The sequence below is a fragment of the Micromonospora sp. NPDC049204 genome, from assembly GCF_040647935.1.
Lineage (GTDB): Bacteria > Actinomycetota > Actinomycetes > Mycobacteriales > Micromonosporaceae > Micromonospora.
On the sequence record NZ_JBEZDC010000011.1, the window covers coordinates 176,292 to 231,607 of the forward strand.

Annotated in this window: 56 protein-coding genes and 2 tRNA genes (1 of these 58 only partly in view); 25 read left to right on the plus strand and 33 right to left on the minus strand. The window is 71.2% G+C overall.

Features of this window, described 5'->3' with window-relative positions:
* Positions 1 to 151: 151 nt before the first annotated feature.
* The 7 genes from AB0A90_RS21730 to AB0A90_RS21760 form a co-directional block, all read right to left on the minus strand.
* Positions 152 to 1,162 carry an ADP-ribosylglycohydrolase family protein gene (locus tag AB0A90_RS21730; protein ID WP_357250706.1) on the minus strand — a complete coding sequence of 337 codons (1,011 nt, stop codon included), beginning with the start codon at positions 1,160 to 1,162 and terminating at the stop codon, positions 152 to 154.
* A 29-nt stretch (positions 1,163 to 1,191) separates the two neighbouring features.
* Entirely contained in the window at positions 1,192 to 1,557 is a 366-nt protein-coding gene (locus AB0A90_RS21735; protein WP_357250709.1) for a VOC family protein, read from the minus strand.
* A 36-nt stretch (positions 1,558 to 1,593) separates the two neighbouring features.
* Positions 1,594 to 2,598, minus strand: coding sequence for a methionine synthase (locus tag AB0A90_RS21740; RefSeq protein ID WP_357250712.1), 1,005 nt, complete (start codon positions 2,596 to 2,598; stop codon positions 1,594 to 1,596).
* Positions 2,599 to 2,635: 37 nt separating this feature from the next.
* Positions 2,636 to 3,709, minus strand: coding sequence for a tRNA 2-thiouridine(34) synthase MnmA (gene mnmA, locus AB0A90_RS21745; RefSeq protein WP_357250715.1), 1,074 nt, complete (start codon positions 3,707 to 3,709; stop codon positions 2,636 to 2,638).
* A 233-nt stretch (positions 3,710 to 3,942) separates the two neighbouring features.
* Positions 3,943 to 5,118, minus strand: coding sequence for a cysteine desulfurase family protein (locus tag AB0A90_RS21750; protein ID WP_357250718.1), 1,176 nt, complete (start codon positions 5,116 to 5,118; stop codon positions 3,943 to 3,945).
* A gap of 103 nt (positions 5,119 to 5,221) precedes the next feature.
* The gene (locus AB0A90_RS21755; RefSeq protein ID WP_357250721.1) at positions 5,222 to 5,875 is read right to left on the minus strand and encodes a class F sortase; all 654 of its coding nucleotides are present in this window, start codon (positions 5,873 to 5,875) and stop codon (positions 5,222 to 5,224) included.
* Positions 5,872 to 6,702 (minus strand): DUF4397 domain-containing protein, encoded by an 831-nt coding sequence (locus AB0A90_RS21760; RefSeq protein WP_357250724.1) that lies wholly within the window; start codon positions 6,700 to 6,702, stop codon positions 5,872 to 5,874. The genes AB0A90_RS21755 and AB0A90_RS21760 overlap by 4 nt, the downstream gene beginning before the upstream one ends.
* A 230-nt stretch (positions 6,703 to 6,932) precedes the next feature.
* Between AB0A90_RS21760 and AB0A90_RS21765 the strand changes: the two genes are divergently transcribed.
* Both AB0A90_RS21765 and AB0A90_RS21770 read left to right on the plus strand, forming a co-directional pair.
* A complete protein-coding gene (locus AB0A90_RS21765; protein ID WP_357250727.1) occupies positions 6,933 to 7,535 on the plus strand; it encodes a sigma-70 family RNA polymerase sigma factor in 603 nt (200 codons plus the stop codon).
* The gene (locus tag AB0A90_RS21770; protein WP_357250730.1) at positions 7,489 to 8,388 is read left to right on the plus strand and encodes an anti-sigma factor; all 900 of its coding nucleotides are present in this window, start codon (positions 7,489 to 7,491) and stop codon (positions 8,386 to 8,388) included. The genes AB0A90_RS21765 and AB0A90_RS21770 overlap by 47 nt, the downstream gene beginning before the upstream one ends.
* A 96-nt stretch (positions 8,389 to 8,484) precedes the next feature.
* Here AB0A90_RS21770 and AB0A90_RS21775 read toward each other — a convergent pair whose 3' ends face one another.
* From AB0A90_RS21775 to AB0A90_RS21790, 4 genes are all read right to left on the minus strand, one after another.
* Positions 8,485 to 9,444 (minus strand): electron transfer flavoprotein subunit alpha/FixB family protein, encoded by a 960-nt coding sequence (locus tag AB0A90_RS21775; RefSeq protein WP_357250733.1) that lies wholly within the window; start codon positions 9,442 to 9,444, stop codon positions 8,485 to 8,487.
* Between the two features lie 14 nt (positions 9,445 to 9,458).
* Positions 9,459 to 10,238: an electron transfer flavoprotein subunit beta/FixA family protein gene (locus AB0A90_RS21780; protein WP_357250736.1), complete on the minus strand. Its 780-nt coding sequence runs from the start codon at positions 10,236 to 10,238 to the stop codon at positions 9,459 to 9,461.
* Positions 10,239 to 10,426: 188 nt separating this feature from the next.
* The gene (locus tag AB0A90_RS21785; RefSeq protein WP_357250739.1) at positions 10,427 to 10,840 is read right to left on the minus strand and encodes a hypothetical protein; all 414 of its coding nucleotides are present in this window, start codon (positions 10,838 to 10,840) and stop codon (positions 10,427 to 10,429) included.
* A complete protein-coding gene (locus tag AB0A90_RS21790; protein WP_357250741.1) occupies positions 10,837 to 11,634 on the minus strand; it encodes a GNAT family N-acetyltransferase in 798 nt (265 codons plus the stop codon). The genes AB0A90_RS21785 and AB0A90_RS21790 overlap by 4 nt, the downstream gene beginning before the upstream one ends.
* 42 nt (positions 11,635 to 11,676) lie before the next feature.
* Here AB0A90_RS21790 and AB0A90_RS21795 point away from each other — a divergent pair, with 42 nt between their 5' ends.
* Genes AB0A90_RS21795 through AB0A90_RS21805 form a run of 3 tightly spaced genes read left to right on the plus strand, consistent with a single transcriptional unit; the run spans position 11,677 to position 12,815 of the window.
* Positions 11,677 to 12,069, plus strand: a complete 393-nt coding sequence (locus AB0A90_RS21795; protein ID WP_357250744.1) for a DUF202 domain-containing protein — start codon at positions 11,677 to 11,679, stop codon at positions 12,067 to 12,069.
* On the plus strand, positions 12,066 to 12,371 hold the full coding sequence (locus AB0A90_RS21800) for a DUF202 domain-containing protein (RefSeq protein WP_357250747.1): 306 nt from the start codon (positions 12,066 to 12,068) through the stop codon (positions 12,369 to 12,371). The genes AB0A90_RS21795 and AB0A90_RS21800 overlap by 4 nt, the downstream gene beginning before the upstream one ends.
* Positions 12,372 to 12,398: 27 nt before the next feature.
* On the plus strand, positions 12,399 to 12,815 hold the full coding sequence (locus AB0A90_RS21805) for a PLD nuclease N-terminal domain-containing protein (protein WP_357250750.1): 417 nt from the start codon (positions 12,399 to 12,401) through the stop codon (positions 12,813 to 12,815).
* Positions 12,816 to 12,818: 3 nt separating this feature from the next.
* Here AB0A90_RS21805 and AB0A90_RS21810 read toward each other — a convergent pair whose 3' ends face one another.
* The 4 genes from AB0A90_RS21810 to AB0A90_RS21825 all read right to left on the minus strand — a co-directional run bounded on the left by AB0A90_RS21810 (position 12,819) and on the right by AB0A90_RS21825 (position 17,264).
* A complete protein-coding gene (locus AB0A90_RS21810; RefSeq protein ID WP_357250753.1) occupies positions 12,819 to 13,628 on the minus strand; it encodes an ABC transporter permease in 810 nt (269 codons plus the stop codon).
* A complete protein-coding gene (locus tag AB0A90_RS21815; RefSeq protein WP_357250756.1) occupies positions 13,625 to 14,596 on the minus strand; it encodes an ATP-binding cassette domain-containing protein in 972 nt (323 codons plus the stop codon). The genes AB0A90_RS21810 and AB0A90_RS21815 overlap by 4 nt, the downstream gene beginning before the upstream one ends.
* 149 nt (positions 14,597 to 14,745) lie before the next feature.
* Complete coding sequence (locus AB0A90_RS21820; RefSeq protein ID WP_357250759.1) at positions 14,746 to 16,368, minus strand: acetolactate synthase; 1,623 nt, start codon at positions 16,366 to 16,368, stop codon at positions 14,746 to 14,748.
* A 122-nt stretch (positions 16,369 to 16,490) separates the two neighbouring features.
* Complete coding sequence (locus tag AB0A90_RS21825) at positions 16,491 to 17,264, minus strand: enoyl-CoA hydratase-related protein (RefSeq protein WP_357250762.1); 774 nt, start codon at positions 17,262 to 17,264, stop codon at positions 16,491 to 16,493.
* A gap of 98 nt (positions 17,265 to 17,362) precedes the next feature.
* On the opposite strand from AB0A90_RS21825, the gene AB0A90_RS21830 reads away from it, so the two are divergent.
* The 4 genes from AB0A90_RS21830 to AB0A90_RS21845 all read left to right on the plus strand — a co-directional run bounded on the left by AB0A90_RS21830 (position 17,363) and on the right by AB0A90_RS21845 (position 19,583).
* Positions 17,363 to 17,842, plus strand: a complete 480-nt coding sequence (locus AB0A90_RS21830; protein ID WP_357250765.1) for a DUF6232 family protein — start codon at positions 17,363 to 17,365, stop codon at positions 17,840 to 17,842.
* A gap of 96 nt (positions 17,843 to 17,938) precedes the next feature.
* Positions 17,939 to 18,421 carry a DUF6232 family protein gene (locus AB0A90_RS21835; protein WP_357250768.1) on the plus strand — a complete coding sequence of 161 codons (483 nt, stop codon included), beginning with the start codon at positions 17,939 to 17,941 and terminating at the stop codon, positions 18,419 to 18,421.
* Positions 18,418 to 18,807 (plus strand): hypothetical protein, encoded by a 390-nt coding sequence (locus AB0A90_RS21840; protein WP_357250771.1) that lies wholly within the window; start codon positions 18,418 to 18,420, stop codon positions 18,805 to 18,807. The genes AB0A90_RS21835 and AB0A90_RS21840 overlap by 4 nt, the downstream gene beginning before the upstream one ends.
* A gap of 47 nt (positions 18,808 to 18,854) precedes the next feature.
* Entirely contained in the window at positions 18,855 to 19,583 is a 729-nt protein-coding gene (locus AB0A90_RS21845) for a hypothetical protein (protein ID WP_357250773.1), read from the plus strand.
* A gap of 24 nt (positions 19,584 to 19,607) precedes the next feature.
* On the opposite strand, the gene AB0A90_RS21850 is transcribed toward AB0A90_RS21845, so the two are convergent.
* Entirely contained in the window at positions 19,608 to 20,066 is a 459-nt protein-coding gene (locus AB0A90_RS21850) for a rhodanese-like domain-containing protein (protein ID WP_357250776.1), read from the minus strand.
* 70 nt (positions 20,067 to 20,136) lie between these two features.
* Between AB0A90_RS21850 and ftrA the strand changes: the two genes are divergently transcribed.
* Positions 20,137 to 21,165, plus strand: a complete 1,029-nt coding sequence (gene ftrA, locus AB0A90_RS21855; RefSeq protein ID WP_357250779.1) for a transcriptional regulator FtrA — start codon at positions 20,137 to 20,139, stop codon at positions 21,163 to 21,165.
* A 36-nt stretch (positions 21,166 to 21,201) separates the two neighbouring features.
* Here ftrA and AB0A90_RS21860 read toward each other — a convergent pair whose 3' ends face one another.
* Both AB0A90_RS21860 and AB0A90_RS21865 read right to left on the minus strand, forming a co-directional pair.
* Complete coding sequence (locus AB0A90_RS21860) at positions 21,202 to 22,098, minus strand: ribokinase (protein ID WP_357250918.1); 897 nt, start codon at positions 22,096 to 22,098, stop codon at positions 21,202 to 21,204.
* Positions 22,099 to 22,123: 25 nt separating this feature from the next.
* Positions 22,124 to 22,954, minus strand: coding sequence for an ABC transporter ATP-binding protein (locus AB0A90_RS21865; RefSeq protein WP_357250782.1), 831 nt, complete (start codon positions 22,952 to 22,954; stop codon positions 22,124 to 22,126).
* Positions 22,955 to 23,085: 131 nt separating this feature from the next.
* Between AB0A90_RS21865 and AB0A90_RS21870 the strand changes: the two genes are divergently transcribed.
* Positions 23,086 to 24,093, plus strand: coding sequence for an ATP-binding cassette domain-containing protein (locus tag AB0A90_RS21870; protein ID WP_357250785.1), 1,008 nt, complete (start codon positions 23,086 to 23,088; stop codon positions 24,091 to 24,093).
* Positions 24,090 to 25,106 carry an ABC transporter permease subunit gene (locus tag AB0A90_RS21875; protein WP_357250788.1) on the plus strand — a complete coding sequence of 339 codons (1,017 nt, stop codon included), beginning with the start codon at positions 24,090 to 24,092 and terminating at the stop codon, positions 25,104 to 25,106. Before AB0A90_RS21870 ends, AB0A90_RS21875 begins: the two co-directional genes overlap by 4 nt.
* Positions 25,107 to 25,253: 147 nt before the next feature.
* On the opposite strand, the gene AB0A90_RS21880 is transcribed toward AB0A90_RS21875, so the two are convergent.
* Positions 25,254 to 26,429 (minus strand): ROK family transcriptional regulator, encoded by a 1,176-nt coding sequence (locus tag AB0A90_RS21880; protein WP_357250793.1) that lies wholly within the window; start codon positions 26,427 to 26,429, stop codon positions 25,254 to 25,256.
* A gap of 169 nt (positions 26,430 to 26,598) precedes the next feature.
* On the opposite strand from AB0A90_RS21880, the gene AB0A90_RS21885 reads away from it, so the two are divergent.
* From AB0A90_RS21885 to AB0A90_RS21900, 4 genes are all read left to right on the plus strand, one after another.
* Positions 26,599 to 28,053, plus strand: coding sequence for a glycoside hydrolase family 3 N-terminal domain-containing protein (locus AB0A90_RS21885; protein ID WP_357250796.1), 1,455 nt, complete (start codon positions 26,599 to 26,601; stop codon positions 28,051 to 28,053).
* A 131-nt stretch (positions 28,054 to 28,184) separates the two neighbouring features.
* Positions 28,185 to 28,766, plus strand: coding sequence for a hypothetical protein (locus tag AB0A90_RS21890; RefSeq protein ID WP_357250799.1), 582 nt, complete (start codon positions 28,185 to 28,187; stop codon positions 28,764 to 28,766).
* Positions 28,763 to 29,257: a DCC1-like thiol-disulfide oxidoreductase family protein gene (locus AB0A90_RS21895; protein ID WP_357250803.1), complete on the plus strand. Its 495-nt coding sequence runs from the start codon at positions 28,763 to 28,765 to the stop codon at positions 29,255 to 29,257. Before AB0A90_RS21890 ends, AB0A90_RS21895 begins: the two co-directional genes overlap by 4 nt.
* Complete coding sequence (locus tag AB0A90_RS21900) at positions 29,220 to 29,918, plus strand: TetR family transcriptional regulator (RefSeq protein WP_357250806.1); 699 nt, start codon at positions 29,220 to 29,222, stop codon at positions 29,916 to 29,918. The genes AB0A90_RS21895 and AB0A90_RS21900 overlap by 38 nt, the downstream gene beginning before the upstream one ends.
* Before the next feature lie 218 nt (positions 29,919 to 30,136).
* On the opposite strand, the gene AB0A90_RS21905 is transcribed toward AB0A90_RS21900, so the two are convergent.
* Entirely contained in the window at positions 30,137 to 30,799 is a 663-nt protein-coding gene (locus AB0A90_RS21905) for a GNAT family N-acetyltransferase (protein ID WP_357250921.1), read from the minus strand.
* A gap of 164 nt (positions 30,800 to 30,963) precedes the next feature.
* Here AB0A90_RS21905 and AB0A90_RS21910 point away from each other — a divergent pair, with 164 nt between their 5' ends.
* Both AB0A90_RS21910 and AB0A90_RS21915 read left to right on the plus strand, forming a co-directional pair.
* Complete coding sequence (locus AB0A90_RS21910; protein ID WP_357250809.1) at positions 30,964 to 31,158, plus strand: DNA repair protein; 195 nt, start codon at positions 30,964 to 30,966, stop codon at positions 31,156 to 31,158.
* A 158-nt stretch (positions 31,159 to 31,316) separates the two neighbouring features.
* On the plus strand, positions 31,317 to 31,835 hold the full coding sequence (locus AB0A90_RS21915) for a hypothetical protein (protein ID WP_357250812.1): 519 nt from the start codon (positions 31,317 to 31,319) through the stop codon (positions 31,833 to 31,835).
* Positions 31,836 to 31,845: 10 nt separating this feature from the next.
* Here AB0A90_RS21915 and AB0A90_RS21920 read toward each other — a convergent pair whose 3' ends face one another.
* Entirely contained in the window at positions 31,846 to 32,574 is a 729-nt protein-coding gene (locus tag AB0A90_RS21920; protein WP_357250815.1) for a Clp protease N-terminal domain-containing protein, read from the minus strand.
* Between the two features lie 141 nt (positions 32,575 to 32,715).
* On the opposite strand from AB0A90_RS21920, the gene AB0A90_RS21925 reads away from it, so the two are divergent.
* Entirely contained in the window at positions 32,716 to 33,531 is an 816-nt protein-coding gene (locus AB0A90_RS21925; RefSeq protein ID WP_357250923.1) for a DUF72 domain-containing protein, read from the plus strand.
* Between the two features lie 9 nt (positions 33,532 to 33,540).
* Here the strand turns inward: AB0A90_RS21925 and AB0A90_RS21930 are convergent, their stop codons facing one another.
* Positions 33,541 to 35,376 (minus strand): glycoside hydrolase family 15 protein, encoded by a 1,836-nt coding sequence (locus tag AB0A90_RS21930; protein WP_357250818.1) that lies wholly within the window; start codon positions 35,374 to 35,376, stop codon positions 33,541 to 33,543.
* A gap of 153 nt (positions 35,377 to 35,529) precedes the next feature.
* Here AB0A90_RS21930 and AB0A90_RS21935 point away from each other — a divergent pair, with 153 nt between their 5' ends.
* On the plus strand, positions 35,530 to 35,955 hold the full coding sequence (locus tag AB0A90_RS21935; protein ID WP_357250820.1) for a VOC family protein: 426 nt from the start codon (positions 35,530 to 35,532) through the stop codon (positions 35,953 to 35,955).
* A gap of 10 nt (positions 35,956 to 35,965) precedes the next feature.
* On the opposite strand, the gene AB0A90_RS21940 is transcribed toward AB0A90_RS21935, so the two are convergent.
* From AB0A90_RS21940 to AB0A90_RS21950, 3 genes are all read right to left on the minus strand, one after another.
* Positions 35,966 to 37,198 carry an FUSC family protein gene (locus AB0A90_RS21940; RefSeq protein ID WP_357250823.1) on the minus strand — a complete coding sequence of 411 codons (1,233 nt, stop codon included), beginning with the start codon at positions 37,196 to 37,198 and terminating at the stop codon, positions 35,966 to 35,968.
* Positions 37,199 to 37,255: 57 nt separating this feature from the next.
* Complete coding sequence (locus AB0A90_RS21945) at positions 37,256 to 37,552, minus strand: DUF6582 domain-containing protein (protein WP_357250826.1); 297 nt, start codon at positions 37,550 to 37,552, stop codon at positions 37,256 to 37,258.
* Between the two features lie 133 nt (positions 37,553 to 37,685).
* Complete coding sequence (locus AB0A90_RS21950; protein ID WP_357250829.1) at positions 37,686 to 39,905, minus strand: peptidase M6 immune inhibitor A; 2,220 nt, start codon at positions 39,903 to 39,905, stop codon at positions 37,686 to 37,688.
* Positions 39,906 to 40,240: 335 nt separating this feature from the next.
* On the opposite strand from AB0A90_RS21950, the gene AB0A90_RS21955 reads away from it, so the two are divergent.
* Entirely contained in the window at positions 40,241 to 41,446 is a 1,206-nt protein-coding gene (locus tag AB0A90_RS21955; RefSeq protein ID WP_357250832.1) for a DUF1996 domain-containing protein, read from the plus strand.
* Positions 41,447 to 41,490: 44 nt separating this feature from the next.
* Here AB0A90_RS21955 and AB0A90_RS21960 read toward each other — a convergent pair whose 3' ends face one another.
* The 3 genes from AB0A90_RS21960 to AB0A90_RS21970 form a co-directional block, all read right to left on the minus strand.
* Entirely contained in the window at positions 41,491 to 44,190 is a 2,700-nt protein-coding gene (locus tag AB0A90_RS21960; RefSeq protein ID WP_357250835.1) for an RICIN domain-containing protein, read from the minus strand.
* Positions 44,191 to 44,499: 309 nt separating this feature from the next.
* On the minus strand, positions 44,500 to 45,414 hold the full coding sequence (locus AB0A90_RS21965) for an alpha/beta hydrolase (RefSeq protein ID WP_357250838.1): 915 nt from the start codon (positions 45,412 to 45,414) through the stop codon (positions 44,500 to 44,502).
* Positions 45,407 to 45,874: a hypothetical protein gene (locus AB0A90_RS21970; RefSeq protein ID WP_357250841.1), complete on the minus strand. Its 468-nt coding sequence runs from the start codon at positions 45,872 to 45,874 to the stop codon at positions 45,407 to 45,409. Before AB0A90_RS21970 ends, AB0A90_RS21965 begins: the two co-directional genes overlap by 8 nt.
* A 226-nt stretch (positions 45,875 to 46,100) precedes the next feature.
* Between AB0A90_RS21970 and AB0A90_RS21975 the strand changes: the two genes are divergently transcribed.
* Positions 46,101 to 46,355 (plus strand): type II toxin-antitoxin system prevent-host-death family antitoxin, encoded by a 255-nt coding sequence (locus AB0A90_RS21975; protein ID WP_357250844.1) that lies wholly within the window; start codon positions 46,101 to 46,103, stop codon positions 46,353 to 46,355.
* Positions 46,352 to 46,726: a type II toxin-antitoxin system VapC family toxin gene (locus tag AB0A90_RS21980; protein WP_357250847.1), complete on the plus strand. Its 375-nt coding sequence runs from the start codon at positions 46,352 to 46,354 to the stop codon at positions 46,724 to 46,726. Before AB0A90_RS21975 ends, AB0A90_RS21980 begins: the two co-directional genes overlap by 4 nt.
* A 236-nt stretch (positions 46,727 to 46,962) precedes the next feature.
* Here the strand turns inward: AB0A90_RS21980 and AB0A90_RS21985 are convergent, their stop codons facing one another.
* The 5 genes from AB0A90_RS21985 to AB0A90_RS22005 form a co-directional block, all read right to left on the minus strand.
* Positions 46,963 to 48,342 (minus strand): gluconolaconase, encoded by a 1,380-nt coding sequence (locus AB0A90_RS21985; RefSeq protein ID WP_357250850.1) that lies wholly within the window; start codon positions 48,340 to 48,342, stop codon positions 46,963 to 46,965.
* A 630-nt stretch (positions 48,343 to 48,972) separates the two neighbouring features.
* Entirely contained in the window at positions 48,973 to 49,389 is a 417-nt protein-coding gene (locus AB0A90_RS21990) for a hypothetical protein (protein ID WP_357250853.1), read from the minus strand.
* 439 nt (positions 49,390 to 49,828) lie between these two features.
* Positions 49,829 to 49,904 (minus strand) — tRNA-Lys (locus AB0A90_RS21995).
* Positions 49,905 to 50,058: 154 nt separating this feature from the next.
* On the minus strand, positions 50,059 to 53,043 hold the full coding sequence (locus AB0A90_RS22000) for a glycoside hydrolase family 3 C-terminal domain-containing protein (RefSeq protein ID WP_357250856.1): 2,985 nt from the start codon (positions 53,041 to 53,043) through the stop codon (positions 50,059 to 50,061).
* Between the two features lie 416 nt (positions 53,044 to 53,459).
* Positions 53,460 to 53,535, minus strand: a tRNA-Lys gene (locus AB0A90_RS22005).
* A gap of 188 nt (positions 53,536 to 53,723) precedes the next feature.
* On the opposite strand from AB0A90_RS22005, the gene AB0A90_RS22010 reads away from it, so the two are divergent.
* Both AB0A90_RS22010 and AB0A90_RS22015 read left to right on the plus strand, forming a co-directional pair.
* The gene (locus tag AB0A90_RS22010) at positions 53,724 to 54,998 is read left to right on the plus strand and encodes an Ig-like domain-containing protein (protein WP_357250859.1); all 1,275 of its coding nucleotides are present in this window, start codon (positions 53,724 to 53,726) and stop codon (positions 54,996 to 54,998) included.
* Positions 54,999 to 55,246: 248 nt separating this feature from the next.
* Positions 55,247 to 55,316 carry the start of an Ig-like domain-containing protein gene (locus AB0A90_RS22015; protein WP_357250862.1) on the plus strand. The gene runs 1,220 nt beyond the window's last position, so only the first 70 of its 1,290 coding nucleotides appear in the window; its start codon is at positions 55,247 to 55,249; its stop codon lies off the right edge, out of view.

A 55,316-nucleotide genomic window follows, 5' to 3' on the forward strand; every position in this document is an offset into this window, starting at 1 on the left:
CGGGCAGACCAGGGCCGGGCAGACCAGGGCCGGGCAGACCAGGGCCGGGCAGACCAGGGCCGGGCAGACCAGGGCCGGGCAGACCAGGGCCGGGCAGACCAGGGCCGGGCCAGGGCGAGCAGGGCAGGGCCGCGTGGGCCAGGCGGGTCGGTCAGTCCCAGGCGGCGCCCAGGGTGGCGAGTTGGTTCGCGTACTCGATGCGGTCGACCCAGCCGGTCGGCCAGGCGGCCATGCCGGCGGCCGCGCCCACGAACGCGCCGGCCAGGGCGGCGATCGAGTCGGAGTCGCCGGCGGTGGTCGCGCCTCGGGTCAGTGCCGCGACGGGGTCGTCGACGTGCCGTACGGCGCAGAGCAGCGCGGTGGCCAGCGCCTCCTCGGCAACCCAGCCCTCCCCGGTGGCCCGGCACGGGTCGCCGCCGTCGTCCGGCTCGCGCAGAGCGTCCGTCAGTCGGTCCAGCACCGCCAGGCACTCGTCCCAGCCCCGGGCGATGAACTCCTCCGGCGTCCCGACCCCCGGGCGCTGCCAGAGATCACCCAGCCACTGCTCCCGGTAGACCAGGCGCTGGGACCGCGCCCGCTCGGCGAGGATCGCGGGTAGCTCGGGCAACGTGGCGCCCGCGCGCAGCGCGAAGACGGCGTACGCGGTCAGCTCGCTGGCGGCCAGCCCGGTCGGGTGCCCATGGGTCAACCCGGCCTGCAACTGGGCCAACCCGGCCATCGTGTCCAGGTCCACCTTCAGCAAGCCAACCGGGGTGACGCGCATGTTGGCCCCGCACCCCTTCGACCCGGCCACGGTCGCCTCCTGCCAGCGCAGCCCACGGCTCAACTCCGCGCAGGCACGTAGGCAGGTCATCCCCGGGGCGCGGTTGTTGTCCGGGCTGACCGCCCAGGCCAGAAAGCGCTGCCGCAGCAGCGGCTCCACCGCCTCCGGGGTGAGCGTCGGTGCCTCGTACAGCGCCCAGCCCACCGCGAGCGCCATCTGGGTGTCGTCGGTGACCAGTGCCGGCTCGCCGGACAGCTCACGTGGGCCGGTCGGGCCGTACCGGTGCTCGATCTCGGCGACGGTCAGGAACTCGGTCGGCTTGCCGAGCGCGTCACCGTAGGCGAGGCCGAAGAGTGAACCGGAGGCGCGCAGCGAAGAGGTGGGAGTCACGGCGGCCATGATGCCCGGCCGCCGCAACCCCGTCGGGCTCAGTCCCAGCAGAGGCAGAACGGGTGGCCGGCCGGGTCGGCGTAGACCCGGAAACCCTCGCCCTCGCCCGGCAGTCGCCGAGCCCCGAGCGCGAGTGCCGCCTTCTCCGCGCTCTCGATGTCGTCCACCGTCACATCCAGGTGGAACTGCTGAGGGCGCTCCGGATCCGGCCAGGCCGGTGCCCGGAGGGTGAGCGCCTGCTGGAAGGCGAGCCGCGGCTGGTGACCGGGCGGGCCGCCCAACACCACCCAGTCGTCCTCCATCTCACCCTCGGCGAGAGGCACGCCGAGCAGCTCGGCGTAGAACATCGCCAGCGCCCGCGGGTCCGGGCAGTCGATCACCACTGAACGCAGCTGTCCAATCATGAGCGTCATCCTGCCCACCGGGTACGACAGGAAACCTCACACCTCGGCGAGCCGCCGGCCGGCGTCCCGGCACGCGGCGAGCACCGCCCGCGCGTACTCCGGGGTGGCACCGGCGAGACCGCAGGCCGGGGTGACCACCACCTGCTCGGCGAGTTGCCGACGGGGAAAGCCGAGGCGGTCCCAGACCTGGCGTACCCGGTCGGCGATCTGCGCGGACGTCGGCGCGCCACCGGCCGACGGCGGTCGGGTGGGCGCGGCCCCGGCCAGCAGTCCGAGGCCGGCGTCGAGCGCCTCGCCGAGCGGGTCCAGCTTGGTGACCAGATCCAGGTCGAGGGCGACCGCGACGGCGCCGGTGGAGCGGATCAGCTCCAGCGGCACGTCCGGGGCGCAGCAGTGCACGAGCGTCGGTACGCCGACCGCGTCGACGACCGTGCGCAGCAGCGCGGCGGCGTCCACCCCGTCGACCGGCCGGTACGCGCCCAGCCCGCTCTCGGTCGGCACCCGCCCGGCCAACACGGTCGGCAACGACGGCTCGTCCAGTTGGAGCAGCACCGACGCCCGGGGCAGTCGCCGGGTCACCGCCGCGACGTGCGCGCGCAGCCCCTCGGCGAGGGAGCCGGTCAGATCGCGGACCGCGCCGGGGTCGCGCAGCATTCGGCCGCCGATCGGCAACTCCAGGGACGCGGCCAGCGTGAGTGGGCCGGCGGCCTGCACCTTGATCGGCCCGGTGTACTCCTCGGCCTGTTCGGCGAGCTGGTCCAGGTCACGTTCCATCAGGTCAGCGGCCCGGCGCAGGTCGCGGCCGGGGCGTGGGGCGACCCGCCAGCGTCCGGCGTACACCTCGACGGGCAGCTCGACCAGCAGCCCGGCGGACCGGCCGATCAGGTCCGCGCCGGGACCACGGGCCGGCAGCTCGGGCAGGTGGGGCAGCTCGGGAAGCTCACCGAGGACCACCCGCTGTGCCTCGCCGATGTCGGTGCCGGGCAGCGAACCAATTCCGGTTGCCGCGCCGGTCGGCCAGGGCCACGCCTGATCTGTCACGGGCGAAGGCTATCCCGCGAACACCGGGGCCGTGCGGTCAGCCGGTGATGGTCGCGGAGCCGAGGACCACGTCGCCGGCCGGGTCCGACCGGTACGCGACCACGGCCTGACCGGCGGCGACGCCGCGCACCGGCCGGCGCAGCTCGGCGTGCAGCAGGTCACCGTCGAGCGCGACGGTCGCCGGCACCACGTCGCCGTGGGCACGCAGTTGCACCTCGCACTCCACCGGCGCGTCCGGGCGCGCACCGCCGGTCCAGACCGGACGAACGGCCCGGACCTCGGACACCTCGAGCGCCTCGGCGGGGCCGACGGTCACGGTGTTGGTCTTCGGCGTGATGGAGAGCACATAACGCGGCCGTCCGTCGGCGGCCGGCCGGTCCAGGTGCAGGCCGCGCCGCTGCCCCACGGTGTACGCGTACGCGCCGCTGTGACTGCCGACCACCGCGCCGGTGCTGGCGTCCACGACGTCGCCGGGCGCCTCGCCGAGCCGGCCGGCGAGGAAGCCACGGGTGTCACCGTCGGCGATGAAGCAGATGTCGTGTGAGTCCGGCTTGTCGGCCACCGCCAGACCACGCTCGGCGGCCTCCGCGCGCACCTGCGCCTTTGTCGAGTCGCCCAACGGGAAGATCGACCGGTCCAGTTGCTCGCGGGTGAGCACGGCCAGCACGTACGACTGGTCCTTGGCGATGTCGACGCTGCGTCGCAGCAGCCCGTCCGGGCCGAGTCGGGCGTGGTGCCCGGTGACCACCGCGTCGAAGCCCAGGGCCACGGCCCGGTCCAGCACCGCCGCGAACTTGATCTTCTCGTTGCAGCGCAGGCAGGGGTTCGGCGTGCGCCCGGCGGCGTACTCGGCGACGAAGTCGTCCACCACGTCCTCGTGGAAACGGTCGGCCATGTCCCACACGTAGAACGGGATGCCGATCACGTCGGCGGCCCGCCGCGCGTCCCGGGAATCCTCCAGGGTGCAGCAGCCGCGCGCCCCGGTCCGATAGGTCTGTGGGTTACGGGCCAGCGCCAGGTGTACGCCTGTCACGTCGTGCCCGGCCGCCACCGCCCGCGCCGCCGCCACGGCCGAGTCGACCCCGCCCGACATAGCCGCCAGAACCTTCACCAGCGAACTCCCTTCCCCGTCCCCGCCACAACCCTATCCACCACCCCAACCCCACCCCACGCCCACACACCAACGCCCGTCACCCCCACCGTTGATCAAGGAGTTGTGGTGCCTGGAATGAGGTGGACGGCGGCCTTTGTCACCCACCACAACTCCTTGATCGACAAGGGCGGGGGGCGGGGGCGGGGGCGGGGGCGGGGGCGGGGGCGGGGCGGGGGCGCGGGCGGGGGCGGTTAGCGGGGGGTGCGGAGGGCGGCGGCCCGGCGGGCTCGGTCCACCGCTGCCGGGAGGGCCGCGATGAGGGCGTCGACGTCGGCCTGAGTGCTCGTGTGACCGAGGGTGAAGCGCAGCGAGGAGCGGGCGCGGTCGTCGTCGGCGCCCATCGCCAGCAGGACGTGGGAGGGCTGGGCCACCCCTGCGGAGCAGGCCGACCCCGTCGAGCAGGCGATGCCCTGGGCGTCGAGCAACAGCAGCAGGGCGTCGCCCTCGCAGCCCGGGAAGGAGAAGTGCGCGTTGCCCGGCAAACGGTCGGTCGGCTCACCGTTGTAGATCACCTCGGGCACCGCCCGACGAACCCGCTCGACCAGGTCGTCGCGGAGTGCGGCCACCCGGGCCGCGTACTCCTGTTGGCCCTTCACCGCCGTCTCGACGGCGACCGCGAAGGCCACGATGCCGGCCGTGTCCAGGGTGCCGGAACGGATGTCACGTTCCTGGCCACCGCCGTGCAGCAGGGGCGTGGCCGGCACGTCCCGGGCGAGCAGCAACGCGCCCACTCCGGTCGGGCCACCCAGCTTGTGCCCGGTCACGGTCAGCGCGGCGACGCCGCTGGCGCCGAAGTCGACGGGCACCTGACCGACCGCCTGGATGGCGTCGGTGTGGAACGGCACCCCGTGCTCGGCGGCGACAGCGGCCAGCTCGGCGACCGGCTGGATGGTGCCCACCTCGTTGTTGGCCCACATCGCGGTGACCACGGCCACCCGGTTGGTGTGCGCGGCCAGCTCGGCGCGCAGGTCCTCCGGGTCGAGCCGACCGGCGGCGTCCACCGGCAGCCAACCGACCTCGGCCCCCTCGTGCTCGACGAGCCAGTCGACCGCGTCCAGCACCGCGTGGTGCTCGACGGAGCTGGAGACCACCCGACGGCGGCCCTGGGCGGCTCCCCGGCGGGCCCAGAAGATGCCCTTGACCGCGAGGTTGTCGCTCTCCGTGCCCCCACCCGTGAAGATCACCTCGGACGGCCGGGCGCCCAGCACCGCGGCCACCTTCTCGCGGGACTCTTCGACCCGGCGGCGGGCACGACGACCCGCCGCATGCAGGGAGGACGCGTTGCCGACCTCGCGGGCGGTAGCGACGTACGCCTCCAGTGCCTCATCGAGCATCGGAGTCGTCGCCGCGTGATCCAGGTAAGCCATCACCGACCAGCCTACGGCCGACACCGCGGCGCCCGGATGGCGGAGGGACCCAGTGCCGGGGCCGGGGTGGAAAATTCCACCCCGGCCCCGGCTGCGGCCCCGCTCAGGCGGGCACCGCGGTGACGACGATGTTGTCGCGGTACTTGCGCGCCTTGGCGTCGAACGGTCCGCCACAGGTGATCAGAGTCAGCCGGGGCTTGCCGTCCCGGGCGAAGTACCGGTCCAACGGAATCTTGGTCTTCGCGTACTCCTCCCGGGCGACCACCCGGTACCGCCGGGCCGTGCCGTCGCTGCCGGTCACGGTCAGGGTGTCGTTCTGGTCGAGTTCACGGAGTCGGAAGAACGCGCCCCTGCCCTGCTTGGCGCTGTCCACGTGACCGGCGACGACCACCGAGCCAGCGGTTGCCTCCAGGCCGGGTCCGTAGCGGTACCACCCGATCTGGTCGACGCTCGGCGGCACCTCGAACTCGTTCGTCCGCTCGTTGATGCCGACCGCGTTGACGGTGGCGGTGACGTCGATCTCCGGGATCACCAGCCGTACCGGCGGGATGATCGCCGCGTCGGCCGGCAGCTCACCGGCGGTGATCGGCACCGAGGGGGCGCTGGCGGTGGCCGCTGGGGTGCTGGCCAGCGTGCTCGCCTCCTCGGCACCCACGTTCCCCGCCGGTTGGGAACCGCACGCCACCACGGCGGCGACGGTGAGCGCGGCAACGCCGGCGGCCAGGGCCGCCAGCGCGCCGCGGTTGCGCACCGTCACCTGCGACCGGTCCGTGCGGTCGCCATCCGCACACCACCGACCAACAGCAGGAGTACGCCGGCACCGGTGAGCACGTACCACCAGGTGTCCACCCCGGTGCCGGCCTGACCGCCGTCACCGCTGGGCACGCCGCCCGGGGCGGAGTGCAGGCCGGTGATGGTCTGCGCCACCACGCCGAGCGTCTTGCCCTCGGCGGAGCCGATCGCGTAGACGATCGTCGCGGTGCCCTCCTTGAGGTTGAGGTCCGCCGGGCCGATGGCCACGGTGTCGGTGCCGGCGAGCACCACGTCCGCCTTGACGCTGCCCGCGGCGACGTCGCCCTTGGCCTCGTTCGGGTTGGTGAGGCCCTCGAAGACCGGGGTGCCACCGGCGCGTACGTCCACCTCGGGGGCGGCGGCGGTGTGCCGGACGATGAGCCGGGCCTTGCCGGCGGCGACCTTCGAGACGTCGTTCACGAACGGGGTGATCTTCGGCTGGCCGGCGGCGTCGAGGTGGGCCGCGATGCTGATGTTCGCGCCGCCCGGGACGGCCGCGTTGTCGACCTTGAGGATCGCGCTGCCGATCGGCTCGCCCGGCTTGGTGAGCGCGATGTCGTAGTCGCCCTCCTCCAGGTTCAGCGGGCCGGCCACGTCACCGGGCTTGAAGTTGTCGAGCGTCTTCTTACCGTTGACGTAGACGTCGACCGGGGTGTCCGGGATGCCGTGCACGACGGAGACCTTCGACGTTGCGGCGTACGCGGGGGTGGCGCTGAGTGCGCCGACTCCGGCGAAGGCCAACGCGGCGACCGCGCCGCCCGCCGCGACCCGACGGAAGTACGAGAGCTGCATGTCTGCCTCCTGGTGATTGGTGCTGATTCGTCAGGCCTGGCTTGCAGAACTGGTTACGCCGCCGTCCGGACGGGCGGATGCGGATCGGAGGGACTTTTCTTCTTCGGCCCCGACTGCATCCGAACTGGGGTCGCGAGACGAATAGCTGCTGAGATGACATCGACCGGGAGAGTGGGGCGGAGACTGTGGCAGCTACAGTCGGGCATGCCCCATCGAAGGCGAGCCGCCCGATGACGGCCCCGCACGAGGAACCGGACCCCCCGGTGGACGACCTCGACCTCCGCTTCCGCGCGGGCGACGACGTGGCGCTGCGCGAGGCGTACGACCGGTACGGTCGGGCCGTGTTCCACCTGGCCACCTCGATGCTGGCCAACCGCGCCGACGCCGAGGACGTCACCCAGGCGACGTTCGTCGCCGCGTGGCTGGGTCGGGACACGTTCGATCCGGCCAAGGGATCGCTGATCGGCTGGCTGCTCGGCATCGGCCGGCGCAAGGTGATCGACCGGATGCGCGCCTCCGCCCGGGAGACCCGGGTGGTGGAGACGGTCCGGCAACTGCCGGAGCCGAAACCCGCCGACCCGGACCCGGACCGCGTGGTGGACCGGTTGGTGATCGCCGACGAGCTGGCTCGTCTCCCGGACGACCAGCGGCGGATGCTGGAGTTGGCCTTCTACGACGATCTGACACACCAGCAGATAGCCACGGTGACCGGAGTGCCGTTGGGCACCGTGAAGAGCCACATCCGGCGCGGCATGGCGAGCTTGAAACGCAGATGGGAGGTGGACGGTGCAGCACCTGGGCCACGAGCGGCTGGTCTTTCTGGCGCTCGGTGAGAGCGAGGCGGACAACGGGGAGAGCACCCACCTCGGCACCTGCGCGCTCTGCCGGGCGGAGGTGTCGACCCTCCAGCAGGTGGCCGGCCTCGGCACCGAGACGCAGGGTCTGGCCGACCTGCCCGACCCGCCGGAGCACGTCTGGCAGGGCATCGCCGCCCAGGTCAGGGCGGCGGAGGCCGAGCCGTCACCGATCGAGGCACGTCCGCGGCAGCTCCCCGGGCAAGCCGTCGGCACCCGGGCCGAGCCGATCAACCACACGCCGATCGGGCAGGCCACCGAAACGGCCGCACCGTCCACCGACACGACGGGTGAGCGCCCCACCGGCACGGCCGCACCGTCCACCGGCACGACCGGCGAGCCGACAGTCATCCGGCTGGATCCGGCGCGGCGATCTCGCCGGGGGGCCGGCTGGTCGCGCTGGGCGGCCACCGCCGTCACCGCGGCAGCCGCTGCGGCGGTGGGTGTGCTGGGCACGGTCTCGGTGCTGCGGCCGGACGACCCGGCGCCCGCTCCGACGCCTGTGGTGGTGGCGAGTGCGCCGCTGGCGGCGTACGGGTCGACGCCCCCGGCGGCCAAGGGTGACGCCCGGGTTCTGCGGGACGGCCAACTACATCTGCATGTGGCGAATCTCCCGCGCGTCCCGGGGTACTACGAGGTCTGGCTCATCAACCCGACGACGATGAAGATGTTTTCGGTCGGCACCCTGGGTGGCGGCGCGGATGCGCTGCTACCCCTGCCCCCGAATGTCGACCTCAAGAGCTATTCGGTGGTCGACGTCTCCGCCGAGCAGTACGACAACAACACCGCCCATTCCGGCGACAGCCTGCTGAGGGGCACCCTGACGGGCTGATCGGCGGGCCGGTTCAGCTCCCCGGCCCGCCGATCAGCTCCCATCGAGAGACAGTGGCCGCCCCCGTCGGGGGCGGCCACCGGTCTCAGCGCGGGGTCACTTGCGCTTGCGGATCTCCTCGGCGGCCTGCGGGACGATCTTGAACAGGTCGCCCACCACGCCGAAGTCGGCCAGCTCGAAGATCGGCGCCTCGCCGTCCTTGTTGACCGCGACGATGGTCTTCGAGGTCTGCATGCCGGCCCGGTGCTGGATGGCACCGGAGATGCCGAGCGCGACGTAGAGCTGCGGGGAGACCGTCTTGCCGGTCTGACCCACCTGGAACTGGTGCGGGTAGAAGCCGGAGTCGACGGCCGCGCGGGACGCGCCGACGGCGCCGCCGAGCAGGTCGGCCAACTCCTCGACCAGCTTGAAGTTGTCGGCGTTGCCGACACCGCGACCACCGGAGACCACCACGCCGGCCTCGGTCAGCTCGGGCCGGGAGCCCTTCTGCTCGGCGACCCGCTCGACGACCCTGGCCAGCTTGTCGGTGTCGGTGACCGACACGGTGAGCTGCTCGATCGTCGGGGTGGCCGCCGCCGGGGCGGGGGTGACCGAGTTGGGCCGGACGGTGACCAGCGGCAGGCCCTTGGTGACCTTGGACTTGACGATGGTGGAGCCGGCGAATGCGATCTGGGTCGCGGTGCCGTCGGCGTCGAGGCCGACCACGTCGGTCAGGATGCCGTTGTCCAGCTTGACGGCGAGCCGGGCAGCGATCTCCTTGCCCTCCTGGGCGGAGGCCAACAGCACGGCGACCGGCTGCACCCGCTGGACCAGCTCGGCCAGCACGCTGGCCTTGGGGGCCACCAGGTAGCCGTCGATCTCGTCACCCTCGGCGGCGTAGATCTTCTCCGCGCCGTACTCGCCCAGTTTGCCGCTCAGCGCCTCGGCGGCGCCGGCGCCGCCGAGCACCACCGCGCTCGGGGTGCCCAGCTCACGGGCGATGGTGAGCATTTCCAGGGTGACCTTCTTGACGCCGAATTCCTTCGTGGCTTCGACGACGACGAGAACCTCAGACATGTCGGAACCCCCTCTCACACGAACTTCTCGGTGGCGAGGAACTCGACCAGCTTGACGCCGCCCTCGCCCTCATCGGTGATCTTGGCGCCACCGGAGCGCGGGGGGCGCTTGGTGTGCTCGACGACGGCGCTGGTGGCCCCGTCGAAGCCCACCTCGGTGGGCGCGACACCCAGGTCGGCCAGGGAGAACGTCTGCACCGGCTTCTTCTTGGCGGCCATGATGCCCTTGAAGGAGGGGTAGCGCGGCTCGTTGATCGTGTCCCAGACGGAGACCACGGCCGGAGTGGCGGCGGTGACCACCTCGTAGCCCTCCTCGGTCTGCCGCTCCACGGTCAGCGTGCCGCCGTCGACGGTGAGCTTGCGGGCGCCGGTGAGCGCCGCGACGCCCAGCCGCTCGGCGATCATGTGCGGCATGACCTGGACCCGACCGTCGGTGGACTCGGCGCCGCAGATCACCAGGTCGGCGTTCAGCTGACCGAGAGCGGCGGCGAGCACCTTCGAGGTGGCGACGGCGCAGGAACCGTGCAGGGCGTCGTCCAGCACGTGCACGGCCTTGTCCGGACCCATGGAGAGCGCCTTGCGGATCGACTCGGTCGCCCGGTCCGGACCCATGGTCAGGATGGTGACCTCGCCGCCGTGCGCCTCCTTGATCTTCAGCGCCTCCTCGATGGCGTACTCGTCCATCTCGTTGATCACGTTGTTCGCCGAACCGCGGTCGACGGTGTTGTCGTCATTGCGCAGGTTGCGGTCCGCGCCCGAATCAGGCACCTGCTTGACGAGTACGACGATATTCATCGCGCTTCGACGACCCTCCTGTGTGGTGATGCGATTCGCTCGCCCGGTCTGGGGCGCAGCGTCGCGCGTCGGTCGACGCCAGGTCAACCGCGGGCTGCTGTGCAGTTGCCCACGACGCAATGTTACCTGTCGGTAGCTTGCGCTCCCCGGGGCACTCGGAGTGACACAGCTCACCGCGGGGCGGACGGTCAGGCCGGGTCGGCCAACGCGCCCCGGATCTGGTCGATGGCCGCCGCCTCGGCGGGCGCCACCCCGGCGTGCGCCCGGGCCACCCGGTCCGCCGCACCCAACACCACCGAGCGGTACGCCTCCACGTCCTGCGGTGACTTGTCCCGCAGGATCCGCACCGCGTGCCGCAGCGCCGGCAGCACCACCGACTCGATCTCCAACTGCGAGTCCCGGGGAATCCGCGGCAGCGGACCGGTGGTGAGCGCCTCCTTGACCGTCCCGCTGGCGTTGGCGAGTGCGCTGGACGCGGCGACGCTCTCCCGGATCACCCCCAGCACCCCCGGGTCGGCGTTGGACACCAGGAAGACGGCACCGAAGGCGCCGGTCTTGAGGATCGAACGCTCCTCGTCCGTCAACCGCTGCTCCATGATCACGGAGTGTAGACGTACGGGGTGGTGGTGGTGACCGCGACGAGGCCGAGCCGCTGGAGGATCGGCCGACTGTCCTCGGAGCAGTCGACCTGCATGAGCGTCCGACCTCGCTGTTCGGCCAGTCGCGCCCGGTAGTTGACCAACGCCCGGTAGATGCCCCTGCGCCGCCACTGCGGCAGGGTCGAGCCGCCCCACAGGGTGGCGAAGCCGGTGTTCGCCGGGAACCGCACCCAACCGGCGCTCACCACCGTGTCGTCCGCCTCGGCCACCACGACGGTGATCGAGTTCGGGTCGGCGTCGATCTCCTTGCCCAGACCCGTGACGAGGTGCGAACGGTCCTCCTGCCAGACCTCCTCCTCCATGGCGGCGATCCGCTCCAGGTCGGCGCGGGAGGACACCTCACGCAGGCGTACCCCCTCGGGGGTGACCGGCAGCGCGGCGGCCAGCGGGGCGACCGGCCCGACCACGACGGTCTCCCGGTCCTCCGGCACGAAGCCGGCCGCGCGCAGCCGGTCCGCCAGGTCCGCCGGTTCGTCGTGCTCGTTGAGCTTCCACTCGACCGACTGGCCGCGCTCGCGGAACAGGGCGACCTGCCGGGCGATCAGCTCGTCCAGCGCGCCCCCGGTGAGTCCGCCCAGGTCGCGGTAGGTGAGGAAGCCGCCGGCGTCGAGCCCGACGATGCGGACCAACGGACCGTCCCGCTCCACCGTCACGCCGGCCGGAACCGGGTCGGGGATCTCCGGGCGGAGCTGGTTGTCGTAGGCGGCACGCAGGGTCGACACGTCGAGATCAGTCACCGAGTCAGGCTAAGCGGGATGGGAAGCGGATATTCTCCCCCCGTGTGGGCGGCGATCAGGCGATGGTTCGACCCGGCGGAGCTGGGTACGGTCGGTGAACCGCCGGACTACCGCTTCTCGCTGGCCAACGAACGGACCTTCCTCGCCTGGCTGCGCACCGGGTTGGCGCTGGTCGGCGGCGGGTTGGCCGCCGCGCAGTTCCTGCCGCCGCTGCCGATGAGCCACCTGCGGGAGGTGATCGCGGTGGCGCTGCTGCTGCTCGGCGGGGCGGTCGCGATCCGGGCCGTGGACCACTGGGCGCGAACCGAGCGGGCCATCCGGCTCGGTCAGGAGCTGCCCGCGTCCCGGTTTCCCGCCATCCTGGCCCTGGCCGTGGGCGCCGGGGCGGTGCTGCTGGTGATCGCCGTCCTGGTCCGGGCTGTCGGCGGGCGGTGAGCACCGGACGCGACGCCGGGCTGCAACCCGAGCGCACCCGTCTGGCCTGGCGACGCACCCTGCTCACGCTGACTGTGGTGACCGCGCTCGCCGTCCGGTTGGCGTCGGCGGGCGGCCCGGCCGGAGCGCTGATCGCCGGCGTCGCCGTGCTGGTCTGGGGCTTGCTGCTGCTGCTCTGCTGGCCGCGCGGCACCGGCACCGGCCCGGCCCGCACCGGCGGTCGGACACTGCCGCTGGCCGCGGTGGGCACCGTGGGGCTCGCGCTACTGGGAGTGCTGCTGGTGCTTCGCGGACTGTGGTGACGAGCCTCGGTGCGCCATGATGGGTGGATGGCCCGGCTGTACGTTCTCCTCTTCCTGGCGCAGATTGTCCTCGCCGTCTGCGCGCTGATCAGTTGCCTCTCCGCCGAGGAGGGTCAGATCCGCGCCCTCCCCCGGATCGCCTGGGTGCTGATCATCCTGTTCTTCCCGCTGGTCGGCTCGATCGCCTGGTTCGTCGCGGGCCGGGAGCCCAGCCCCGGCGCCGGGAAGAGCTGGCCCGGCGGTGCCGGTTCGCCCCAGCGGCAGCGCCCCCGGCCGGTCGCCCCCGACGACGATCCGGAGTTCCTCCGCTCCGTGCAGGATCGCGCCCAGCAGCAGGACCAGGAGCTGTTCCGCCGCTGGGAGGAGGACCTGCGCCGACGCGAGGACGACCTGCGGCGGCACGACGGTGAGCCGCCCCGCGAGGGGGACCGGCCGGAGGTGTGAGGCTCAGACTCGACGCCTGAGCGCGCGCACCGCCAACGGCGCGAAGATCACCGCGATGCCGAAGCCCCAGAGCAGCGTCTGGAGGACCGGACCGGCCACCGGCCCACTGACCAGGAGCCCGCGCAGCGCGTCGGCCACCACGGTCACCGGGTTGAGCTCCACCCACCTCTGCAACCAGCTCGGCATCTGGTCGGTGGGTACGAAGATGTTGCTGGTGAACGTCAGCGGGAAGATCACCGTGAAGCCGAAGATCTGCACCTTGTCCGGTTCGCTGACCAGCACGCCGACCAGCACCGAGATCCACGACGCGGCCAACGTGAACGCCAGCAGCAGCGCGAACGCCCCGACCACCCCGAGCAGCCCGTTGCCGACCCGGAAACCGAGAATCGACCCGACACCCAGCAGCAGCGCGATCGACCAGGCCTGCTTGACGGTGTCGGCGAGGATCCGGCCGGCCAACGGCGCCCACCGGGCGATGGGCAGCGCCCGCAGACGGTCGAACACGCCCTTCGTCAGGTCGTTGTTCAACCCGAACCCGGTCGTCATCGTGGCGAACAGCGCGTTCTGCACCATGATGCCGGGCAGCATGAAGGTGAGATACTCACCCGACGACCCGGCGATGGCGGTGCCGAACACATAGGTGAACAGCAGCACGAACATGACCGGTTGGATGCTCAGGTCGAGCAGTTCCATCGGGTTGTGCTTGATCTGTACCAGGCTGCGCCAGGCCAGCGTGACGGTGTGCCGGACGCCCGCGACCGGGCTGACCCGGCGAGTCGGCGCCAGCGGAGCGGGGATGGTGGCGGCGGTCATGCCGGGGTCCTCTCCAGATCGGTGGTGGCCGGCGAGTCCTCGGCCCGGTGGCCGGTGAGCGAGAGGAAGACCTCGTCCAGGCTGGCGCCGCGCAGTGCCAGCTCGGCGACCGCGATCTCGGCGGCGTCGAGGCGTCTGACCACTGCGGGCAGGACGCCGGGATCGTTCACGGCGACGGTGACGGCGCTCTGGGCCACCTCGGGGATCGCACCGGACACCTCGCCGACGATGGCGGTCACGATGCCCAGGTCGCCGCCGTCCGCCGGCCGCACGGTGAGGGTCTGACCACCGGTCTTGGACTTCAGCTCCTCCGGCGTGCCCTGGGCGATCACCCGGCCGTGGTCGACGACGGCGATCTCACCGGCGAGCTGGTCGGCCTCCTCCAGATACTGGGTGGTGAGCAGCACCGTCACGCCGTCGGAGACCAGAGTGCGGACGATCTCCCACAGGTCGTTGCGGCTGCGCGGGTCCAGGCCGGTGGTCGGCTCGTCCAGGAAGAGCACCTGCGGCCGGCCGACCAGACTGGCGGCGAGGTCCAACCGGCGCCGCATCCCACCGGAGAAGGTCTTGGCGGCCCGGTCGGCGGCGTCGCTGAGGTCGAAGTCGGCGAGGAGTCGGCGGGCGCGCTGTCGGGCGTCGGACCTGCTCAGGCCGAGCAGCCGACCGATCAGCAGCAGGTTCTCCGCGCCGGTCAGGGTCTCGTCGACCGAGGCGTACTGGCCGGTCAGACCGATCAGCTGACGCACCTGGTGCGCGTCGCGCACGACGTCGAAGCCACCCACCGTGGCGTGCCCCTCGTCGGCCCGCAGCAGGGTGGCGAGCACCCGCACGGCGGTGGTCTTGCCGGCGCCGTTCGGCCCGAGCAGACCGAAGACGGTCCCGGTCGGAACCTCCAGATCAACTCCGGCGAGGGCGGTGGTGGCGCCGAAACGCCGCACCAGGCCCTCGGCGCGGATCGCGTGGTCCATCGCAACTCCTGTCGTCGGGCGACAGGTTGACGTCCCGCCGTTCCCGCGCTGACGTTACGACGACCGGAGCTAACTTTCCGTGTATTTAGCTGCGGGAAGACGCCGCGCCGCCGCCGCCCGCGAGGGACGACGGCGGCGGCGGGTGCGCCTCAGGCCAGGTTCGACGACCGGGGGTACGCGTCGGTCGGGTCGGTGAGCACGTTGACCAGGTACGGCACTCCGGCGTCGAACGCCCGCTGGAGGGCCGGACCCAGGTCGGCCGCCTTGGCGACCGTCTCCCCCGCCCCACCGAGCGCGCTGACCACCGTGTCGTAGCGCAACTCCGGTTGGAGGTCGGCGGCCACGTCGTAGCCGTACATGGCCCGCATCGGGTGCTTCTCCAGTCCCCAGATGCCGTTGTTGCCGACGACGATCACCACCGGCAACTTCTGGCGGACCAGCGACTCGACGTCCATCAGCGAGAAGCCGGCGGCGCCGTCTCCCATCAGCACGCAGATCTGCCGGTCCGGGTGACTGACCCGGGCGCCCATCGCGTAGCCCATGCCGGTGCCCAGGCAGCCGTACGGGCCCGGGTCCAGCCAGGTGCCGGGCTGGGCCGGCTCGAGGTACCGCCCGGCGTACGACACGAAGTCGCCGCCGTCGCCGATGGTGATGGCGTCCGGGTCCAGCACCCGACGCAGCTCGCCGTAGATCCGGGCGGGGCGGATCGGGTCGGTCTCGGCGGCCATCTCGGCGGCGTCCCGGGCCTTGGCCGCGTCCTCGGCCACGCGCAGGTCGGCGATCCAGTCGGTGTGGTCGGCCCGGTCCCCGGAGTGGTCGGCCAGCGCGGAGAGGATCAGGCGCAGGTCGCCGGCGGGGGCGGCGGCCGGCTGCACGTGCGAGGCCCGCTGGCTGGGCGCGTCGACGATGTGCACCACCTTGGCGTCGCCGAAGTCCCCGAAGCTGAGCCGGAAGTCCAGGGGGGTGCCGACCACCACCACCACGTCGGCGCCGGAGAGCGCTGCCCGACGGGCCTTGGCGAACGCGAGCGGGTGCGTGGGCGGGAGTGAGCCGCGGCCCATGCCGTTGGTGAAGACCGGCACCTGCAACGCCTCGGCCGCCTCGCGTAGTGCGGCGATCGCGTCGCCCGCGTACACGTCGGAGCCGGCGATGATGACCGGTCGCTGTGCCCCGGCGATGAGCATCGCGGCGCGGCCGACCTCCTCCGGGTCCGGCACGACCGGGTCGACGCCGGAGGCGGTGGGCTGGTCGACCTCGGCGACCGAGAAGATCGTCTCCAGCGGGAAGTCGAGGAAGGCCGGACCACGGTGCGGGGTGAGCGCGGCGGTGAGCGCGGCACCCACCGCACGCGGGATGTCGTCGGTGCTGAACACCGTCTCGGCGTGCTTGGTGACCGGGGTGACCAGCGGCAGGTGGTCCATCTCCTGGAGGCTGCCGGAGCCCCAGCGGAACGCGGGCGCGCGGCCGCCGAGCACCAGCACCGGGGAGGCGTTGAAGAACGCGCTGGTCATGCCGGAGATGCCGTTGGTGACACCGGGTCCGGCGGTGAGCACCGCGAGGCCGGGCCGGCGCTGCAACTTGGCGACCGCCTCGGCGGCGAACACGGCGGACTGCTCGTGCCGGACGTCGTAGATCGGGAAGTCGGTCTTGTACGCGGCATCGTAGAGCGGGAAGACGTGCCCGCCGGAGAGTGTGAACATCTCCCGTACGCCGTGCGCGCGTAGGGCCGCGAGCGCCAGCTCGCCGCCGTGACCCTCGATCCGCTCCGTCATGTCGCTCCCATCGTCCGTGGCCGGGATCACAGGTTACCGGCCAGTCACTTGGCCGTCCGACAGTGGTCCCGGCCGGTGGACGCTACCGAGGTCAGGGGGCGGTTGGAGGGTGGACCGACGGGTCAGCGGCCGGTGAAGTCCGGCTTGCGCTTCTCGACGAAGGCCGCCATGCCCTCGCGCCGGTCGTCGGTGGCGAACAGCGCCGCGAAGAGCTGACTCTCCCAGGCCAGGCCAGAGTTCAGGTCCATGTCCAGGCCGCCGTCGACCGCCAGCTTCGCCGCGCGCAGCGCCTGCGCCGGCCCGTTCAGGTACGGGGTGACCAGCGCGACAGCCGTGTCGTACACCTCGGCGGCCGGGGCGACCCGATCGGCGAGGCCGATCCGCAGCGCCTCCTGCGCGTCCACCATCCGCCCCGACATGATCAGGTCCTTGGCGCGGGCCGGGCCGACCAGGCGGGCCAGCCGCTGGGTGCCGCCCGCACCGGGGATGATGCCCAGCTTGATCTCCGGTTGGCCGAGCTTGGCGTCCTCGGCGACCACCCGCCAGTCGCAGGCCAACGCCAGTTCGCAGCCGCCACCGAGGGCGTACCCGGTGATCGCGGCGACCACCGGCTTCGGGATCCGGGCGATCGCGCCGAGCGCGCTGGACAGGTTCGCGGCCCGGTCGGCCATGTCGACATAGGACATCTCGGCCATCTGCTTGATGTCCGCACCGGCGGCGAAGACCTTCTCCCCGCCGTACACGATGACGGCGCGGACCTCGGGGTCGGCGGTGGCCGCCGTGGCGGCGGCGCGCAACTCCTCCTGCACCTGGGTGTTGAGCGCGTTCATCGGCGGCCGCTCCAGCCGGATCGTGCCGATGCCGTCAGTGGTCTCCAGCCGAACGAACTCGCCCACGCTGCCCTCACTTCCTCGTCGAAGTCGCGTGCCAACCTTACGACCCGGCTCGTTTGGGTAAGTAGTGTGGTGTCAGCCCCGTGGGCGGGAGTCCAGACATGGTCACGTATTACGACGACAGGTCGGTGCAGGTCACCTCCACCACCTTCCGAGCCGACGGCCGCAGCTACGCGCTCACCGACATCACCATGATCTGGCACCGCCGCGGCAGCCGTTCCTGGCGCGTCCTGGTGGGGCGTGGCGCGATCGGCGCCGCCCTGGCCGGTCCGCTGGTCGCGGCGGTGCTCGGCATCGGCGTGGCCATCTGGCTGCACCGCTCACCCACCGTGACGATCGCGATCGTCGGCGCGTCGGTGCTGGTCGGGCTGGCCGTCGGGCCGGTCGCCGACTTCCTCTTCGAGCACCTGGACCGCTCGTACGCCCGCGGCAGCCGCCAACTGGAGATCTGGGCCCGCTGGCGCGGCCAGCCGGTGCGGCTGCTGCGCACCGGCGACGCGTTGCGTTTCGGGCAGATCTACCGGGCGGTGCAGCGCGCGGTCGAGCACAGCCAACCGGCCCGCCCCGGCACCCGCCGCTAGCGGTCTGCCAATCGTGGACAGTCTCCGTCAGCCGCTGACGGAGAACCGTCCACGTTTGCCGAGGCGCGGGTTGCCTGCCGGTGGTTAGGCTTAGTGATGACCCTCTATTACCGGGACGACGCGGTGCAGGTGACCTCCGAGTCGATCCGGGCCGGTGGTCACGTGATCGCCCTGTCCGACGTGACGTTCGTCTGGCACTCCCGGGGGCAGAAGACTCTCGCCGTCCGCGGTCGCGTGCTGGGGCGTGGCGTCCTGGTGCTGCTGCTCTCGCTGCCGCCGTTGGTCGCCGTGGTCTGCGTGTTGTCACTCGCGTGGTCCGCGCAGGACCGGGGCAACTGGAAGCTGGCGCTGATCATCCTCGCCGCCTGCGCCGTCGGGGCGGTGGTGGCCCTGCCGTTCCTGGAGATCCCCCTCGGCTGGCTGGACCGCTCCTACGAGCGCGGCAGCCACGTGCACGAGCTGTGGGTGCAGCACCACGGCCGGGAGGACCTGCTGGTGCGCACCCCGGACGCGCTACGGTTCGGGCAGATCTACCGGGCCGTGCAGCGCGCCGTCGAACAGCAGGGGGACCACCGATGACCACCCGCCGCGGCGAGGCCGTCGCCCTGGCCGGCCTGCTCGCCGCGGCCGGCGTCACCCATCTGGTACGGCCCGGCTTCTACGACCCGATCGTGCCGGGGGCGTTGCCCGGCCCGGCCCGGTTCTGGACGTACGCCAGTGGGGTGGCCGAACTCGCGGTGGCGGCGGCGGTCGCGAACCCGGCGACCCGGCGGGCCGGCGGTCGGGCCGCCGCCGCGCTCTTCGTCGCCGTCCTGCCGGCGAACGTGAAGATGGCCGTGGACTGGCGGCACCGACGCCCGACGAAGCGGGCCATCGCGTACGGCCGGGTGCCGTTGCAGGCGCCGCTGGTCTGGTGGGCGCTGCGGGTGGCCCGCGCCGACACCGCCGGCCGACCTTCACGCTGACCGGCTCCGTCAGGCGGTTGCGGCGCGGCCGACGCACACTTGGTCCCATGGCGATTCCCCTCCCCACCCCGACCGCCGTTGTCGGTCTGACCCGCTTCGCTCTCGACCAGGCGCTCGGCTCGGCCGCCTCGATGGCCGCCGTGCCCGCCCGCGCGTTCGCGGTGCTGGACGGGGTGGAGGCGTTGCTGGCCCGGATCAACGGCGTGGTGGACCGGATCGAGACGACCCTGGACCGGACCGACCAGGTGCTCACCGACGCCGAGGCGGCGGTCCGCGAGGTGGCCGTCATCAGCGCCGCCGCGACCACCGCCATCGACACGGCCACCGAGGTGGCGACGGCCGCCGCCGTGGTGGTCGCCGAAGCCGACCGGGTGTCCCGGTCGGCCGGCTCGGTGGTCGCCGAGGCCGACAGGGTGGCCGGCCGGGCCGCCGCCACCGTGGGCACCGCGACGGAGGCCGCGGCCACCGCCGCCGAGTTGCTGGCGGCGTACGAGCCCGCGTTGCGCCGGGCCGCGCCGATGGCGCGGACGTTCGTCGAGGAACTGAGCCACGAGGAGATCAGCGCGGCGATCCACCTGATCGACGAGTTGCCCAAGCTCAGGGAGCACCTGACGGCCGACATCCTGCCGATCCTCGCCACCCTGGACCGGGTCGGGCCGGACCTGCACGACCTGCTGGACGTGACCCGCGACCTCAAGCTCGCCGTGGCCGGCATCCCCGGGCTGGGCATGCTGCGTCGACGCGGCGAAAAGCTCAGCGACGAACCCGTCGGCTGAACCCTCCCCCGCGGGCGTGGGGGATCAGCATGCGCAGGTGATCGTCGCGGTTGGCGCGGTCAGGTCGTCGACGGGGCGCCGGGTCAACCCGGTCTCCGTCACCACCGGCAGCCCCTCCCGCACCCAGTACTCGAACCCGCCGAGCATCTCCTTCACCGGGTAGCCGAGCCGGGCGAACTCCAGCGCCGCGCGGGTCGCGCCGTTGCAGCCCGGACCCCAGCAGTAGGTCACCACCGCCGAGCCTGGCGGGACCAGGTCCGCTGCCCGGCTCGCGATCTCGGCGGTGGGCAGGTGTACCGCGCCGGGAAGGTGCCCCTGCGCCCAGGCGGCCGCGCCCCGGGAGTCGACGACCACCAGGCCCGGGGCACGGGCCGACAGGTCGGCGTGCACGTCACTGACGTCGGTCTCGACGCTGAGCCGATTGTGGAAGTGGGCGGCGGCGGTGGCCGGATCGGCCGGCGGAACGGCGAACGTGAAGGTCATGCACCGATCCTCGCCGGCACGCCACCTCGCGACGAGCGGCGCGAACGACGTCCTGCGCTAACATCTCGCCATGCCGACCCGGGCCAACACCACCGGCTCGCGCCCGCTGTCGACGCCCCGACGGCCGGCGGGCGGGCACCGCGTCGCCGTGCTCGCGTACCCGGGGATGTCGGTGTTCGAGACCGGCATCGTCACCGAGGTGTTCGGGCTGCCCCGACCCGAGTTCGACGTCGACTGGTACGACCTGGTGGTCTGCGCCGAGCGGGCGGGGCCGGTGCCGGTGGTCGGTGGGGCGAGCCTGCACACCCCGTACGGCCTGGCCGAGCTTGCGGAGGCGCGGACGGTGATCGTGCCCGGCGTGCCGGACGTGACCGGTGACCCGTCGCCCGAGCTGGTGACCGCGCTGCGCCGTGCGCACCAACGCGGTACCCGCATCATGTCGATCTGCTCCGGCGCGTTCGCGCTGGCAGGGGCGGGGCTGCTGGACGGTCGGCGGGCCACCACCCACTGGCGGTACGCGGAGCTGCTGGCGCGTCGTTACCCGCGGGTCGAGGTGGACCCGGACGTGCTCTACCTCGACGACGGTGACCTGCTCACCAGCGCCGGCAGCGCCGCTGGGCTGGACCTCTGCGTGCACGTCATCCGGCGTGACCACGGCGCGGCGATCGCCAACGCGGTCGCCCGACGGCTGGTGATCCCCCCGCACCGCGACGGCGGGCAGGCCCAGTTCGTCGAGGCACCGGTGCCCGCCGACCCGGACGACGACCGGATCGCGGGCAGCATCGACTGGGCCCTCGCCCATCTCGCCGAACCGCTGAGCGTGGCCCAGCTCGCCGGGCGGGCGCACATGTCGTCCCGCACCTACCTGCGGCACTTCGCCCGGGCCACCGGGACCAGCCCGATCCGTTGGCTGATCGACCAGCGGGTACGCGCCAGCCTCACCCTGCTGGAGGAGACGGACGCCCCGGTCGAGCAGGTCGCCCGGACCGTGGGCTTCGACACGCCGGTCACCTACCGCCACCACTTCGGCCGGGTCATGCTGACCTCGCCGTCGGCGTACCGCCGGGCCTTCCGAACCGGCGCGGGCCAGCCGGCGTAGCGCGGACGCGCTCAGGCCGACGTAGCGCGGACCCGCTCAGGCTGGCGCGTACAGCTCGTCGATCTCGGCGCGTTGCGGCAGCGCCACCGAGGCGCCGAGCTTGCGGACGCAGGCCGCGCCGGCCGCCGACGCCCAGCGCACCGCGTCGACCAGGTCGCGTCCCTCGCCCCAGCCGACGGCCAGCGCGGCGGTGAACGCGTCACCGGCGGCGGTGGAGTCGACCACGTCGACCCGTACCGCCGGCACGTGCACGTCGGTGCCGTCGCGGTCGACGTACCGGGCACCCTCGCCGCCGAGTGTGAGCACGGCCCGGGGGGTCAGGTCGAGCAGCGCCCGGGGGTCCTCCCGGCCACGGCCGGTGAGCGCCTGCGCCTCGCCCTCGTTGACGACGAGCACGTCCACGGCGGCGAGCAGCTCGGGCGGTAGGTCCCGGGCCGGGGCGGCGTTGAGGATGACCCGGGTGCCGGCGGCGCGGGCGGCAACCGCGGCGGCCGTCACGGTCCGCACCGGGATCTCCAGTTGGGCGACCAGCACGTCCGCCGCGCGCACCGTGGCCAGGTCCTCCTCGGTGAGGTCGACCAGGGCGTCGTTGGCGCCGGGGGTCACCATGATGGCGTTCTCACCCTGGGCGTTGACCATGACCAGCGCGACGCCGGAGGTGCCGTAGACCACGCGCAGCTGGCTGGTGTCCACGCCGGCGGCAGTGATGCGGGCCTTCAGGGTGACGCCGAAGGCGTCCGAGCCGATCGCGCCGAGGAACGCGCAGGAGGCGCCGGCCCGGACGGCGGCGATGGCCTGGTTGGCGCCCTTGCCGCCGGGCACCATCACGAAGTCGGTGCCGAGGGTGGTCTCACCCACCCGGGGCAGCGCGGGTGCCATCGCGACCAGGTCCATGTTGGCGCTGCCCACCACGGCGACCCGGGTCTGTGGCACTGTCATCTCCGCCCTGTCCTGACGCTCAGGCGGCCCGCGCGGTGTAACGGTCGCCCGACCGTTCGACGACCAGCGGCAGGCCGAAGGTCTTGGAGAGGTTGTCGCCGGTCAACGTCTGGGCGAGCAGACCCTGGGCGACCACCCCACCCTCGCGCAGCAGCAGCGCGTGGGTGAACCCCGGCGGGATCTCCTCCACGTGGTGGGTGACGAGCACCATCGCCGGGGCGTCCGGGTCGTACGCCAGCTCGGCCAGTCGGGCGACCAGGTCCTCGCGTCCACCCAGGTCGAGCCCGGCGGCCGGCTCGTCGAGCAGCAGCAGCTCCGGGTCCGTCATCAGTGCCCGGGCGATCTGCACCCGCTTGCGCTCACCCGAGGAGAGCGTGCCGTAGCGGCGCTCGGCGAGGCCACCGACGCCGAGCTGGCTCAGCAGTGCCCGCGCCCGCGCCTCGTCGGCCGGGTCGTAGTTCTCCCGCCAGCGACCGACCACCGACCAGGCGGCGGTCACCACCACGTCGGTGACCCGCTCGTCGGCGGGCAGCCGCTCGGCGAGCGCGGCGGTGGTGAGCCCGATCCGGGTACGCAGCTCGTTGACGTCGGTGCGGCCGATCCGTTCGCCGAGCACGTGCGCGACACCGGTGGTCGGGTGCAGCCGGCCCGAGGCGAGGTTGAGCAGGGTGGTCTTGCCAGCGCCGTTGGAGCCGAGCACCACCCACCGCTCGTCCAACTCGACGCGCCAGGTCAGGTCCTGCAGGAGGGCGGTGCCGGACCGGCGTACACCGACGCCGGCCAGGCTGACCACCAGATCCGGGTCCACAGGCGGGGCGCCGGCAGCGCCAAGGATCAGGTCACCAGTCACCGCACCATCCAACCACGCAGCGCCGTGGTGCCCCCCACGGGCGGCACCTCGGCCATAGGGTGAAGCGCCGTGTCGTTGATCACCAAACCCGGAGGACGGCTGATGTTCCGTCAAGATTCGGAGCCGCGCGGATGAGCGCGGTCATCGAGATCGAGGGTCTGCGCAAGACCTTCCGCAGCCTGCGCAACGGCCGGCGGGTGGCAGTGGACGGGTTCGACCTGTTGGTCGAGGCGGGCCAGGTCCACGGCTTCCTGGGGCCCAACGGCTCCGGCAAGACCACCACCCTGCGGGCCCTGCTCGGCCTGGTACGCGCCGACGGTGGACGGATGACCGTGCTCGGCCAACCGTCGCCGGAGCTGCTGCCCCGGGTGGCGGGACAGGTCGGCGCGATCGTCGAGAGCCCCCAGTTCTTCGGCAACTTCACCGCGTACCGCACGCTGCGCCTGTTGGCTCGCGCCGGTGGGGTGCCGGTCTCGCGGGTCGACGAGGCGCTGGAGACGGTGGGTCTGCGCGACCGGGGCGACGAGCGGGTGAAGGGCTACTCGCTGGGCATGAAGCAGCGCCTCGCGGTGGCGTCCGCGCTGTTGAAGGAGCCGCGGTTGCTGATCCTGGACGAGCCGGCGAACGGACTGGACCCGGCGGGCATCCGGGAGATGCGGGACCTGATGCGGTCGCTGGCGGCCAACGGGGTGACCGTGCTGGTGTCCAGTCACATCCTGGGTGAGATCCAGTTGATCTGCGACCACGTGACGATCATTTCGCGGGGGAAGCGGGTGGCGGCCGGCCGGGTGGACGAGGTGCTGGCCGGCCACGACCGACACGAGTTCGTGGTGCGGGTGGCCGAGCCCGAGCGCGCCGTGGAGTTGCTGCACGCGGCCGAGCTGACGGCGGTCGTCGACGGCGAGGCGCTGGTGGTGAGCGGTGTGAGTGACGGAACGGTGATCAGTCGGGTGCTCGGCGAGCAGGGGCTGTGGGTGGGCGAGCTGACGCCGCTTCGACCGGATCTGGAGAGCGTCTTCCTGGAGCTGACGGGCGCGTACGCGCAGTCGTCGGTCCCCCGGCAGGTCGACGGCTCGGCGCTGCCGGACGGCGAGCAGGGCGAAGCTGTGATTGATCTCAATCGGGGAGTGGACGCGTGAACCTGGTTCGTGCCGAGTTGGAGCGGCTGTTCAGTCGTCGCTTCGTACAGCTCATGGTCGTCCTGTTGGCGTTGGCGTTCGCCGTGACGGCGGCGACCACCCTGGCCGGGTCGCACAAGCCGAGCGCGAGCGAGCTGAACTCGGCGCGGCAGCAGGCCGCCGAGCAGCTACAGGGGATGGAGACCGCCTACCAGCAGTGCCTGGCCCGACAGAACGGCACACTCCCGCAGAGGGACATGGACCAGTACTTTCCGGCGGAGTGCTCGGAGATCGACCCGGTCCGGCAGGAGCAGCTGCCGACGGCCGCCGACTTCCTGCCGGGGGTGTTCAGCTTCGCCCAGCAGGCGCGGCCGCTGCTCTACTTCCTGATCGCGTTCCTGGTGCTGTTCGGGTTCCTGGTCGGCGCCTCCTACATCGGCGCCGACCTGAACTCCGGCGGAGTGGTGAACCTGCTGCTCTGGCGGCCACGCCGGTTGACGGTGCTCGGGGCCAAGTTGGGCACCCTGCTCGGCACGGTGCTGGTCCTGGCCCTGCTGGCGTCGGTGGCCTACCTCGCCACGTTCTGGGTGATCGGGCAGACCGCCGGGTTGCCCGGCCGGTTGAGCGGGGAATTCTGGCGCGAACTCGGCGCGGTGCACGGCCGCGGACTGGTGCTGGTGTTACTGGCCAGCGCGGCGGGCTTCGCCATTGCCACGCTGGGTCGGCACACCTCGGCGGCCCTCGGCGCGCTCGCCGCGTACGTGGTGGTCTGGGAGCTGGGCGGCCGGCTGGTTCTGGAGATCGTCGACGCCCCGGAGTCGGACCGGTTCATGCTCTCCAGCCACATCGGGGCGTGGCTCAACGGCGAGGCGCGTTTCTACGACGCACGGATCTGCCGGGGCGGCAGCGTTGGCTCCTACTGCGAGGGGTTCTACACGCTGACCTGGTTGCCGTCGCTGTTGGTGTTGCTCGTGATCACCGGTGGGCTGACCGCTGCGGCGTTCGCCGTGTTCCGCCGACGCGACCTGCTCTGAGTCGCGGTCCGCCGGGTCGCCCGCGTGGTCGCGGGCGACCCGGCGGCCGATCGCGACGCGGCAGCCGGTGGCGATCGCGACGCGGCAAGAGCTTGCAACCTGTCAAGCTGCGGTGAAATATTCCTTCACATGACCGGCGCAGCGGGCTCAGCCGACGGTGGAGCCGAACACCTCGTCGCGCACGGCGTCCAGGGCGGTGCGCAGCGCGCCGTGCAGGATCGGCTCCTCGGTCAGCCCGGTCGGCACCACCCGCGGCCGGACCAGGGTGATCGCGGCGACCTCGTGCTGCACCCGCTCGGCGAGCGCGGCACCGCCGGCCTGGCCCACGTCACCGGCGAGCACGACCAACGGCGGGTCGAGGACCACGCAGGTGCTCGCCACGCCGAGCGCGAGCCGGCGGGCCAGCTCGTCGAGCATCGGGCCACCGTCGGCGCCGGCCGCTACGGCCGCGCGCACCGCCTCGGCGGCGTCGGTGTCCGGATAACCGTGCTCGCGGGCCACCGCGCGGACCGAATCCGCACCGACGAGCTGCTGGAAGGCGGGCTTGGCGCGGCGGGAGACGTCGCGTGGGATGGGCGCGCCGGGTACCGGCAGGTAGCCGATCTCACCTGCCGCTCCGCTGCTGCCGTGGTGCAGCCGCCCACCCAGCATGATCGCCAGGCCCACGCCGGCGCCCACCCAGACCAGGACGAAGTCCGCCAGCCCCTGCGCGGCGCCGGACTGCGCCTCGGCCACCGCGGCCAGGTTGACGTCGTTCTCGAAGACCACCGGAGTGTGCAGGTCCTCCCGCAGGGCGGCGAGCAGGCCGCTGTGCCAGCGCGGCAGGTTGAAGGCGAAGGTGATGTCGCCGGTGCCGGGGTCGACCAGGCCCGGGGTGCCGAGCACGATCCGCCGTACGCTGCTGAGCTGCGCGTGGGCGCTGCTGGCCGCCTGCACCACGGCGTTGTGCACGACACCCACCGGGTCGTCGGTGTCCCGGGTCGACTGCTCCACCCGGCCGATGACCGCGCCGGTGATGTCGGCACACGCGGCCACCACCCGGTCCGGCCCGACGTCCACGCCGACCACGTGCGCACTGCCGGGGCTGACCGCGTAGAGCTGAGCGTTCGGCCCCCGCCCGCCGGCCTGCTCACCGACCCGCGTGACGAGGCCACGCTCCTCCAACCGCTCGACCAACTGCGAGGCGGTGACCTTCGACAGCCCGGTCAGCTCGCCGAGCCGGGCCCTCGTCAGCGGGCCGCGTTCGAGGAGCAGCTCCAGTGCCGCACGGTCGTTGAGCGCCCGCAACAGGCGGGGGGTGCCGGGCAGCCGGGTCGCACTCATGACACGTCCTCTAGTTTTAGTAAACTTTGCTAACTGTAAACCTACCTGCGAACGGGTAGCCGTAGCGTATCGGCCACCCGGAGGCGGGACGCTCCGCCGATTCGGCAGGGCGGACACCACCACCGGTACGACGTTTCGTACCCGCTGGGGCACCGAAGGGGGAGATCACGTGGGGCTGGATCCAGGACTGCGCCGGTTGGCGCTGGGCACGTTGCTCGCCGCGTACCCGGGACCGGTCCCGCCGGACTGGGCTGTCGACCTGCTGGCCGACGGGCTGGCCGGGCACACCCTGTTCGGCACCAACGTGCACGACCCCGCCCAGGTGGCGGCGAGCACCGCCGCGTTGCGCTCCGGCCGGCCGGACGCGCTGATCGCCATCGACGAGGAGGGCGGTGACGTGACCCGGCTGGCGCATGCCACCGGCAGCCCGTACCCCGGAAACGCCGCCCTCGGCGCGATCGGCGACGTGGCGCTCACCCGACGCGTCTACCGGTCGATCGGCGCCGAGCTGGCCGCGCTCGGCATCACCGTCAACCTCGCCCCGACGGTGGACGTCAACACCGCCGACGAGAACCCGGTGATCGGCACCCGATCCTTCGGCGCGGACCCGGTGCGGGTGGCCGCCCACTCGGCCGCCGCCGTGACCGGGTTGCAGGCCGCCGGCGTGGCCGCCTGCGCGAAGCACTTCCCCGGGCACGGCGCCACCGTCACCGACTCACACCACGAACTGCCCACCGTGGACGCGCCGTTGAGCCTGCTCCGCCAACGGGACCTGCCGCCGTTCGGGGCGGTCATCGCCGCCGGGGCACGCGCCGTGATGACCGCGCACATCCGGGTGCCGTCGCTGACCGGCGCCGATCCGGCCACCTTCAGCCGGGCCGTCCTGGTCGACCTGCTCCGCACCGACCTCGGCTTCACCGGCGCCGTCATCACCGACGCGCTGGAGATGAAGGGTGCCGCAGTGGCCGCCGGCGGGGTCGGCCCGGCCGCGGTCCGCGCCCTGGCGGCCGGCGCCGACCTGCTGTGCATCGGCGCGCGGGTCGACGCCGAGCTGGTCGAGCGGGTGGCCGCCGAGATCGTCGACGCCCTCACCGACGGTCGGCTGGCGACCGCCCGGGTCGAGCAGGCCGCCGGCCGCGCCGCCGAGCTCGCCGCCTGGACCCGGGCCGCCGCCGGGCCGCCGGCAGCCGGGGACACCGAGCTGGGGTACGCGGCGGCGCGTCGCGCCGTCCGGGTGGACGGGGTGCTCACCGGCCTGGACCGACCGCTTGTGGTGCAGTTGCACACCGAGTCGACGATCGCCGAGGGTCGGGTGCCGTGGGGTCTCGGTCCCCACCTCGACGGCGTGCCGGAGATTCGCGTGATCGCCACCGAGACCGACCCGGCGACGTTGCGCGGGTTGGCCGGTGACCGACCCATCGTGCTGGTGGGGCGGCACCTGCACCGGCTACCCGGTGGCCCGGAGCTGGTCGCCGGGCTGGCCGCCGAGCATTCGGTGACCGTGGTGGAGATGGGGTGGCCGGCGCAGTGGCGCCCGGCGGGCGTACGCGCCTTCGTCACCACCTACGGCGCGAGCCACGCCAACGGCCGCGCGGCGGCCGAGGCTCTCGGACTGGCCGGCTGAGCCGCGGCGTTCTCCGGCCGGGCCCCCGAGGCTCGGCCGGACGACGCGCTCCCGCGCCAGAGTTTCCACAGTCACGTGTCGCCCGTTCTTGAACATGTTCAATATTCACCCTAGGCTGACGACGTCGGTAGTTGAACACGTTCAAGAAGGGCGTCCGCATGGACATCAAGGTCTGGATGTACGTGGTCTACCTCGCGGTCAGCGTCGGGCTGACCATCTGGGTGGCTCGGGCACTGTCGCGCAACGGGCTGGTCTTCCTGGAGGAGGTGTTCGCCGAGGAACGAGTCGCCAAAGCGGTCAACAGCCTCCTGGTCGTCGGCTTCTATCTGCTCAACCTCGGCTACGTCACGGTGGCGATGAGGCACTCCGACCCGGTGGTTTCCACGGCCCAGGCCATGGAGGAACTGTCCCTCAAGGTCGGCCTGGTGCTGCTGGTGCTCGGCGCGCTGCACTTCTTCAACGTCTTCGCACTGGGCCGCTACCGCCGAACCCGCCTTCGCCAGCTCGCCACCCACCCCCCGATCGCCCCGATCGGCCGACTCCCCATGCAGCCCGCCCCAGCCGGATCACAGTTGGTCGGCGCGTACCCGGGCGGACCGCGGCCGCCCGGCGCACACCCGGCCGGACCCCAGCCCGGCCCGCAACCGGCCGGACCACACCCGGCCGGACCGCAGCCCGGCGCTGGGCCGGCGAACAACCCGCCGACCCGATGACCGAGACACCGACCGGTGGCGTCGGTCGACTCCCGGATCCCACCGCCCACTCCGGCGGTGGGATCCGGGGGTTCACCGTCCTGTTCGACGCGGCCTGCCCGCTCTGCCGCGCCGCCCGCCGCTGGTTGACCTCCCGCGCCCAACTCGTACCCCTGGAGTTCGTGCCGGCCGGATCGGTCGAGGCCCGGCGGCGCTTTCCCGGCCTGGACCACGACGCGACGCTGCGCGACCTCACCGTGATCGCCGACACCGGTGAGGTGTACGCGGGCGACGGCGCCTGGTTCGCCTGCCTGTGGGCGTTGGCCGACCACCGGTCCATGGCCGAGCGACTGGCCCGACCGCACCTGCTGCCCCTCGCCCGACAGGCGGTGGCCGCCGCCTCGGCGATCCGGGAGCGGGTCCGCGACCCGGGGGACGAGCCGACAAACGACCTGGCGGGATACGGTGACCTCGATGACCGAGCAGCCTGCGCAGACGACCACTGCGGGTGACCCAGCCACCGCCCGAGGCGAGCAGACCCGGCAGCTGATCCGGGACACCGCGATGCGGCTGTTCCGCGAGCGCGGTTACGCCCAGACCACCATGCGGGCGATCGCGCAGGAGGCCGGCGTGGCGGTCGGCAACGCCTACTACTACTTCGGTTCCAAGGACCACCTGATCCAGGAGTTCTACGCCCAGTCCCAGGTCACACACCGGGCGGCCGCACAGCCCGTACTCGATCGGGAGGAGGCGTTCGGCGCCCGGCTGGCCGGAGTGCTGCACGCGGGGATCGACGTGTTGACGCCGTCGCACGGCTTCGCGGCGACCTTCTTCAAGACGGCGGCCGAGCCCACCTCGCCGCTGAGTCCCTTCTCGGCGGAGTCCTCCGGCCCCCGACAGGCGGCCATCGAGCTCTTCGGCGAGGTGTTGACGGGCTCGACGGCCAAGGTCGACGCCGAGCTTCGCCCCCAACTGCCCGAGTTGCTCTGGCTCGCGTACATGGGCGTGATCCTCTACTGGGTCCACGATCGATCACCGGGCCAGACCAAGACCCGGCAGCTGATCGACGGGGCCGTACCACTGATCGACCGGCTCGTGGCGCTGTCCCGGCTCCGGGTCCTCCGACCGGTGACCCGACAGGTGCTCGACCTGATCCGCACGCTCCGTCACTGACCCGGCCTGCACTCGCCGATCACCGTAGGAGCAGGTCAAGTCCACTTTTCGACACTCCGAACTGACAGCATCAACCTTGCCCTGAGCCGGTTAGATACGTAGCGTGATCGACGCGTACCGACCCGACACCTGTCGGTACGTCCGGAACCGGGGCCTGGGGGGAGGTTGCGGACCGTGGATCCGGCCCGGGATCCACGGTCCGCGAGCGCCCGCGCGAGTCAGCGCGGATAGACCCCGTACGCCCGCCAGCCGCGATCCGGGAAGCCGGCCGCGTCGGCGACCCGGGCCGAAGCGAGATTGTCGCGCTCGTGCAGGTAGGTCGGCACCGCTCCCTCGTCGAGGACCCGTCGCGCCGCCTGCGCAACGAGTCGGCGGGCAAGGCCGTGCCCCCGAGCCACCGGCGCGGTGCCCACGGCCAACTCGTGCCCGTACGCGTCGTGCCGCTTGATCCCGGCACCGGCCAGGTAGGCACCATCCGGATCGCGGACCACCAGCACCGGCCGGTCGAAGAGCCGCAGCCAGGGCGGCAGCCCGGGTGCCGTCGGCGGGGTCCACTCCCCCACGTCGGGAAGCGGCGCGGGGGACACACTCCACCGGAAGGGACCGTCGTGCACGCACCAGTCGGGCAGCCCCACGGCCTGCGGCAGCGCGGCGAGGAACCGGTCCGGAGTACGCCGGATCAGGGCACGGATCGCCGCCACCCGGTCCGGCGCCACGGAGAGCACACCGCTGCGCCCGGTGTCCACGGCGAGCGCGGGGCGCAACCTGCCGTCCCAGGCCGGTGCGGCCCGTCGGCGCGAGGCGACCACGTGCAGCCCCGCGCCGGCCGGCCACTGACCGAGCCAGGTGGCCAGGTGCAGTTGGACCCGCCGGTCGAGCATGCCCACCTCCCCGTCGGTCCAGTCGTCGTGGATCACCGTACGCCGGGCTGGCCCGGCCGGGCGGACGATCCCGCAGGGCCGGGCGGGGCACGATGATCAGGCAGAGCGATCGACCGTCATATGTATTTTCTTAGCTGGACACCTTTCTTTGGGACGGTGAACGCATGCCGATTCAGCCGAGCGACCACTACCAGCAGGACCCCGAGCGACTCTGGCAGGCGGCGGAAGCCATCAAGAGCAGTCCTTACCAGCCGCGCTACCGGAAACCCCGCACGGTCGGCGGCGGAGCCCTGTCGTGGGCCGGATTGAACAAGCTGCCCGTTGGCAGCTTCAGTCGGCACCGCCTGAACACGCACTGACGCACCACCCCTCACCCACCGGGTGGGTGGCACCCAAGGGCAGCCTCTGACGTTCGCCCGGGGCGACACACCGGGGAGGTCCAGCGAGGGCTTTCGCACACCTGTCGGGTAATTTCTTGTGGTCCGCCATCCGGCCTACGACAGGAGAAGCTCCGCGCATGGGCAAGAAGACGATCCACGTCTCCGACTTCACCGGCACGGTTCTGCAGCAGGACGACGAGGTGGTCCGCGTCGTGGTGCTGGAGCACCCGGACCTGGTCGCCGGGCCCGTGCAGTTGGACGCCACCCCGGGTGAGGTGGAGAACATCGACGACGCCGCCTTGGACGTGGCGGTGGTGGAGATCCACGACCGGCATGGCGGTGGCGAGCCGCGTCGGGTGGTGTTGACGGCCAGCGAGTTCGACGCGATGGCCACCGACGTACCGATGGCGCAACTGTTGCGGACGGCCGAGCGGGTCCGCCCGCCGAAGGCCCGCAAGGGCGCCGAGAAGATCGACTACAGCACGCTTGAGCACGCCGGCAAGCCGCATCGGGGCCGGGTCACCGAGGAGGAGGCCCGACTGGTGCGCGAGCAGCTCGACGAGGTCAACAAGCGCCTCGCCGACGCGGGCGTGCGCCAGATCGACCCGACCGATCCGGAGCACGCCCTGCGTTACGGCTTCCCCGAGGCACCCTGACCCGAGGGCCTCACTTCGGTGCCGTGAAGGCGGCGAGCGCGGCGGCCAGGTCGGCCTCGACCGTCGCCTTGTCCAGGCCGAGACCGGTGAGCACGCCGGCGCCGTCCTCCTGCTCCAGCAGGGCCAGCAGGATGTGTTCGGTGCCGATGTAGTTGTGCCCGAGGCGCAGCGCCTCGCGGAAGGTCAGCTCCAAAGCCTTCCGGCCGCGTGCGTCGTACGGGATGAGGTCCGGGACCTGCTCGGCCGGCGGCGGCAGGAGGGCGGCGACCTTCTCCCGCACCACCTCGGCGGTGGCGCCCCGGCCGGCCATCACCTTGGCGGCCAGCCCGTCCGGCTCGGCCAGCAGGCCCAGCACCAGGTGCTCGGGGCGGATCTCGGCGCTTCCGCTGGCGCGGGCCTCCTCCTGCGAGGACATCACCACGTTGCGGGCCCGGGGGGTGAACCGCCCGAAGGATTCGTTCGGGTCGAGGGTCGGCCCGTCGGTGGCCTTCGGCACGAAGCGCTTCTGGGCGGCCTGCTTGGTGACGCCCATGCTGCGGCCGATGTCGGTCCAGGAGGCGCCCGAGCGGCGAGCCTGGTCGACGAAGTGCCCGATCAGGTGGTCGGCGACCTCGCCGAGGTGGTCGGCGGCGATGACCGCGTCGGTGAGCTGGTCGAGCGCGTCGGTGTGTGCCCTCTTGATGGCCTGGATCAGGTCGTCGAGCTTGACGGTGTTGCTCATCTGGAGAGGATCTGTCATGCGTCAACCATAGGTTGACGGTCCGGTCGCGTCAACCTTGAGTTGACGATGTCCGGCGGGTGGCGGGCGAGGCGCCCCGATACGGTGGGCTCCGGTCGAAGCACGGGAAGGGCGGACATGCGTCTGCACGTGGGGTGCGCGATGTGGAGCCACCGGTCGTGGCCGGGACACCAACTGCCACCTGCGGAGCGCCTGCGGCACTACGCCAGCTGGTGTGACGCCGTGGAGGGCAACACGACGTTCTACGCGACCCCGGCCCGGGACACCGTGGCGTCGTGGGCCGCGCAGACGGACCCCGACTTCCGGTTCGTCCTCAAGCTTCCGAAGGTCATCACCCACGAACGTCGGCTCACCGCCGTCGGCGAACCGCTGCGCGCCTTCCTGGACGCGATCGAGCCGCTCGGCCCGCGCGTACACGCCCTCTGGATCCAGCTACCCGGCTCGTTCGCCCCCGCCGACGTCCCGACCCTGCGCCGCTTCCTGGGTCAACTCCCGCCGTCGCACCGGTACGCGGTGGAGGTCCGCCACCCCGCGTTCTTCACCGACGCCGACGCGGCCCGGCTGCTGGAGGCGACCCTCGCCGTCGCGTCCGCCGAGTGGATCCCCTTCGACACGACAGCCTTCTTCGCGAGCCCACCCAGCAGCGACGCCGAACGGGACGCCTGGACCAAGAAGCCCCGCGTGCCGCTCCGCTCGCTCGCGCTGACCGACCGGCCGATCGTCCGCTACCTCGGCCGGGACGACCCGACCCGCACGGTCGAGGGGTGGCAGCGCTGGATCGACGTCACCGTGGCCTGGCTGCGGGAGGGACGCTCGCCGACGATGTTCCTGCACACCCCGGACAACGCCGACGCGCCCGTACTCGCCCGCCGGTTCCACGACGAGGTCCGCGCACGCGTGCCCGAGTTGGACCCGCTGCCCGAGCCGATACCTGTCGAACCGTTGACGCTGTTCTGACCGGGTGGGTCAGCACTGCTCCTTGTCGAGCAGGTCGTCGAGGTGGGCAGCCGTGCTGATCAGCGAGAGGTGACTGAACGCCTGCGGGAAGTTGCCGATCTGCTCGCCGGTCGGGGCGATCTCCTCGGAGTAGAGGCCCAGCGGGCTGGCGTAGGTGAGCATCTTCTCGAAGGTCAACCGGGCGTCGTCGACCCGCCCGGCCAGCGCGAGGGCCTCCACGTACCAGAAGGTGCACATGTTGAAGGTGCCCTCGGTGCCGGCGAGGCCGTCCGGCGAGGCCTTCGGGTCGTAGCGGTAGACCAGGCTGTCGGAGACCAGGCCGGCGTCCATCGCCCGCAGCGTCGACTCCCACATCGGGTCGGTCGCCGAGATGAAGTTCAGGCCGGGCATCGACAGAAGCGAGGCGTCCAGGATGTCGGACCCGTAGTGCTGCACGAACGCGCCGCACTGCGGGTCGAAGCCACGGGTCATGACCTGCTCGTAGATGGCGTCCCGTTCGGCGGCCCAGCGGGCGGTGTCGCCGGGGCGCCCGCGGCGGTGCGCGATGCGGATGGCACGGTCGAGCGCGACCCAGGACAGCACCCGCCCGTAGGTGAAGTCCTGCCGGCCGGACCGGGTCTCCCAGATGCCGTCCTCGGGTTGGTCCCAGTGCTCGCAGAGCCAGTCCATCATCCCGGCCGTCTTCCGCCACCCCTGGTACGGCGCGATCAGCCCGTTCCGGTCCGCGAGCTCCAACGAGACGAGCGCCTCGCCGTAGATGTCGAGTTGCAGTTGGCCGGCCGCGCCGTTACCGATCCGCACCGGCGCCGAACACCGGTATCCCTCCAGGTGACCCAACACCTCCTCGGGGAGGTCGGGTGAACCGTCGATGCGGTACATGACCTGGAGGGGCAGGTTGGCGTCCCGGGCCTCGCGGATGCGCTCGTTCAGCCAGAACAGATACCTCTGGGCCTCGTCGGTGAAGCCCAGGCGCAGCAACGCGTGCACGGAGAAGGACGCGTCCCGGATCCAGGTGTAGCGGTAGTCCCAGTTCCGCTGCCCGCCGATCTGCTCCGGCAGCCCGGCGGTGGGTGCCGCGACCAGGGCGCCGGTCGGCGCGTACGTCATCAGCTTGAGCGTCATCGCCGACCGCTCGACCACCTCCCGCCACCGACCCTTGTACCGGGAGCTGCCCACCCACCGCCGCCAGTAGTCGCGGGTCTGGGCGAGCAGGTCGCACGCCTCGTCGGTGCTCATCGCGCGGGGCGCGTGCGGACAGGCCGTCTCCAGGACGACCCCGCCGATGTCGCCCGCGCGCAGGGTGAACGACGCGGACACGCCCTCGGCGTCGCGCCGGACTCCCACCGCCTCGAATGTTCGTTCCGATTCCTTGAAGGGAGTGAGGGTGAGGGTGAGGGTCGGACTCCGGAACACGTCACCCTCGGGGTGCACCTCGAGCTCGTACGGGTCGCGCCCGTAGTTGAACCGGGGACGGCAGTCGAAGCGGAACCGCATGCTTCCCCGGACCATCCGTACCAGCCGGATCAGCCGGTGCCGGTCGGTGGCCTGTTCACCGGTGACGGGCATGAAGTCCAACAGCTCGCCCACGCCGTCGGCGCTGTGGAAGCGGGTGATCAGGATCGGCGTACCGGGCAGGTAGAGCTGCTTGCTCGTGTAGTCGACGCCGTCGGGCGTGAGCCGGAAGTGGCCGCCCTTGTCATGGTCGAGCAGCGCACCGAAGATGCTCGGTGAGTCGAAACGGGGCGCGCAGAACCAGTCGATGGCACCGTCTGCGCTGATCAGCGCGGCGGTCTGCAGGTCACCGATCAGGCCGTGCGCCTCGATCGCCGGATACCTCGCATCCACGCTGTCCCCCGCCGTCGTGATGGCAACGGCGGCGACTACCCGGGAGGCGGCGGGCTACACGCGACTTCTCCGAACCCGCCGACCATTGCGGAAGCGAATCTTCCGCAATCGCCGATAGCGTCGTGTGCAACGACATCGACGGAGGGAAAGCTGATGAGCCTGCGAGGATTCGCCACACTCAACATCTGGGCCGACGACGTGGAGGCGGCCACCGCCTGGTACGCCGAGTTCCTCGGCGTCGAGGCGTACTTCATGCGCCCCGGGCCGGACGGACGCCCGGCCTACACCGAGTTCCGGATCGGCGACTACCAGGCGGAGCTGGGCATCCTCGACCGCAAGTTCGCGCCGCCCGGGGCCGCGACGGGACCCGGCGGCGTGCTCATGCACTGGTACGTCGACGATCTCGACGCCACCGTCGAGCGACTGCTGGCGTTGGGTGCCAAGGAGTACCAGCCGATCACCCCGCACGGCGACGAGGGGTTCATCACCGCCTCGGTCGTCGACCCGTTCGGCAACGTGCTGGGTGTCATGAAGAACCCGCACTACGAGGAGATCCTGGCCTCGCTCAAGCCGGCCTGACCCGGACGGCTCACGGGCGAGCGCCGCGTTCCGGCCAATCCCACCCGTCCCGGTCCGCCGTCTGCCGCACCTGCGCTGCCGCCGTGGTGGTGTCCAAGCCGCTGGCGATGAGCAGGTCGTGGGCAGCCGTGCGGAACTCACCCGCGGCGACCATTCCCGAGTAGCCCAGCCGGTGGGTGTGCGGGCGGGTGGGATCCGGGGCGGACTCCCCCTGCGCCTGTCCGATCAGTTCCACAGCGGTCAGAATCTGCCGGCGAGCCTCCTGCGGGTCCGCCCGCCCGGGGGTGGTGGTGCGTCTCAGCGTCTGCACACTGGTGGCCAGCAGGTCGATGGCCGCCGCGAACTCCGCAGGAATCGGCTCATCCTCCCGGAGAGCCTTGGTGAGTCTCCGCGCGACGGCCCGACAGCCGTAGAGACTGCGCTCAAGATGGTGGATGGCCTGGGTGTATCGGGCCAGGGACCGGCGTTCGCGCCACCGTAGTGGCGCCAGTCGCACCACCTCCTGGGCAGCCGCGAGCCCCTCGTCGAGCGCGGTCATCCGTGCTCCGAGAGTCCGCAACGCGTTCAGACTCTGCTCGGTGCCGCCAAGGTCCCGACGACGCAGGGCCGCGGCCAGGTCGTGCAGGGCGGCGATGGCCGGGTCGAGGACCGGTTCGGCCAGCCGCTGCACCGTCCGCTGCGGGTGGATGGGCACCAAGAGCAGGCCGACCGCCAGACCGACGAGCCCGCCGACCGCGGCGTCGACGAAGCGGGGGACGGACAGGTCACGCACGGGCGGTTCCAGGGTGGCGATGAGCACCGCGGTGCCGCCGGCCTGGGTGAGCAGGGATCCACCGCCCTTGAGCAACACGGCCACGATGATCGCCAGCACCACGACCACGCCGGTCTGCCAGGCGCCGATGCCGAACAGCGGCATGAGCGCGTCACCGACGGCGAGGCCCAGGATCACCCCGACCAGCAGCTCGACGGTACGTCGCAGGCGTGACCCCATCGAGGCGGCCACGATGCCAACCGCCGTGGTGGGCGCGAGGACCGGGGCCGGATTGTCCAGGAACTGATACCCCACGAACCAGGCGAGCGACGCCGCGACGCCGGCCTGCACGGCGAGCAGACCGAAGAGGCGGAACCGCCAGGCACGGGTACGTACGGCGTGGCGCACCCGTTCGCGGAGGCCGGCCACCGTTCGGGACGCCCCGCCCGACTCCGGGTCGAGGTGGGCTGCCGGCTCCTTCTCTGCGGGCACTCGCGCCGCTTACCCGCCGACGGCGGACCTACCCGCCGAATCGTGCGGGTGCGCCGGTCAGTGGGCGGGGTTCGGTGTGTGCGGGAGTTTGCCGAGCTGACGCCAGTTGGTCTCGGCGACCTCGACACCGTAGTGCTTGGCCGCGGCGAGGATGTTCTGGAAGGCCAGGTCCCGATCCTCGTCGGTGACGCCCTGCACCTGATCGAACCGGGCGATGGCGTTGCGGACGTGACCCGCGTCGGTCATCGGTTCCTTGCGTTCGCGGGGGAACGCGAAGACGGTCTCCGGCAGCTCGCGCTTGTCCTTGCTCGACAGCCCGCCGTGCTTCTCGTGGGGCTTCCAGGTCGACTTCATCACCCCGCATTACCCGCACGCTGTCCGCCAGCACCTCTCCGACCGAGAATTTCCGGTCCGGCCGACCCCGGCAGAGCGGGCGGGGCACCCACCGTCGACCTCGACGGCGGGTGCCCCGCGAGCTGGGTGGAGATCAGCTCAGTGAGCTGCTGCCCCCGGGCTGCACCACACCGTTCACGGTGAGTTGGTACGGCGCGTACTGCCGCACCTGCTCGGTCGGCTCGTCGTACGCCACCACGGCGACGACCTTCGGGAAGGCGTCCAGCACGGCCAGCTGAAGCTTGCCGATCGTGACCTCGGAGCGGCCGTTGGACTCGAACTGCCAGGCGATCGAGTGCTTCTCGTCGATGCCGACGAGCCGCAGGTTCCAGTTCTTGACCGGGGTCGGACGGATCTCGGTCGGCGAGTCGAACGGCGCCAGGCTGGTGCCGTCGCTGAGCGTCTTACCGCCGACGGTGATGTCGTCGAGCAGCAGGCCGCCCTCGTTGGTGCCGCCATCACTGACGTACTCGAAGCCGAGCAGCACGGTCTTCCCGGCGTACGCCGACAGGTCGTACGAGCGCGCCTCGAAGCCGCTGGTCGTACCGTTGAGCGCCGGGCCGCGCGGCCCGTCGACAGTCTTGTCACCGGGGATCGCCGTGTAGGTGGCACCGCCGTCCGTCGACACGGTGACGTAGCCGTAGTCGTAGCCGAGTTCCGCGCCGTACTTGGCCTGGAACCGCAGCGTCGGGTCGGTGGTCGGCACGGCGACGGAGGTGACGGCCGTCGAGTCGAGGCTGTTGGCGTTGCCGGAGAAGAGCACCGCGTTGCCCGGCCGGTCCGGGTCCTGGGTGGTGGTCGTCCACGACAGCGGGAGGGCGGGCAGGGTCTTCGCGCCCTGGAACGTCACCGACCGCAGGTCGCGACCGCTGAGCACCTTGCCCTTGGCCGTGCCCAGTTGCACGTAGTCGGCGCCGTTCGGGGCGGCCCCCGGCGTGCCGTTGGCCGCCGTGCTGGCCAGGTTGACCGTGGAGCGCAGGCTCGGCGTGGTGACCCGGCTCTTGGCGACGCCGAGGGTGACGCCGAACTTCGACTCGCCGACGAGCTTGTCGAGCAGCGTCATCGACTGGAAGTCGTGGATGACCTGGTAGACGTCGTGGACCCCGACCGTCTCCAGCTCGGCGTCCAGGCTCGCGAGGCCCTGCCGGGCACCGTCGCGGTGCAGCCGGGACATGAAGTCGGCGCCGTAGCGGTCGTAGAGGAACAACATCAACGAGTACGCGCTGCCGTAGTCGGCGAGGACCGCGTTCGGGTTGGGGCTCTCGTCCCAGAGGGTGAGGGAGTTCTCCGGCCCACCGCAGTCGCGCGGGTTGGTGTTGTACGGCGTCTGGACCGTGCCGAACCCCTGGTAGCAGTAGAGGTGACCGTCGGCACCCCGGTCGAAGACCGTGGCCTTCGAGTCGCTGTACCCGGTCAGCGACATGGCGAAGTCGGAGAGGCCCTCGTTGATCCAGTTACCCTCGAAGGGGTCCGCGTAGTAGTGCGCGAGGTGCTGCCACTCGTGCGCGAACGTGCCCTCGTAGCTGTTCGGCCGCGCGCCCCGGCTGGTGCACAGGTCGGTGGTCGGCTCGTCCGGCGGGTTCGCCGTCATGCGGTGCAGCCAGTCGAACGCGTCGACGGTCATCACGTTGCGGTCGAGCAGCTCGTTGAACTGGGCGGAGAAGAACCCGGCGATGTACGTCGGCGCGGCCGGGAACGTGTAGTAGTTGTCGTCCCGCACGTTGTCCACGAGCGTGACGGTCTTGTTGCCGGCGCCGGTGTAGACCCCGCCATTGCCGTTGGCGTCCGGCCCGATCTGGGCGTTGCTGCCGTCCCGGTCCGGCGGGGTGCTGAAGGCGTTCGTCTCCTTCGGGTACATGTTCGTGTCGAACTCGTCGACCAGGTGCTTCACCTGCGCGTCGGTGATCTGCGTCGACGACGGCACCTGCGTCCGGCAGTCACCGGCCGGGAACGCCAGGTCGTTGGCGACCCAGACCTCGATGTGCTCACCGACCGCCCGCAGTGTGTAGTCCTTGCGGTAGACCGAGCCCTGGACGTCGTCGAGGCCGAGCCACTGACGGACCGTACCGACCGCCGGCGTCTCCACCGACTGCGCCTGCTTCCGCGCGCCCGTGCGCGGCTGGTACCGCGAGGGCGTCTCGATCGGCCGGCCGTCCAGCGTGAAGTCCTTCCGGGTGAGCTCACGCATGTCACTCCGCGGGGCGACCTTCGGCGCGACGGCTTCCGCCGACGCCGGCGACGTCGCGGTCACGACGGTGAGAGCCGGTAGGACGAGGACAGCGGCGAGCGCCCCAACCATGCGGGTGCGTGCCATGGAACCTCCTTCGGGTGTGCAACCCGGTTCCCGTGAGGTCGGTCGGGTGTCGACCGCTCACGATGATCAGTTGAACCGGGGACACGGTAGCCCGAGGCAACCTTCACGTTCGACCGATCGGGAAAGCGATACATCTCACCGGCGGGAACGGTAATCCGCAACATTCGGCGGGACCGCGTCCGTGGCCAGGAACGACGCACTGACCTGTATGGACATTCAGGTCCGCGCATTTTAAGGAAAGTTTAAGAAAGTGTCGAGTACGGGCGGCGGGCACCTACCATTCGGCGGCCGTGGCCGTTCGGGTCAGCCGCATGTCGGCTCGTTGGGAGTGACAGGTGTCGTACGAGAGCCCGCCGCCGTCACGTCATCGCCCTCCGGGGTGGCCGGCCCGCAACAAGCTCGGCGTGGCCGCCGCAGCGGCGGTCCTACTCGTGGTCGCGGCCGGGGGCGTGTACCTCAGCAACGGCGGAGTGACGCCCGAGCCGTCGAACGCGGCCAACGCCCAGCAGTACCCGTCGCCGTCGGCCGGGCAGCCACGGTCCGGCGCGGCAACGTCGGACTCCGCGCCGCCGACCGTGTCCACGTCCCCGTCGACCGCCGCGACCCCGTCGACCAGCGCGACCCCGTCGACCGCCGCCGCGCCGGCGATCCCCGCCACCGGCTGGATTCCCGTCGACCGCGCGGCCTGGAAGGCGCAGGCCGACGCGTACCAGGCGTTGGCGATCGACCCGGTCCCGGCCGGTGTGGGCAACCTCCCGGAGTTCCGCGCGGACTGCCAGTACAGCCACCGGTTGCCGGATGACCCGATCGTCGCTCCCGGCCTACCGGGCGCCTCACACATGCACTCCTTCGTCGGCAACAAGGCCGTCGACGCGAACACCGTCGCCGGCGACCTGACGAAGTTCACGGCCACCTCCTGCAAGCCGGTACAGGACCACTCCGCCTACTGGGTGCCCACGCTCTACGACAACGCGACGGGCAAGCCGGTCGAGACCACGGGCTTCCGGGTCTACTACCGATCGCTCGCCAAGAACTCGACGGGCCAGATGCCGATGCCGAACGGCCTGCGCATGATCTCCGGCGACGCCAAGAAGAAGAAGCCGACACCGCGCGGCGCGACCGGGCAGTTCTACTGCGCCTTCTACGGCCCGGGGGACCTCGACGGCGTCGCCCGCAGCACCAACGGCAACTGGCCCATCTGCGGTGGGGACGCGACGCTGCACTTCATGATGCAGTTCCCCGACTGCTGGGACGGCAAGCACCTGGACAGCCCCAACCACAAGGACCATGTGGCGTACGGCAGCGGCAACGCCTGCCCGCCCAGCCATCCGGTCCGGATCCCGGCGATCACCTTCGACATCCGGTACCCGGCGAAGGGCACCCCGGCGGGCTACTACCTCTCCTCCGACAAGGAGGGCAAGAGCGCCTCGTCGATGCACGGCGACGCGTTCGTGATGTGGGATGTCGCCACCATGAACAAGCGCACCAAGAACTGTGTCCTCAGCCGCCGGACCTGCGACAACTACGGATACCAGAAATAGCCCGGGGCCAGGCCCGTGTCGGCCTGGCCCCGGGGTCTGGTCGGTCAGCTACGCAGCGTCCACCGCTGGTTCGCGCCGCCGTTGCACGACCAGAGGATCACCTTGGTGCCGTTGGCGGTGGCGGCGCCGTTGGCATCGAGGCAGAGCCCGGACTGGGCGTTCGTGATGGTGCCGTTGCTGTTGACGTTCCACTGCTGGTTCGTGCCGCCGTGGCAGTCCCAGATGATGACCGCGGTGCCGTTGGCCGTGCCGGCCCCGGACGCGTCCAGGCACTTGTTGCCGTACACGGTCAGCTGCTTGCTGGCGGTCTGGGTCCAGCGCTGGTTGGCGCCGGTGGAGCAGTCCCAGAGTTGCGCCTGGGTGCCGTTGGTGGTCGAGGAGTTGGGCACCTCGACACAGCGGCCGGACTGGCCACCCACGAGCTGCCCGGCCCCCGTGCCGCCGCCGCCCTGCTGTTGCCGGACGATGAAGGTCGACTCCGCCGACCGGTTGCCCTGTGCGTCGACGACGTAGAGCCGGTACTCGCCCTGCGTCGTCGGCACGGCGATCGAGGTGGCGTTGCCGGCCGCCCTGGTCATCGTCGCCCCGGCGGTGAAGGTGGTCGTGCCGGACGGCGCCAGCCAGACCGACTTGGTGGCGTCACCGGTGCTGCGGATCGGGATCGACGCCGTGGCACTGGTGACGAACGTGCTGGCCGGCAGGACGTAGTTCGGCGCGGAGAAGGTGCTCGCCGGGACGATGTCCCGGTACGCGTCCTCCAGGCCGGAATTCGCCGCGATGCTGTACGCCGCCGCGGGCCAGACATAGTCGGAGGAGACGAGGATGTCGGCGACCGTGCTGTTCGGCAGGTTCTTGTTCGAGACCTTGTTGATCGGGCCGTAGATCTGCGTGATGCTCAGATCGTGCTTCCGGCCGAAGTCGTCGGAATTGATCATCCAGGTGACGTTCTTGTCGATGCTCAGGACGTTGTCACGGAAGGTGATGAACGCCGATCCCTCGTCCGGGTGGAGGCCGTACTTGTGGCCCGACGGCACGCCCTGGAGGTAGTTGTTGGTGATCATCGTCCCCGGCTGGCTGCCGAGCGTGTAGATCGGGGCCGTGTCACTGAGACGCTGCACCGTGTCGATGATGTGGTTGTAGCTGATGTTGTTGTTTCGGGCCGTCGTGGTGGGCCGGTTGGGCACGATCGAGCCCGACGATCCGTCGAAGTTCCACCAGCCCCAACCCATCGTGATACCCGACCACGTGGTCTTCTCGATCCGGTTGCGCTGGATGGTGAGGGTGTCGGCGAAGTACGCCGAGATGGGGCTGTGCCCGTTGAACAGGACGGCACTGTCGTAGAGGTAGTTGTTCTTGATGTCGATGTTCTTCGGCAGCCCCTCGACCTGCGCGGAGAACTTCTCGCGGTTGGTCGACGTGCCGTCTCCGATGTAGACGTGCTGCGGATGGCCCACGGTGATCGCGGAGCCGGCGATGTCGTTCGTGTGGTTGCCGATCAACTGCGTGCCCTGCACGTCGTTGATCATGTTGATCCCGTCGGCGCCGGTGTGCTGGATCCGGTTGCGTTGCAGCAGGATCCCGTCGGCGTTCTGGATCTGGATGATGCCGGGCGTCACGTCCACGTTCCGGTAGTAGTAGACGTGGAAGTTGCCCTTGGCGTACACCTGGGCACCGAGGTTGCCCTGCTGCGCCTGCTTGAAGGACGAGCCGGCGACGTTGAACAGGTTCCAGTCGGAGTGCTGCACCGTCAGCCCGGAGAACGTGATGTTGCGCGCGTGGCTGCTGGTCGAGGTGCCGGCGACGCGCAGCAGGTTGGTGACGTTGTTCGGCGCGTAGACAGTCGCGGTCGACATGTTGTCGGCGCTGGCCTTGTAGTAGTAGACCGTCTTGGTGCCCTTGTCGAAGTAGAACTCGCCGGGCGCGTCCAGGAACTCGTACGCGTTCATGAGCTTGTGGGTGCCACCCACCTGGGCGTTGCCGTTGAACGAGCCCTGGGCGATCGCCGCACCCGGCTGCTGGAACAGGGCGACCCGGTTCGCGCCGTCGGAACTCGTGGTCACCTGGCGGACGCCCACGATGGCCGTGGTCCAGGTCGTGCCCGTCTCGATCTCGATGTCGTCCTGGTTGCGGGGAACGGCGGGGAAATCATTCAGGCTGTATTTGGCGCCATCGCACTGCGATCCCGACTCCCAGGCCCACGCGGCCTGGTTGGCCGTGATGGTGTACGTCCCGTAACAGCCCCCCGAGCTGATCGTCTTGGACGCCATGACGGCACGCTTGTCGTTGACGTACAGCGCACGCAGCTTGTTGGCGCGGTCCAGCGGCGCCTTCCAGATGTTGCCGCTGTGCTGGGTCCACCCGGTCACCTGGACACCACCGTCGAGGACCGGCTTCTCACCCGGGTAGGCGCCGTAGCTGATCCGGAATCCGTTGGTGCCCGAGTCACTCGTGCCGAATTCGACGGTGCTGCTGATCGGATAACTCCCACCACGCAGCAACACGCTGATGTCACCGGTCATGTTCGTGTTCACCGTACGGACGACATCCCGCGCGCGTTGCAGCGTCTTGAATGGGGATTCGATCGTCCCCGCGTTGGCGTCGTTGCCGTCCGGGGCGACATAGTAGGTCGCCTGAACCGCGGCCGCGGCCGGCAGCTGATTCGTCAGCACGGCCGGCACTGCGGCCGAGACGAACACCGCGAGCGCCAACAATGACGTTCGAGCGGTGGAAATTGCTGATTTCACGTGCTGTTCCTTTCACTTGCCGTCGACGGGATGCCGAATGTGGGTATCGAGCGACGAGCACGGAACAGCGACGCCACTAAGGACTGGCGGAGGGGTGCTGTTGCCCGACCGCACTCTTTTTCCAATCGCTACGAAGCTCTCCCCCGGACTGTATGTCGAACGTGTGACGACTGCAACAGTCAATTAAGAGTGGTCAATGCGCAAAGGCGCTCGTACCGGGCAGAACGCCCGACCCCCGCCCCACGCCCCACTGGCATCGTCCGATGAATCCGCGGCTGCGCCGCACGCGCGACGGCCGAGTCTCCCGGCTCAGCCGTGAGCTGCCTCGTGCAGGAAGTCGGTGACGATGGCGGCGAGCTCCGCCGGGCGTTCGGCGACCATCGCGTGGCTGGCGCCGGCCAACGGCAGCACCCGCAGGTGTGGGCCGTCCACAGTGGCAAGCCGTTCCAGGGTGGCCCGGCGGTAGGCCACGTACACCTCGTGAAACGGTTCCTGCTCGGGTAGGTCCTCGGTGGCGAGGACGAGCAGCAGGGGGCACCGGGCATCCCGGTAGGCGGGGACCAGGTCGAGGGACTCCATCGCTTCCCGCAACTGTCCGGTCACCGTCGGATCGGGGCGCAGCCGGTAACGGCCGTCGTCACCCGGCACGAGGTTCCGTTCGAAGGCGGCCACCCAGTCCGCCGGATCGGCGCCGTACCGCAGGGCCATCGCCCGCTGCCCGGCCAGCGCCGCGGCCAACTGTTCGGCGGTGAGCGGCTCGGCCAGCATCGCGGCCATCCCGTCGAAGGCCGCCCGCAGTTTGGCGAGCGCCGCTGCCGCCTGCCCCGGGTCCATCCCGGCGAGGTGCTCCGGGCGACTCGGCGGAGGATTTCCGTCCAGGCTGACGACACCTGGGCACTCCGGGTGACGCTGCGCCCAGAGGGCGGCCAGCATCCCACCGAGGGAAACCCCGACCACCGCGGGGCGGTCGAGACCGAGGCCGTCGGCGACGGCGGCCAGGTCGTCGAGCACCTCGTCCCACCGCCACGGGCCGTCGCCGGACCGCCCGTGGCCGCGCAGGTCGACGGTGACCACCCGGTACGCCTGCCGCAACTCCTCGGCCAGCGTCGTCAGCTGGGCGAGGTTGCCGCCCGCACCGTGCAGCAGCAACAGCGAGGGTCCCGGTCCACCGAGGTCGCGGTACGCGATCGGCACGCCGCCTGAGCTGAGGAGGGAATCAGGCATGTCGGGTTCCTTCCCGGAGTAGTCGGTCGCGGACGGCGGCGGACAGCACACCGCCCTCGGGATGGCGGGCGAGTTTGCCGCGGGCGGCCAGGTCGTGGACCCCCTGGCGGGTGATGCCGAGCATGGCGCCGGCCACCGCGTACGACACCGATTCGGCGGTGGGGTGGCCCACCCGTCGCGCGACGATCTGGCCGAGCGGGGTGCGCCACCAGTCGAGGGGCGGGTGGAACGGGGCGTCGCCGGGATAGAGCGTCGAGATCGCCCGGACGATCACGCCGTAGGCGGCCTGCTCGTCACCACCGACCATGGTGGCGGCCCAGGAGTGTGCCCGGTCCCGCACGACGGCCCGCAGCGAGTCGATCGCCGGGTCACCGTCGACCAGGATCTCCAGAGGATCGAGCAGCCGAACCTCGATCAACCTGAGGAGCTGCGCGACAAGTTCCGCATTAGCTGGTGGCACACCAATCCCCTTCGCTTGACGCCCATCGTCAAGCACTTGACAGGTCATGTCAAGCGTCAGCGGATGTCGTCCCGAATGCGGCCCACGTGGTGATCCATCGACCCTCGACCCTGCCCAGCGCGCCGACTCGGACGGCGTCCGGCGACCCGACCGCAGACAGCCAAGCTGCTGGCGCACACGGCCAAGCAGGCTAAACTAATCCCTTAGCTAAGCGAGGGGGTACGCCATGTCGGCTGAGGCCGTGCACTACAACATGCATGACGCCAAGACCCATCTGTCGCGCATCATCGAACGGGTGGAACACGGCGAGGAGATCATCATCGACCGGGCGGGCACCCCGGTGGCGAAGGTCGTACCGCTGGTTCGGCGGGCCAACCGCACCGCAGTCGGCTCCCTCGCCGGCCAACTCGACCTATCCGGCGACTGGGACTCACCAGAGACCAACGCCGAGATCGCCACCGACTTCGGCATCGGCGCATGACCCTGCTGCTGGACACTCACGTCGCGCTCTGGGCCATCACCGGCGACTCGACCCTCGGCGCTGAGTTCCTCGACCGACTGCGACACGAGCCGGACATCTTCCTCTCCCCGGTCACCCTGTGGGAGATCACCATCAAGCAGAGCGCGGGGAAACTCGGCGGACCCCCTGACCTCGCAGAGCGGGTAAGGGACATGGGCTTCCAGGAACTCCCGGTGACCCACGCCCACGCCATCGCCGCCGGTCGCCTGCCAGCGCACCACCGCGACCCCTTCGACCGCATGCTGGTGGCCCAAGCGATCACCGAGAGTCTGACCCTGGCCTCCCGCGACGCGTCGATAGCGCTGTACGACGTGGACGTCCTCAAGGTGTGATCGGACCGGCTCGGTGAGGGCTAGCCTCTTGGGTCATGCCCGACCCTGCGCCGCGTCCATTGCTGTTCCTCGACGTGGACGGCACCCTCATCCCGTTCGGCACACCCGCGGCGGATCAGCCGGACATGCCGCACAGTCACACCCAGGCACCAGCCCTACCGGCCGACACCGGGGCATCCGTTCCGCCCTACGTCGCTTCAGCGCCCGACCGGGCACGGGCACGGGCGAGTGCCGAATCACCCTCGGGGGGCGGTGAGCCGGTAGACGGCGCCCGCGAGATCGTCACTCACGTACAGCGCCCGATCGGGGCCCTGCACGGCCATGACCGGTCGGCCCCAGCGGGAGCCGTCCGGCGCCTGGAACCCGGTCAGCACGACCTGCTCCGGGCCGAGGGTGCCTGCGCGCGAGGGGAAGAATGACACCTGCGGAGCCCGCGGCGGTGTCCGGTTCCAGGAGCCGTGCACACCGACCAGGGCACCCGACCCGTAACCGCCCGGCAGGCCCGGCGACCCCGTGAAGCTCAGCCCCAGTGGGGCCGAGTGGGCGGCCAGGCCCTGCTCGACGGGGGGGAGCGCCGCGCAGTCGAGCTTGCCGCCGTCGGAGTTGTGCTGGACATCCCGGACGAATGGCCGTCGGGTGTAACTCAACGGCGAGTCCTTCGCGCCCAGCTCCACGTCGGGGTCCGGGTTGCAGTACGGCCAGCCGAGGTCGCGGCCCCGAGTCAGCCGGGCCAACGGTTCGAGCGGGTGGTCGTTCACGTACGCCTGGAGGGTGCGCCCCTGGTCGGCCGTGCCGTCGCCGTCGTAGTCGCGGTCCACCGGGTACGCCACGTTGTCCCGGTTGTTGACCGCCGTCCACACCGCACCGTCCGGGTCGACAGCGAGCCCGGTGCCGTTGCGGACGCCGCGGGCGAAGACCTCGGGCCGCCCACCGCCGGCCGACACCCGCAGCACGGCGGCCCGCTGCGGGACCGCGTCCCGGTCCTCGACCGACACGTTGCCTGTCGAACCGATCGAGACGTAGACCGCGCCGTCCCTGCCCACCGTCACGCTCTTGAGCGCATGGGCATAGGTGCCTCGCAGCTCGGGGCTCTTCGCGTCGGGCAGCCCCTCGACGACGACGCGCCGGTCCGACAGCACGCCGGTACGGTAGGTGAAGCTGTCGACCCGGTCGCTCTCGGCCACGTAGAGCGTGTCGCCCCGGAAGGCCAGCCCGTGCGGCTGGTTCAGCCCGCTGATCAGCGTCCCCCGGGTCGGCGCGGCGTCGTCCTTCCCCGGCACCAGCGCGAGCACATCGCCCGAGCGGGGGCGCGACACAAGCAGCCGACCGTCCGGCGTCCAGGCCAGCAGCCGCGCGCCGGGCACCCGGGCCCAGACGTCGACCTTCCAGCCGGGGGGCGCCTGCAACCGCCGGACCTGATCGAACGGATCGGTGTCGGTGCCGGCGAGCGCACGCACGGCCGTGTCGGCCAGCGCCGGACCGGCGGCCGGAGTGGAGCCGGAGGGCGACGGCACGGTCGTCCCGGACGGGACGGGGGCGGCCGGCCCGTTGGAGGAGCAGGCGGTCAGCGTGAGCGCCAGGCCGCCGGCCAGCGCCGCGTACACGGTCTTCTTCATCCGGTCAGCTATACCCCGTAGACCGGAGGCGAACATCGTCCGGCTCGCGGGCTGTCGACACCGAGGATGCTCGCCGGCGGAGCTGTCCGATCCCCGCCCGTCCCGGGATCATGAAAAAAAGCGGTTGTGGATCAGTCCTGTTCGAACGCGGCAAACCCGAGGCGGCCGGCATCACCGCTCCGCACGACGCGCTCATCGCCCCGTAGATTGCCACGACTTCCGGGCGACCAAAATGAGCTTCCGCGCTTTGTTTCCCCGATCGCGTGTCGTCGCTCATTCTTTGCATTAATCCCGGCGGCGCCTCCGGTCATGGGCCCAATAAGGCGCACCCACGCCGGCGAGGGAAGGTCTTCGACATGTCCGCTCAGGGCCTGACCGGTCCCGGCCCACGTGCGGCGGACATGGTGGGGCCCGGCCCGGGTACCGCGGAAGGCGGCGCCGGACCGGGCCGATACGGACCCCGTCAGAGATCGGCAGTGGTGCGGGATCCCGACTACACAGGGCGGCTCCCGACCTCGCCGTAGCGCTCGGCGCCAGTGCCGATTCCGCTTTCGGACAGGGTCCGGCCCATGTAGACGACGAATGCCGGCACCCCCCGCGGGGGGTGCCGGCATGTCGACGGGTGCGTGGTCAGGCGGCGAGCAGAGCGATGCCCAGGGTCGCCACCCCGACGGTGAGCAACGCCGCGCCCAGGTAGAGCACCAGGATGAACCGGTTGGGGGTGGTGCGGTCACGCCCGGCCGAGGCGGCGAAGAAGCCGGCCGACATCACCACCGCGGACAAGGGGATGCAGATCCGGGCGATCCAGCCGGCAGCACCGTCGACATTGCCGAGGTCGGCCAGCACGAGGCAGATCAAACTCAATGTCACGAGCACACCGGCATGGCCGTGGCCGGCGCGGGCGAAGGATTTCTGGAACGAAGTCATCTCCACCGCGCCGCTCGCGATCCGGGTCATGAGAAATCCACCGAGCTCGATGGTGACGATGGTCAGGAGCGCGACCCCGGCGATAATGCGGCTGGCATCGGTGAGGAGAATGGTGTCCATTGAAGAGGAGTCCGCCTTTCCGTATGAGATTGTTGACAACCTTAGCGGGAGACCGGACGCAGCAGAACCGCCGCGCGCCAGCACCGCCCCGGCGAGGAACGTGGCCGAGACGACGCCAAGGGCGAGGTGCACTCCGCTGGTGAACGTCGAGTCGACACCGGCGGCCGCGGACCGGCGAGTGTCAGCGGTCGAGCGCCACCACGAGCTCCGCGAGGCATCGGCTCGACACGGGTGGGCACTGTCCATACTCCACCTGCTTTTCGGACCGTACCGGCCCGGACCGCTCGACCTGTCCGGTCTCGCGGTGCCGCCGGGTCTTCGCGGGGGACGGCCGCGTCACCGACGAACCCGCGGTCCAGCCCTCGCGGCCGACCATGCAGGCCGACGTACCCAAAAGGCCCCGGACCGGCGTTGAACACCAGGTCAGGGCCTTGATCGTTGGTGCGCCGCCAGGGACTCGAACCCCGAACCCGCGGATTAAGAGTCCGCTGCTCTGCCAGTTGAGCTAGCGGCGCTCGCCGGCAACGGGATGAGACGTTAACACCGCACCGGGCCGGCCGGCCCGGCAACCCCCGGCCCACGCGCCACTGCCGGTGACCAGGTTCGAGCCGAAGGCCCGGGGCGTGCCGACCCGGGCCGGGACGACGATCGTCCCGGCCCGGGTTCCGGTCACCTGATGGAGAACTCGGCCAGCCGCAGCGGGGAGTCGAACACCAGGTACACGTCGTGGGTGCCGGCGGCGCGGGCCAACTCGGCGCTGACGTTGACGTACCGGTAGTCGTCGCCGGTGCTGGGCACGGTGGCCGTGCCCAGCAGCCGGCCGGTGGGCGAGCCCAGGCGGACCTGGATCGTGCCGGCGTCCGCGCCGGCCCTGGCGACCTTGGCCGTGAGGGTGTCGGCGCCCGGACGCAGAGCCGAACCGCTGAACGAGATCCACTGGCCCGCCGCGGTGGCGCCGACGGCCGTACCCTGGGCCTTCGTCTCGTCGACCAGCCGGACCCCCGCGTACCCGTCGAAGTTCTCCGCCCGGGTCGGCCGGGACAGGTCCCGGGCCGGGACCGTCTCACCGCGGACCCGAACCGCGGTGCGGGCCCGGATGTCCTCGGCGGACGCCCCCACCATGATGTCGTAGGTGGACGATTCGACCACCCACCGGCTGCGGGTGACGTCCCAGTGCGCCAGGTCGGCGGCGGGCAGCCGCAGCGTCACGGTCCGGGTCTGCCCGGGTGACAGTTCCACCCGCTGGAATGCCTTGAGCTGACGGATCGGGGTCTTGACCCGCGAGGTGCGCTGGTGGGTGTAGAGCTGGACCACCTCGGACCCGGCCCGGCTGCCGGTGTTTGTCACGTCGACGCTCACCGTGATGGTGCCGTCGGCGGCGACCGGCCGGTCGCCGGTACGCGCCTGGCCGTAGCGGAACCGGGAGTACGACAGCCCGTGGCCGAACGGGTAGAGCGGCTTCGCGGTGCTGTACAGGTAGGTCTGCCCGGACGAGATGATGTCGTACTCCAGCAGGTCCGGTGGCAGTTGCCCGTCCGAGCGGTACCAGGTCTGGGTGAGCCGGCCGGACGGGTTGCGGTCGCCGAACAGGACGTCGGCCACGGCGTGCCCGGTCTCGGCGCCCGCGTGGGTGGTCCACACGATCGCCGGGACGTGCTCCTGCTCCCAGGTCAGGGTGACCGGGTAGCTGGTCTGGAGCACCAGAACCGTACGCGGGTTGGCCCTGACGACGGCCTTGACCAGTGCCTCCTGGCCGGCGCTCAGGGCCGTGGAGGTGCGGTCGTGCGCCTCGCGTCCGTTGATGAACGGGTTGCTGCCCACGACCAGTACGGCGGTGTCGGCCGCCCTGGCCGCCGCCACCGCCCGGTCGATTCCGCTGCTGATCACCTCGCGGCTGAAGTGGGTCGCGGCAGCGGGGGTGGACGCGCCGAGCTTGAGCGCACCGTCGTCGCCGACCGTGACGTACTTCTCGGGGGCGAACCAGCTCTCCTTGGTCTCGTAGCCGACGTAGCGCAGCACCACCGTGCCGTCGTTCTGCGGCTCCAGCTTGAACTGCTGCTGGACGTACCAGCCGTTCGGCTGCTCGTCGCGGGTGATGAACGGCCCCCAGTTGTAGCCGAGGTAGCGGCCGTTCGCGGCGTTGCGCAGCGTCACCACGTCCTGGCCCCAGTCCACCACGTCGAACTGTGCTTCGGGCGTCGCCGTGGCACCGGTGGCGGCGACCGGGTCGGCGTCGGTGGTGCCGGTGGCCGTGACGTACCTGCCGGTCGCCGCGTCCTTCAGGGCGATCCGGTCCGCCCCGTCGAGCCCGCTGACACTCGCGGAGTTACCCAGCCGCTCGCGGATCCCGTCGAGGGCGGTCACCTGGTACGGCAGGTCGCCGCCGTACCAGTCGGTGTAGAGGGTGTCGGCCAGCGGACCGAGCACGGCCACCTTGCGGGTGCGGGCCGGGTCCAGCGGAAGCGCCTGTCGGGAGTTCTTCAGCAGCACCATCGCCTCGCCGGCGGCCTGTCGGGCCAGCCGTTGGTGTTTCGGGCTGTTGATGACGTCCGGGGTGATGCCGCCGTAACGGCCACCGCCCGGGTCGAACTCCCCCAGCCGGAACCGCACGTTCAGGATCTCCCGGATCCGGCCGTCGATGTCCGCCTCGGTCAGCAGGCCGGTCGCGAGGGCCTGTTTGATGGCCGTCACCGTCGGTTGGGCGTTGGTGTCGTCGGTGATGAAGCTGTTGAGGCCGGCCTTGACGATCGCGGCGTTCGCCTCGGGCTGGGTGGCGTAGTACCCCTGGGAGGCCACGAGGTTGTTCGGTGCCCAGGCGTCGGTGACGTTCAGCAGCGGCTGGTCCGTCCAGCCGCGTACCACGGTGGCCAGGTCCGGATCGACGGTGGCGGGCCGTCCGTTGATCAGGTTGTACGCGGCCATCACGCCGGTCGCCGCGTCGGCGGCGATGGCTGGCTGGAACGCGGCGCGTTCGTACTCGTTGAGCACCCGAGGTGGCACGTTCGACGAGGTGACGTCGCGCCGGATCTCGTTGTTGTAGGCCAGGTAGTGCTTCAGGGTCGGGGCGCTCTTCAGGTGGTCGGGGTCGCCGCCGGTCATCCCCGAGCCGTACGCGGTGGACATCTCGGCGGTGAGCAGCGGGTCCTCGGAGTAGCCCTCCTCGTTGCGGCCCCAGCGGGGGTCACGCAGCAGGTTGACCACCGGTGCCCAGAGGTTGAGACCCCACACCCGGGGGTTCTGCGCGTGATAGCCGCGCGCCTCGTCGCCGACGGCGGAGCCGACCCGGTTGATCAGGTCGGTGTCCCAGGTGCTCGCCATGCCGACCGGCTGGGGAAAGGACGTGCTGCGGGCCTTGACGACAGCGCCGTTGTTGTCGATGTCGGTCGACCAGGCCACCCCGTGCAGGGCCTCGGTGCCGGTCTTGAACAGGCCGATGCCCAGCCGGGGAACGGCTGGCTGGTACTGGTGCAGCCAGGAGATCTTCTCGTCGAGGGTGAGCCGGCCGAGCAGGTCGTCGACCCGGGCCTGCACCGGCAGGTGTGGGTCGCGGAACGGGTAGGTGGGTTCGGCGAGGGCGGTGCCGGGAACGGCCGGTAGAGCCAGTAGGACGAGCGCGAGCACGGCGATTCCGCGCCGAAGGCGCTTGTTCCCCATTTGCTTCTCCTCAGGTCGTACGACAGACGCCCAGCGGACGCCCCGACCGGTGTGGCCAGGCTCGACACCCGGCTGACGGGCCTGGACGACGGATCGTCGAAGCGCTTCGACGAACCGGCCGCAACCACCACGGCCATGATTGTTGTGATCCGCGCAACTATAGATGCCGGCCAATGGGCGGGCAACCGTGCGTCTCCTCGGCTCCGTCGCACAGCGCGCCGCACCACCGGTGGGGCGGTGTCCGCGGGTGCACCACATCGACAGCTCGGGGAAGATCAGCAGATGGAGCCCGACCTTTTAGGTGGTCCCCCGCGCCCGAAGGCTTGCGTGTCCGAGCACGTGTGCCGGTGCCGAGCCCCAGCGGAAATACGACAAGGCCCTGACCCAGGATGAACCTCGGTCAGGGCCTTGATCGTTGGTGCGCCGCCAGGGACTCGAACCCCGAACCCGCGGATTAAGAGTCCGCTGCTCTGCCAGTTGAGCTAGCGGCGCTCGTTCGGCAACGGAGAAAACATTAGCACCCGCCCGAGCCGGGCTCCAATCCGGTTACCCGGCTCCCCCCTTCGGTCGAGCTTTGCGGGCAAAAAGCCACAAACCGGCCCTCGCGCTCGGGACGGGGGGGTGGGTTGAGGCGGTGATGCGGCACGATGTCCGCCAGGTACGCGAGAACAGAGGTGGGGATGACACGGTTCACGCGAGCCGGGGCGGTGGTGGGCGCTCTGACTCTGGTGGCGTCGCTGGCACTGACCGGGTGCGGCGACAAGCAGAAGACCCCGACGTTCGTCGGTGGAACGCCGGCGGCGGACGCGGGCGCCGCGCCTGGCTCGTCCGCGCCCCCGACACCAACCACGCCGGACGCGCCAAGCGTGCCGACGCTCACACTGAGCCCGGCCAACGGCGCGAACAACCGGCCGGTGAGCACCGAGATCAGCGCGAAGCTGCCGGACGGCGGGAAGGTCTCCGCGGTCACCCTGACCGCGGACGGCGGGGGCGCGGTGGAGGGCAAACTGCGCACCGACGGCTCCGCCTGGGTGCCGTCCGCCCCGCTGAAGTTCGGCACCCGGTACACCGCCACGCTGACGGCGGACGCGGCCGACGGGACGAGCAGCCAGGGCACCAGCAGCTTCACCACGATGGCCAAGCCGAAGTCGACGATCGGATCCGGCCTGTACCTCTTCGACGACAAGAGCTACGGGGTGGCCATGCCGGTGGTCACGGAGTTCCATCCGGGCATCCCGAAGAAGGACCGGGCGGCGGTGCAGAAGCGGATGTTCGTCCGCACCGATCCGCCGCAGCCGGGGGCCTGGCACTGGGTCGACAACGGTACGCAGGCGTACTACCGGGCACCGGAGTACTGGAAGCCCGGCACGACCATCACGGTGCGGATCGCCCTGGCCGGGATACCGCTGAGCAACGGCAAGTACGGCGACATGGACCGTAAGGCCACTGCCAAGATCGGCCGGTCGTTCCAGATGAAGGTCGACAACGCCAGCAAGAAGATGATGGTGTACGAGAACGGCGCGCTGGTGCGCACCATTCCGGTGAGCCTGGGCAAGAAGAGCACGCCGTCCTCCAGCGGCACGATGGTCGTGATGGAGAAGAAGGAGGCCACGACCTTCGACACCCGCGACGACCCGGATCCGGCCAACCGCTACGTGACCGACATCCAGTTCGCCCAGCGGCTTACCTGGGGTGGCGAGTACATTCACGCCGCGCCCTGGTCGGAGCACGTGCAGGGGCGGCAGAACGTCTCGCACGGCTGCGTGAACGTGTCGATGGTGAACGCCCGGTGGCTGTTCGAGAAGACGCGGATCGGTGACCCGATCACGGTGAAGGGCACCGAGCGCAAGCTGGGCGCCGGCAACGGCTGGACGGCGTGGAGCCTGAGCTGGTCGGCGTTCATCAAGGGCAGCGCGCTGCCCGTACCCAGTGGTGGGGCCGGCCCCCTGCTCTGAGCGTGTCGGCCTTCTCGCGCCGGCCCCGCCATTGGCGGGGCCGGCGTACCCTTGCACTCCGGCGAGGCGACGACGCCGCGGCGACCCCACCGCCCCCGCACGGAAACGAGCCATACTCGCGAAACGCCGGATAGTAGCAAGAATCCGGCAGAATAATCGGCGTGTTTCGGTTCACCCTCGGCAACCCGGCCCGGCTCTGGCGCGTCAGTAGGAGACGATGGGGCAGCGACCACGACTGTGAGGGAATCATGCGAGCTAGCCAGGATCAGCTGATCAGGCACCGTGGGCGACGTCGCGTGTTCGCGGCGGGTTTCCTCG

Coding starts and splice junctions, on each gene's coding strand:
- AB0A90_RS21760 (WP_357250724.1), bottom strand. CDS start 6,702: ATGCAGCTCTCGTACTTCCGTCGGGTCGCGGCGGGCGGCGCGGTCGCC.
- AB0A90_RS21780 (WP_357250736.1), bottom strand. CDS start 10,238: ATGAATATCGTCGTACTCGTCAAGCAGGTGCCTGATTCGGGCGCGGAC.
- AB0A90_RS22000 (WP_357250856.1), bottom strand. CDS start 53,043: ATGGGGAACAAGCGCCTTCGGCGCGGAATCGCCGTGCTCGCGCTCGTC.
- AB0A90_RS21880 (WP_357250793.1), bottom strand. CDS start 26,429: ATGAGTGCGACCCGGCTGCCCGGCACCCCCCGCCTGTTGCGGGCGCTC.
- AB0A90_RS21905 (WP_357250921.1), bottom strand. CDS start 30,799: ATGCTCGACCGGCGGGTCCAACTGCACCTGGCCACCTGGCTCGGTCAG.
- AB0A90_RS21895 (WP_357250803.1), top strand. CDS start 28,763: ATGACCGAGACACCGACCGGTGGCGTCGGTCGACTCCCGGATCCCACC.
- AB0A90_RS21950 (WP_357250829.1), bottom strand. CDS start 39,905: ATGGCACGCACCCGCATGGTTGGGGCGCTCGCCGCTGTCCTCGTCCTA.
- AB0A90_RS21815 (WP_357250756.1), bottom strand. CDS start 14,596: ATGGACCACGCGATCCGCGCCGAGGGCCTGGTGCGGCGTTTCGGCGCC.
- AB0A90_RS21775 (WP_357250733.1), bottom strand. CDS start 9,444: ATGTCTGAGGTTCTCGTCGTCGTCGAAGCCACGAAGGAATTCGGCGTC.
- AB0A90_RS21870 (WP_357250785.1), top strand. CDS start 23,086: ATGAGCGCGGTCATCGAGATCGAGGGTCTGCGCAAGACCTTCCGCAGC.
- ftrA (WP_357250779.1), top strand. CDS start 20,137: ATGCCGACCCGGGCCAACACCACCGGCTCGCGCCCGCTGTCGACGCCC.
- AB0A90_RS21830 (WP_357250765.1), top strand. CDS start 17,363: ATGGTCACGTATTACGACGACAGGTCGGTGCAGGTCACCTCCACCACC.
- AB0A90_RS21920 (WP_357250815.1), bottom strand. CDS start 32,574: ATGACAGATCCTCTCCAGATGAGCAACACCGTCAAGCTCGACGACCTG.
- AB0A90_RS21840 (WP_357250771.1), top strand. CDS start 18,418: ATGACCACCCGCCGCGGCGAGGCCGTCGCCCTGGCCGGCCTGCTCGCC.
- AB0A90_RS21945 (WP_357250826.1), bottom strand. CDS start 37,552: ATGAAGTCGACCTGGAAGCCCCACGAGAAGCACGGCGGGCTGTCGAGC.
- AB0A90_RS21835 (WP_357250768.1), top strand. CDS start 17,939: ATGACCCTCTATTACCGGGACGACGCGGTGCAGGTGACCTCCGAGTCG.
- AB0A90_RS21985 (WP_357250850.1), bottom strand. CDS start 48,342: ATGAAGAAGACCGTGTACGCGGCGCTGGCCGGCGGCCTGGCGCTCACG.
- AB0A90_RS21810 (WP_357250753.1), bottom strand. CDS start 13,628: ATGACCGCCGCCACCATCCCCGCTCCGCTGGCGCCGACTCGCCGGGTC.
- AB0A90_RS22010 (WP_357250859.1), top strand. CDS start 53,724: ATGACACGGTTCACGCGAGCCGGGGCGGTGGTGGGCGCTCTGACTCTG.
- AB0A90_RS21965 (WP_357250838.1), bottom strand. CDS start 45,414: ATGCCTGATTCCCTCCTCAGCTCAGGCGGCGTGCCGATCGCGTACCGC.
- AB0A90_RS21980 (WP_357250847.1), top strand. CDS start 46,352: ATGACCCTGCTGCTGGACACTCACGTCGCGCTCTGGGCCATCACCGGC.
- AB0A90_RS21735 (WP_357250709.1), bottom strand. CDS start 1,557: ATGATTGGACAGCTGCGTTCAGTGGTGATCGACTGCCCGGACCCGCGG.
- AB0A90_RS21990 (WP_357250853.1), bottom strand. CDS start 49,389: ATGGACACCATTCTCCTCACCGATGCCAGCCGCATTATCGCCGGGGTC.
- AB0A90_RS21975 (WP_357250844.1), top strand. CDS start 46,101: ATGTCGGCTGAGGCCGTGCACTACAACATGCATGACGCCAAGACCCAT.
- AB0A90_RS21925 (WP_357250923.1), top strand. CDS start 32,716: ATGTGGAGCCACCGGTCGTGGCCGGGACACCAACTGCCACCTGCGGAG.
- AB0A90_RS21820 (WP_357250759.1), bottom strand. CDS start 16,368: ATGACGGAGCGGATCGAGGGTCACGGCGGCGAGCTGGCGCTCGCGGCC.
- AB0A90_RS21750 (WP_357250718.1), bottom strand. CDS start 5,118: ATGGCTTACCTGGATCACGCGGCGACGACTCCGATGCTCGATGAGGCA.
- AB0A90_RS21765 (WP_357250727.1), top strand. CDS start 6,933: ATGACGGCCCCGCACGAGGAACCGGACCCCCCGGTGGACGACCTCGAC.
- AB0A90_RS21900 (WP_357250806.1), top strand. CDS start 29,220: ATGACCGAGCAGCCTGCGCAGACGACCACTGCGGGTGACCCAGCCACC.
- AB0A90_RS21910 (WP_357250809.1), top strand. CDS start 30,964: ATGCCGATTCAGCCGAGCGACCACTACCAGCAGGACCCCGAGCGACTC.
- AB0A90_RS21935 (WP_357250820.1), top strand. CDS start 35,530: ATGAGCCTGCGAGGATTCGCCACACTCAACATCTGGGCCGACGACGTG.
- AB0A90_RS21850 (WP_357250776.1), bottom strand. CDS start 20,066: ATGACCTTCACGTTCGCCGTTCCGCCGGCCGATCCGGCCACCGCCGCC.
- AB0A90_RS21845 (WP_357250773.1), top strand. CDS start 18,855: ATGGCGATTCCCCTCCCCACCCCGACCGCCGTTGTCGGTCTGACCCGC.
- AB0A90_RS21730 (WP_357250706.1), bottom strand. CDS start 1,162: ATGGCCGCCGTGACTCCCACCTCTTCGCTGCGCGCCTCCGGTTCACTC.
- AB0A90_RS21915 (WP_357250812.1), top strand. CDS start 31,317: ATGGGCAAGAAGACGATCCACGTCTCCGACTTCACCGGCACGGTTCTG.
- AB0A90_RS21805 (WP_357250750.1), top strand. CDS start 12,399: ATGGCCCGGCTGTACGTTCTCCTCTTCCTGGCGCAGATTGTCCTCGCC.